Origin of the sequence: Paraburkholderia sp. CHISQ3, assembly GCF_030464945.1 — a bacterium.
Taxonomy (GTDB): domain Bacteria; phylum Pseudomonadota; class Gammaproteobacteria; order Burkholderiales; family Burkholderiaceae; genus Paraburkholderia; species Paraburkholderia megapolitana.
Genome location: NZ_JALPRG010000004.1, coordinates 576,716 through 620,718, shown reverse-complemented (window position 1 = coordinate 620,718; position 44,003 = coordinate 576,716). Strand labels below are relative to the sequence as shown.

Genomic DNA, 44,003 nt, shown 5'->3' with positions numbered 1-44,003 from the left:
GCGTTCTCATCCTGCAACTGCTTGAGTTCGCGTACCTGATCGGACTGCATCCCGGCGTACTGCTTCTTCCACCGGTAGTACGTCTGCTCCGAGATACCAACCTGGCGGATCAGATCCGCTACCGGCATACCCAGCTCCGCCTGCTTCAGTACCGCGACGATCTGTTCGATCGAAAAGCGTTTCCGTTTCATGGCAAACCACCTCCTTGCTCAGGGTCAAGTTTGCCGAAAAACTCACTCTCGTGCTGGTCCGGATTTCCTAATGCAGATCACCAGCGGAGGGTGCAAGAAAGCCTACCAAAAGGCCGCTGCCAAAATTATGCGAATGGACAACAAGGCATTCGATGAGGCATTGACTAAAATTCTGGATAAAGTGAAGTGAGGTGTTTATGAGTGGTATGGATAGTCTGACGACTCTACTCGGTCGATATTTCGGTGAACCCGAAATCGCTGCATTCTTGGCGGACCTTGACATTACTACGACCCCGAAGCTGAAGCGTGGGGACAGTACGGCTATCGTTTCTAGCGCCGAATTGGGGGTAGAGGTGACCTTCCGCGATTCCGAGGCGCTTGACGTGAAGGCGAGGGAGTATCCAGACGGTGCGCTCGTGCTAGCAAATGTTCGCTTGTATGGAGTTAAAACTGATGATTTCACTCCCTATACAGGCGAATTGCCGTTGCACGTGACTTTCGGCGCTTCCAAGCAAACGTTGATTGATCATATCGGCGCACCCGCTCGAGACAATCTCGCTTTGCGGCAGATCCGTTGGGACTTCGCGACGCATTGCCTGTTTGCAAAATTTGGTGAGAAGGACAACTTGGTCATCTTCAGTGTGCAGTTGCCGCTTGCATGATGTACGTGACGCCGAATCCCTTACGTTACGAGAAAAATCGTGATCGAAGCGAGATCAGTCCGGTACTGTGCGGGATGATCACGGTGCGTGATTGATACTCGACTGGCTACCCGGACGGCTCGCACTTCAGCGTTATGATCCCGAGGTCGCATGGACTTGCGCGGTATGTGGAAACACATGCGACAGCCTGCTGCTATATCGAAGCCGCGGAAGCAGTGAACAGTGAACTGTGGGTCCTCGATTTGACGTGCGGCGATGTGCAAGTGGCGATCGATCTGGTGAGAGGTGGAGATGCTACTGCGCAAAATCTGTTCAGCGGTTACATAGTGAGTGATTACGTTTGACGCATGCCTAGCGTGACCGTTTACCCGCAAAGGTAGCCGTCGACATGATGCCCGTCTGGTTGTGACTAACATATAGTGCGAAAGAAAATCATGATCCAATGTAGAGCGTGTAAACAGGCTTTTGATGCGTCTCCTGAGCAGCAAAATCTGATTGATAAGGCAACTGCGAAGGGCATGTCTTTCGTAATGCTCAAATGCCCCAAATGTTGGATGAGCTTTGGCTACGACCTGAAAATGCGTAACGATGAACCAGAGGAGGATCGTGAGAAAGAATCTCTTCGTTGTCCTGTGTCCCGCTGTTCGGGTTGGGTAGCCTACGTGGATAAATCTGCGGATGTGGAGAAGCCGTTCTGGGGTTGCGGGGAATGTGGCTCGATGTGGTTTAAGCGACAAAGTTTGAATCGAGATATTGAAAATATAATAAATAAATATCCTTATCGATCGCCATATTATGATTTGAAGAATGGTACCTACTTGCCATCCGGATTTCCTGAGGCGCTCGATTATCAGAATCGGGTTGAGCAGGAGGATGACGATGACGCTCCCGACTTCATTCGCGATTAGGCGCGGCTAATTTTTCTAGCGGCCGGCGGGGGAAAAACAGTCCATGAGCTTTGAAATCTCTCTGCCGAAAATTAAAACGAGGTCATACCTTCGCACGCTCTCGACGGCCCGCACCCACAAGCGTCAGCACTTAGAAAAGACTACTCACTTCACACGCTCCAGCACCACATGAAGCGAGCCTTTATAGCTGCGCTCAGCAAAGGGCTTATATCCCAGACGACTCGCGATCCGAAAGGACGGCAGATTCTCCTTCCCAATCAGACACACGGTCCGCTTCGGCGATAGCGTCTCATCGATCCACCGATGCGCCGCAGCTGCAGCTTCGAGCGCAACGCCTTGCCCTTGCATGGATCGGGAAATGATCCAGGCTGCTTCCGGATATCCATCGAAGTCTTCACCGAGGGCACGATGAAAATCCGCCAGTCCGGTCTCACCAATGAACTGTCCGTCGGACTTTCGAAAAACAGCAAAGAGGCCGAAGCCTAGCAGCGACCAGTGCCCTGCATATCGCAGCAGCCGGTTCCACCCATCCTCGCGCGACAGCGTAGGCGCAGCGATGAACTGAAACAGCTCACGATCGGTAAACATGGCGTACCACGCCTCAAAATCGGCAAGGCGGTGGGGGCGTAAGATAAGGCGTTCGGTCTCGATCATTCGGTGAATATAACCTAGGTGCAGAATCGGACGCACGAGTCCCTCAGTGCCATGGGAGCGGTTGGCAATCACCCTGCAACCAGGCTGGACGCCAAGGAGACATCATGACCGTCAAGAGTATGCACAACGTTGGCATTGTGGTCGCAGACATGGATGCCACCATTGAGTTCTTCATCGAACTCGGTCTCGATCTCGAAGGGCGTGCCCCAGTAATTGAAGGGGACTGGGCGGATGGGGTCACCGGACTGCGCGGCATGCGCGTCGAGATTGCCATGATGCGCACACCGGACGGTCATAGCCGGATCGAGTTCTCCCGCTTCCTCGCACCACCCGTGGCCGCCGATCACCGCATGGCTCCAGTGAACGCACTCGGCTATCTACGCGTCATGTTTGCCGTCGAGGACATCGACGATACGCTCGCGCGCCTTGCCAAACTCGGTGCGAAGCTGGTCGGCGAAGTGGTCCAGTATGAAAACGCCTATCGGCTCTGCTACATCCGCAGTCCCGAGGGAATTCTCATCGGGCTCGCGGAAGAACTCGGGCAGTAGACTTCGCGGGAGAATTCCAACGAACACGGTCTTCGAGACGAGACACGACACGACGCTTCGCGCTAACGCTGCGACGCACGTTCACCAACATCCACCGACCGCTTCCCACGCGTCAACGAAACACTGCGGAATTGTTCGCGCTGACGCTCTTCGTTAAAGATCGACAGCGACGGCTTAACCAGATCGTGTCGCGACACGATACCCACTAACAAACGGCCCGTTTCATCCGCCACCACCGGCACACGATCGAGCGAGCGCGAGGCAAGACGCGCCGCGACAAGCCGGCATGTTTCGTCGGGCAACGCAACATCGGGATGCTGACCCACGCACAGATCGCCGACGCTAGTTGTTCTGGCATCGTCCTGCGCTACCGCAATCAACATCTGCCGATCCACCATCCCGACCAGCACTCCAGCGCGCACGACGGGATACGCCCGGTGCAGTTGCTGCGAATCGAAGTACTGCTCAAGCGCATCGGTTACGCTAGCATCCGCATCGATGGTTTTTACAGTACGCGTCATGACTTCGTCGACATGATGCCGCTCGAGCGGATCGATCCCGTATTCGCGGTAGATGTGGTACCCACGACGCGCGATTTTCTCGGTCAATATCGAGCGGCGCATGAACAGTACCGTGAATCCGTACGACACGGCCGCGGAGGTCAGCAACGGTAGCAACGCATTCGCATCGTGCGTCAGTTCAAATGCGAACACCACCGCCATGATCGGCGCGCGCATCATCCCGCCGAGCGCCGCTGCCATGAAAACCAGCGGCCAGACGGCGGGGTCGCCACCCGGCATCATCGGGCCGAACACAGCGCCTACGCCCGCACCCATCATCAGCAGCGGGGCGAGTACGCCTCCCGACGTTCCGGACCCTAGCGCAATGACCCAGATCACCGCCTTGACGAGCACGATTGCCAATACCACGCTCACCGTCAGGTGATTCAGCAGCAGGTCGCCGATCACGTCATAACCGACCCCAAGCGCACGAGGCTGAAAGTAACCGCCGATGCCCACCGCAATACCGCCCAACGCAGGCCACCACATCCAGTGGATCGGCAGGCGCGCAAACAGATCTTCCACCTTGTAAAGCCAGCTCGACAGCGCCCACGAAAGCGCACCGGTCATGAGTCCCGCGACCGCACACGAAGCGAGGCCAATCGGACCAAGTGGCAAAGTTTGCAGAGGAAACAGCGGGCCAGCGCCCATCAGCAGAGGTCGTGTAAACCCAGCCACCGCGCAGGCCACCGCAACCGGCAACAAACTGCGTGGACGCAGTTCGAACAGCAGCAATTCGACGGCGAGCAATACCGCGGCGACCGGTGTGCCGAACACAGCAGTCATACCGGCCACGGCGCCCGCAACCAGCAGCGTTTTACGCTCGCCGCTCGACAGATGAAAGTACTGCGCGATGAGCGAGCCGATCGCGCCACCCGTCATGATGATTGGACCTTCCGCGCCAAACGGACCGCCGCTGCCGATAGCAATAGCAGACGCAAGCGGCTTGAGCACGGCGACCTTCGGCGACATCTTGCTCTTGCCGAACAGGATGGCTTCGATCGCTTCTGGAATGCCGTGTCCGCGGATCTGTTCGGAGCCGAATCGCGCGATCAATCCGACAACCAGACCGCCGATCACCGGCACGACGAGCACCCACCAGCCTAGCGTGTTAGTGGAGGGCGAGTGGTTCTCGATCGATACCGTCTGAAAGAAGAACAGATTGGTAAAGAAGCGAATCAGGTGGAGCAGGAAGCCGGCCGCGAGGGTACTCACTACGCCTAGCGTCGCCGCGATGAATGTGATTCTGAGCAGCCGGGTATCGGTGGCGAAATCGCCTTTGGAGGTGTTCACGTGTACGTCGAATCCAGATAGTCGGATGTAAGAGCCAGTTTCAGGCACATGCTGCACGGCATTATACATCACAACATGATGTATAATTGGGCCATGGTCACGCGGCTTTGGGAGTACCGACCTGTGCTGACTCCGTTCAAACGCATTCTTCTGTGCTACGACGCGACGCCGGAAGGGCGGTGTGCGCTGCGGTGCGATGCTCGCGCGACAACTGCAGGCCGAAACGCATCTACTGTCTATTCTCGACACCAACTGCTGGATGAGCGGCTTCGACGTTTTCTCTTCGATGAGGCTCGAAGTCGACGAGCTGGTGGCAAAGGAGACGCTGCAGGATGGGCATGTCCGAACGCGCTGACTTCTTCGTCAGCGCTAACGCATATCATTCTGCGATATAGTTTCCGCTCACTGCATAGATGGGATTCCGATGAAAGAACAGATTCGTGCGCTAACCAAGGCCAACTTCGAGCAGTTGTCGGAATTCCGCTACCAGATGCGACGCTTCGAGCGCTTCTCCGAACAGGCTGCGCAAGACGAAGGCATCACGCCGTTGCAGTACCTGTTGCTGCTGCACATAAAAGGTTATCCGGAGCGCGACTGGGCGACGATCGGCGAACTGGCCGAGCGGCTTCAGGCGCAGCATCATGGGGTAGTTGCGCTGGTGTCGCGTTGCGAGGCGCTTAGCCTGGTTCGACGCCAGGTGAGTGAGGTCGACCGCCGTCAGGTGGAAGTACACCTTGAAAAAGCCGGCGAGCGAGTGCTCGTGAAGCTTGCCGAGTTGCATCGTGCAGAACTGAAATCGCTTAAAGGCGCGTTTCAGATTCCGCAAATCGACTTTGAATAGCGATCTTTAAGCGGCTTCAGTCCGCCTGCGATTCGCGGATCAATTTCCCAAGCAGGCGCTTCAGTTCTTTCGTGTTGCGCAGGCCGAGTGCTTCTTCGATCGCATCATGATGCGCGTCGACGCTACGCCTTAGACGCGCAACCAGTTCCAGACCCCGATCGCTGATATACACGAGCACCTTGCGGCTGTCGTTTTCATCCTGCGCGCGTTGCACGAGACCGCGACTGACGAGCTTGTCGATGTTCTTCGTCAGTGCGGGATGATTGAGCAGCACCGTCTCGGCCAGTTCGCCCATTGCATGACCTTGTTCGTCGGACACCGCCTGAAGAATGCGCCAGTGTTCTTCGGTCACCTGTTCGTCGGCGATCGACTGGGTCACGCCGAGCTTCATCTGACGATTCGCTGACGCCAGCAAATAGGCGAGATAGTCTGAGAGTGCTTGTTCCGGCATGGTAGATGCATATCGTGGGTTGAATGCCATCGATCTTACGCAAGTAAACTTTCCCAGGAAAGTATCGGTGCGAAAATACACCGTGGCGGTGCGACGCGGGCCTCTGTGCGCCCGTTGATGGTGCGCGCGCGAGCGTAGAGTATGGAGTGCCGTGCTTCTTGCCAGAACCAGGAGACTGCCTTGCCCGCCTGTTCGACCGTCAACGTAGTGCCCGAGCGACGATGAAGCGACGTTCCCCTTCGCGGCGCCATGCGAAAGAACTGACGATTGCCCTGTGCGTGCCGCTAGGCGGCGCGGCGGGCCTTTGGGGGCCGGCCGCGCTCGCGTCGGCACGCCTTGCCGTGGCGGAGCTCAATGCATCGTCGGGCATTGCGGGCCGGTTTTGCCGGCTGGTCACGATCAATGCCGGCGACGACGCCCACGAAATCGAGGCAAGCCTGATCGAGCTGGTCGAAGCCGAAGAGGTCGACGCACTCGTCGGCATGCATACGAGCGCCGTGCGCCATGATCTGCTCAACGCAATAGGCGGAAGCATTCCGTTCGTCTATACGCCACTCTACGAAGGCGGTGAACGCACGCCCGGTGTGTTCGCGATTGGGGAAACCACCGTCAACCAGTTGCGTCTCGCGATTCATTGGCTTGGCGAGCATCGCCATCCGCGCCGCTGGATGTTTGTCGGTAACGACTATGTATGGCCGCACGCGACGCATCGGCTCGCGCATCGTTTCGTCGGCGAATCCGGCGCGAGCGTCGTGCGCGAAATGTATCTGCCGTTCGGCGGCGGCGATTATGGCTACGTGCTCGACCAGATCCGTGCGCAGAAGGCCGATGCAGTATTGCTGTCGCTGATCGGTCAGGACGCGATCGACTTCAATCGCGCGTTTGGCGCCGCGGGTCTTGCGGGACGTGTGGTGCGTCTGTCGTGTGCGCTCGGTGAGAACGAACTGCTCGGCATCGGCGCGCAACATACCGACGATCTCTACGTCGCATCGGGATATTTCGCCAGCCTGAATACCGACGCCAATCTGTCGTTCAAGGAGCGCTACCACAGTCACTTCGGTGCCCGTGCGCCGACGCTCGATACCTTCGGCCAGTCCACGTACGAGGGCGTTCACTTTCTAGCTGCCTTGCTCGACGATGCCCGCCGACGCAATCCCGCCGACGAAGGTGGACTCGCCCGGCTCGGCACCGCTCCGCTCGCGTATCGCAGTGCGCGCGGCGCGGCCTATGCCGGTGGCCGGGTCAATCGTGTACCAATCTACCTCGCTCGCGCAGCAGGTCACCAGTTCGAGGTGATCACGCCAATCTGATCTCCATGCTGCGCAGCAACGATTTATTTTCCACGGAAAATAAATCGTTGACTTGGAAAATAGTCCTTCCTACCATTGCTCGCAGGTCAGGTGTGCCGCGTCCAGGATACGGCTGACCGTCAAGGCACGCAGGCCTGATGAAGAGGCCGGCCTGTCCCGGTTCCCATCGAGTGAGGAGTCGTCATGGCAGTCAAACGTCCTACGCCTGGTCAGCTTGACGAGGTCGCATTGAGTCTCGGTATTCATCTGTCGGAGTCCCAGCTTGCCAGCTACAACCAGCTGTTGCAGGCCAATTTCGATGCCTACGATGTCATCGATGCGCTACCTGACTATGTGCCCCGCGTGACGTACCCGAGAACGCCAGGTTACCGGCCGTCCGCCGAAGAAAACCGCTATGGCGCCTGGTATGTCAAGACCGAGGTGAAGGGCGCGCCGACCGGCAAGCTGGCAGGCAAGACGGTGGCGCTCAAGGACAATGTTTGCTTAGCCGGCGTGCCGATGATGAACGGTGCCTCGACACTCGAAGGCTACGTGCCCGACGTGGACGCGACGATCGTGACGCGCCTGCTCGACGCGGGCGCGACGATAGTTGGCAAGGCCACCTGCGAATACTTCTGTTTTTCGGGCGGCTCGCATACGAGCTCGCCAGCGCCGGTTCATAACCCACGACGCGCCGGTTATTCCGCGGGCGGCTCGTCGTCTGGCAGCGCGGCGCTCGTTGCAGCAGGGGAGGTCGATCTTGCGATCGGCGGCGATCAGGGCGGATCGATCCGTATGCCGGCGTCGTATTGCGGTGTGTACGGCATGAAGCCTACGCACGGGCTCGTTCCCTATACCGGTGTCATGCCGATCGAACTGACTATCGATCACACGGGGCCGATGTCCGCGACGGTCGCCGACAACGCGCTGATGCTGGAAGTCCTCGCGGGCCCCGATGGTCTCGATCCTCGCCAGTACGCGGAGCAAACCTCGAAGCCCTACGCCGATCTGATGAAAGAAGGCGCGCGCGGACTGAAAATCGGTGTCGTGCGCGAAGGCTTTGGCTGGCCGCAATCGCAGGCCGCATCCGATGACAAGGTGCGCGAGGCCGCCAATCGCCTCACCGATCTCGGTGCAAAAGTCAGCGAGGTGTCGATTCCCATGCATAAGCTTGGACCCGCCATCTGGTTGCCGATTGCGGCAGAAGGCGCGACCCAACAGATGATGAAAGACAACGGTCACGGCTTCAACTGGAAGGGTCTCTACGTGACGGGCATGATCGACTTTCATGCCGGCTGGCGCGAGCGTGCCGACGAACTGTCGGAGACGCTCAAGATCACGATGGTGTTGGGCGAGTACTTCATCAAGCACTATCGCGGGCACTTCTACGCCAAGGCGCAGAACCTGTCGCGGCAACTGAAACTTGCTTACGATACGGCATTGTCCGACTATGATTTGCTGCTGATGCCGACGTTGCCGCTAACCGCCACGCCGCTTCCCGAAGCGGGCGCGCCACTGGAAGAGGTGATTACGCGCGCTTTCGAAATGCTGCCGAATACCTGTCCGTTCGATGTGACCGGACATCCGGCAATGAACGTTCCGTGCGGCATGATCGAAGGATTGCCGGTGGGCATGATGTTGATCGGCAGGCATTGGGACGAAGCGACGATCTATCGGGCGGCTTGGGCGTTCGAGCAATCCGCCGACTGGACCACGCTTTAAGTTGCATCGTACGAGCCATTCCTCTTGAGCGCGTGAAGAGACGCATACGCTGTTTAACCGCCGCATCTTATTCTGGGCCCTTCCATGGATCGTCGTTCGTTCATCAAGTCGTCCGCTCTTTCCCTTGCCGCCGGCGTGGCCGGTGCGGTGCCATTTGCAGCGTCAGCTGCGGATGAGATTCTGGTTGGCGGTATTACGGACCTGTCGGGTGGTCTCGACATCTACGGCAAACCGATGGCCGATTGCCTGACGATCGCAGTTGAAGAATGGAACGCGCAAGGCGGTTTGCTGGGCAAGCAGATCAAGCTGTTGACCTACGATCCGCAGTCGAGCATGCAGCTCTATACGCAGTTCGCGCAGCAGGCGGCGCTCAAGGACAAGGTCGCGGTCGTGCAGGGCGGTATCACGTCGGCCTCGCGCGAAGTGATGCGGCCGGTGCTCGATCGCTATCGCACGCTCTATTTCTACAACACGCAATACGAAGGCGGTGTGTGCGACCGCAATACGTTTTGCACCGGCGTGACACCGGGGCAGACCGTTGCGAAGCTCGTGCCGTACGCGATGAAGAAGTGGGGCAAAAAAGTCTACGTCGTTGCGGCCGACTACAACTACGGCCAGATCACCTCACAGTGGGTCAAGAAGTTTGTGCAGGATAACGGCGGGTCGGTCGCGTCGATCGACTTCTTTCCGCTCGACGTGACGAATTTCGGTTCGACCATTTCGAAAATCGAAGCGGCTAAACCGGACATGGTGGTGTCCGCGCTGGTAGGCGGCGCGCATATGTCGTTCTACCGGCAGTGGGCGGCAGCCGGTTTGCACAAGAAGATCCCGCTTGCGTCGACAACCTTTGCGGGCGGCAATGAACAGATCGTGCTCTCGCCCGAAGAGTGCGACGGGTTTCTGGTGTCGTACAACTACTTCGAAAATCTCGACAATCCGGTCAACAAGGCATTCAAGGACCGCTTCCACAAACGTTTCGGCAGCAATTATCCGAACATCACCGAACTCGCGATGGGCACCTATCAGGGCTTCAATCTGTGGGCGCAGGGCGTGAAGAAAGCCGGCACGCTAGAACGAACCAAGGTAATCGAGGCACTCGAGTCCGGCATCAGCATCGATGCACCGAGCGGCAAGGTATCGATCGATCCGGCCACGCACCACTGCGTTCTCAACGTCAGTATTGCGCAGGTGCGCAATCACAAGCTCGATATCGTCGAGACATTCCAGGCGCAGCCACCGAGCGATACGAGTGCCGTGTGCAACCTGATCAAGAACCCGCGCGACAACCAGCAATACGTGATCAAGCTGTAAGGCTCGCCTCGTCAGGTAACCGGCAATACGCGATGTGAAGGAGGTGCGATGGATCTCGCCGCCATTGTGGTCATTCAGGTGCTGTACGCAATCGCAAGCCTCGTCGTTGTCTCGGCGGGACTGGCGGTCATCTTCGGCATGATGAAGGTCATCAACCTCGCGCACGGCGAGTTCATGATGCTGGGCGCCTATGCGGCAATCGAATCGATCCGGTTCGGCGTCAATCTGTGGGTCGCGATTCTGGTCGTGGCGCCCATCGTGGTCGGCGCGATCGGTATCGTGCTGGAGCGCCTCTTCATTCGCCGCCTGTATGGCCGCATGGTCGACACGATGCTCGCCACATGGGGACTTTCGCTGCTGCTGATCGGCATCGTCACTTCGATTGCAGGCAATACGACGGCCGGTATCTCCGCTCCGCTGGGCAACTTTTCTATCGGTGCGTATTCGGTCAGTACCTATACGCTGGTCATCATCGCGGTTGCGCTCGTGCTCGCATTTGCCTTGCGATGGGTGCTGCTGCATACGTCGCTTGGACTGATCGCGCGCGGCACGATGCAGAACCCGCAGATGGCCGATGCGCTCGGTATCAATCCGGGTGTCGTCTACTCGACGACGTTTGCGATCGGTGCGGCACTGTCCGGTCTCGCCGGCGCCTTGCTCGCGCCGATGACCGGTGTGGTGCCGACGATGGGCGGTGCGTTCGTCGCCAAAGCGTTTATTACCGTTATCGGTGGCGGACCTGCCATCGTGATCGGGCTTGTCAGTGCATCGACGCTGTTTGGTGCGATCAACCAGATCGCCACGTTCGCTACGACACCTGTCATGGGCGAAGTCGCGCTACTGATTGGCGCAATCATTATGCTAAGACTGCTTCCACAGGGCATCACGGGGCGCTTCTTCAAGGGGACGCTGTGAGCACGTCGACGCCGGATGCCCCTGTCATACCGGGACCGAATGCGCTAGAGCGTTTCTCCCGTTCGTGGAAAAGCGCGGCATTGACGCTTGCAGTCGGCGTGGTGCTGCTCGTCGCGTTACCGCACATGCTCGACGACTTCGCACTGGTGCAGGCCACCATCTACGTGGTGATGTCGATCCTTGCCGTGAGCCTCGGTTTTATCTGGGGTTTTGGTGGCATCTTGTGCTTTGGACAATCGGCGTTCTTCGGATTGGGCGCCTACACGTATGCGATTGCCGTCACGAACCTCGGCGACAGTACGGTGCCGTTTCTACTCGCGATTGTCTTGCCCGCCGCGTTTGCGGCCGTGCTGGGCTATCTGATCTTTTACGGTCGCCTTTCCGATGTCTACATGGGCGTCATCACGCTGACCGTCACGCTGATTCTCTTCAATCTGATCAATTCGACGGCAGGGCCGGAGTGGAAGATCGGCAATGCGCCGCTCGGCGGCTTCAATGGCATTCCAGGCATCGCGCCGCTCAACGTGCCCGGCAATATCGACGATGTGATCGGGCCGCGCGGGTTGTTCGAGCTGTCACTCGGTGCATTGCTTCTTGTGTATGTGCTGCTGCGTGCGTTGCTGGCGCTCAAGGTCGGTCGTGTCATCGTCGCGGGCAAGGAAAATGAACAGCGGCTGTTGCTGCTCGGCTATGACACGCGTGCGTACAAACTCTTTACGTTCGTGCTGGGCGCGGCGATTGCCGGACTAGCCGGATGTCTCTTTGCCAACTGGGGCGCCTTTACGAGCCCGACGATCTTTGGCCTTGCGCAATCGGCGCAGATCATCATCTGGGTGATTGTCGGTGGTCTGGGTACGCTGGTTGGGCCAATAGTGGGCTGCGTCGCCATTCAATGGCTGACGACGCAGATCGGCACACAGCAGACCGTCAATTCGAACCTCGTGCTCGGAGCGATTCTCGTCGGCTTCGTGTTGATGCTTCCACGCGGTATCGTGCCCGCGATCGGTTCGTTGGGTGCCATGCTCGTTCGGAAGTTGCGCGGTGGTACCGTCGCAGCGACGACTGCGGAACAGCGGCGTGCGTCGGCCGCGCGGGATCGTACGCAACGCACCGAGCAGGGCAGTGCCGCTGAAACCGCACCCGCCGATCCGCATCGGGAGGCGGCACGATGACGATACCGTTACTCGAAACGCGCGATCTGAACGTGCGCTTCGGCGGCGTGCACGCCACGCGCGATGTCAATTTCACGCTAGCTGAAGCCGAATTGCGCTGCGTGATCGGCCCAAACGGTGCCGGTAAAAGTACCTTTTTCAAGCTGCTAACCGGCCAGGTCAAGCCGACTTCAGGACAGATCCTGTTTCGCGGCAAGGACGTCTCCAACATGCGACCGCATGAGCCTGGCCGCCTCGGCATCGGGATCAAGACCCAGGTGCCGAGTCTTTTCAATGGGCTCTCGGTATGGGACAACGTCTGGCTTGCGGCCCGTCGCGTGCACACGCCCGCACAAACGGAGCGCGTGACACGCGAGGTCCTCGAACGGGTCGGTATGTCGGCTTATCGTGAGGCGAGCGTCGGTCTGCTCGCACACGGCCAGAGACAATGGGTCGAACTGGCGGTCGTGATCGCCGCGGATCCACCGCTGATCCTGCTCGACGAGCCGGCAGCCGGTATGAGCGATGCCGAAGTCGCACGCACGGCGGATCTGATTCTCGACATCAACCGTCGGCACGCACTCGTGGTGGTCGAGCACGATATGAGCTTCATTCGCCGCATCGCGAAGACGGTGACGGTGCTGCATCAAGGCGCGATCATTCGCGAAGACACGCCGGATCGCATCATGAGCGACCCGTTGATCCAGCAGATCTATCTGGGCAAGAAACCGCAATGAGTGCAGATGGCGCAATGCTCGACATTACCGGTTTGTGTTCGGGCTATGGCTCGATTCCGGTGCTCTACGACGTGTCGCTGTCGATCGCGCGCGGCGAATCGATCGGCATCCTGGGGCACAACGGCATGGGCAAAACGACGCTGCTGCGCACGCTGATCGGCGCATTGCCGGCGACGTCGGGCACGATCCTTCTCGACGGTGCCGATGTGACGCGGCTCGCACCTCACGCGAGGTCGCGCCGCGGTATGGCTTACGTGCCGCCGGGGCGTGAGATTTTTGCGGCGTTGAGCACCTACGACAATCTGCGTCTCGGTCTGATCAAGACCGGGCGAAAGCCCGATGCGGTGATCGACGGCCTGCTCGAAGACTTTCCGCGTCTGAAGCCGTTGCTCGATCGGGCCGGCGGTTCGCTCTCAGGGGGCGAGCAGCAGTTGCTGGCACTTGCGCGTGCATTGGCGGGCAAGCCAGACTTGCTGTTGCTCGACGAGCCAACCGAAGGCATCCAACCATCGATCATCGATGAGATCGCGGAGACACTCGTCAAGTTGCGCGAGCGCAGCGGCCTGACCATCGTGCTGGTCGAACAGAACCTCGATTTCATTGCGGCAGTATCGCAACGTGTGCTCGTCATTCGACGCGGGCAGATAGGCGGAGAGATTCCGCGCGAGCATCTGTCGGACGTGGAAATCGTGAGCCAGTATGCCGGCGTGCATGCGTGACTGCATGCTTTGAGCACGTAGCAGGCCGGGAGGACCTGGGTCACTCCCAGCCTGTACGAGCGGTTATTCCGAAGGCATCCGGCTGTAGTTGTAGCTGGCTACCTTCGGCCTCAAGCGTTACTGGCCTAGATCGCTGGCAAAGTGGTTCGTATAGCCCAGCGTGCCCACCCCTCCGATCGTATTGCACGTCGGCGATGCGGCACCCGGCGCACAGTCGGCATCGCGATCGAACGACCAGAAATGCAGGCCGGCCAGTCCGTTCTGCTTCACGAAGTTCGACACGGTATCCACATCGGACGGCGTGAACGTTTCACCGGCAGAGTCGTTGCCGCCGATCATCGGCGTCACTTCGATCTGGCTATACGGCACGCCCCAGTGATCGTGCAGGTTCAACGCAGCCTGGACAGTCGATTGCCCCATCTGGCAGGCCCCCCCTGAAAGCACGCAATTACCCGGCAGTGCCGAGCCGTAGTCCATCGTCATCAGATTGATCGTGTAGTTCTTCAGCCCATAGGTCTGGATGGCCTGCATCACCCAGTCGCCGTAGGTGTTGAAGCTGTCCGGAGCACTGGAGCCCCACGAGGTGGCCTGGCTCGCACCCGACGGAGCAGGCGCGACGGTAGCAAGCGTAAAGCTGAAGCGCAGATTCGGATAGGTTTTCTGGGCAGCTACGACGCGCTGCACGAGGTTGTTGATGATCGCCTGGGTCTGTCCGCCTTCAATGTCGAAATCGATTCCGACGAGGTTATTGGACGCATAGCGATTGATGAACGTCGTCATGCCCGCATCGGTGCCGCACGTAAATACCCCCGACGCGCCGCCTGTCGAAATCACATAGTTGACGTTTTTCGCGGTGAAGAGCGACACGTTCGACGAGGCGAGGGTACTGCCACCGAGACCCGCCCAGGTCTCGCTGCCGCACTCGCCGGTTGCGAAGGCAAGCGTGAGTGCCCGTACGCTGGTCGGCAATATGGACAGCACGGGGCTCAGGGTGCCGGTTACGTTTGTCGAGATCGTGTTGGTGTTCCAGTTCATCGAGATCGACGTGTCCTTGTAGGGACTGTAGATGAATCCCGCTGCGGTTCCGGTAGTCGTGCCACCGGTGCCGCCCGAACCTGTAGAGCCGGTGCCGCCGCCCGAACCGGAATCGGGACCGACGAGCGTCCACAGGGAAGCCGTCGTCGGATTCCATCCGGTGCTGGAGTAGTCCGTCTGATTGACGAGTGCCTGGTAATCGTTGCCGTTGTAACTCACGATCGTCCCAGCCGTGTAGTACGTATCGGGCGCCCATGCGCTGACCGCGAATGCCTGGCCCGACGACATTCCGAACAACAGCGATGCTGCTGCGGCGCCGAATGCGGCACGCAGCACGGTTGCAGAAAGTCTCTTCGTCATCATGTATCTATCCTTTTCTCGTCTTGAGGGGAGTGACTGAAGCTCTACGATCTCTACGATCAATGAAGGCTGACTCGTATCCGACGGTATGTGAAATGGATATCGGTGCTATGAAATATGCATGGCGTCCCTCCATTTTTTTGATTTTCGGTGTGCGATGAACGACGAGCCATGATCGGGAATTCCGGTCGAGCGGTGAACTGGCATGGTTGTCAGGTCCATGACGAAATCGATTGACCTATGACGCGAATGTGCTTTTCTTAATGTCGGGTTCCTAAGCTTCTGAGCATCGTCGAGGAGGCGTGATATGAGAATCGAACTGATGCGTGTCGTATCGACGGCATTTATGCTGTGGGCATGTGTGGGTTGCAGTGGTGACGGGCCTGGTTCGTCGAGCAGATCGACTGCGCTGTCCGCGGCTAATGCGTCTTCTGATGTCGCGATGCAGAAAGCCGCGTCGAGTGCTTCGAGCAGCACACCCGGTGCGCAAACCGGCACGCCGATCTCACAGCCTTCAGGTTCGATCAACGTCGCGAGCTATGGCGCAGTGGGCGATGGGAACACCGACAATACGGGTGCGTTGCAGAACGCCTTCAATGCAGCGGCGTCATCGCATCAGTCGGTCTACATTCCTGCCGGCACGTATAACCACAGCGGGACGTTGTCGCTAAACGGTGTGAACGTAACGGGCGCGGGGAGCCAGACGGTATTGCGCGCGACCAATCCCGACGAGGAAGCGATCAAGCTCGGCAGCAATTCGACGTTAGCGAACATCGAGACTTCCACGCGGGCGCTCGATCGTAGCTCGCAGCCCGACGCTGCCGCGATCGACGTAACCGGATCGAACGATGGCGTCAGCTACGTCACGACACTCGGCGCAGCGTCGAATGGCATTCGCCTCGACGGCGCGACAGGGGCGACGATCAGCAGCAATCTCGTCGAAGGAACCAATGCGGACGGTATTGCGTTGATGAACGGCTCCTTGAACAACTTCGTCGCGAGTAACGAGGTCTATCAGGCCGGCGACGATTCGTTCTCGGACGATTCATATACCTTCGATAGCAGGCAGGATTCCGGCAACGTATTCAGCCACGACTTCGCGCTGGCGAATGCCTACGGGCGCGGATTCGCCCTGATGGGTCCGACTGGCGATACGATCGAGAACTCAGTCACGGACGGCTCTCAATGGATGGGTATCGTGGTCGGCACCGATTCGAATAGCAGGACCATGAACGGCTCGAACGACACAGTCTCGAACAATCTCATCGTGAATGCCAAAGGCGACGCCGTAGACGTCATGAACCCTGGCGGTTCATTGAGCCAGAGCGGTGCCGGTATGAACATCTGGGGCAACAGTACGAGCGGTTCGGAAGCGTCGGTGTTTGGCTTCACACCGGCGACGAATCTCGTCGACCGTTACTCGATCACCAGCTACCAGCCCGGAACAGGAGATGGTTCCCATAACGGTTCTTAAGCTGGCACGATCCCGTCGCCAGTCAAAGAATGCCTAAGACCGTGGCCCGAATCACTGCCTGGACTTTATTCGTCACATCGAGTTTTGCGAGGATATTGCCGATGTGAAAGTTCACCGTCCGGGTGCCCACGCCGATGATCAACGCGACTTCGGCGGCTGTCTTGCCGAGCGCGGTCCACTTGAGCACTTCCAGTTCGCGCGAGGAGAGCCTGGTGTCGATCGGGGCGTGCCGGCGTCCGGGCCTGTTTAGTCGCGCACGAATGAGACTGCTGACCCACGCCAGATAGGGCGAGACCGAGGCGAATTCGGCAGCGCTAACGGGATCCGATTCCCGTGCAACGGTGAGCAAACCAAACATGGCGAGCCTGTCCCACGAAGGGTGGGCGAGTCCATGTTTCAAGCCAAAATCCGCAGCATCGTCCCATAGCCGGTCGCCACCAGCAGGTCGTGCCTCGGCCCATGAGATCGTGGTCGATCGTTTCATGGCGAGCGAGACCGATGAATCTATTTCGATGTATTCCTCGGCCAGGTAATGCGACATCCAGCCAGACGGATAACTATCGAGCACTTCGACACTGCGGCTGCCCGGCAAATTTCTTGTTTTAACGCCGTAGGCCCAATAACGAAAGCCGAGTTTGACGGCAATCTCGTCGAGCATTTTGATGACCTGATCTTTATTGTCCGCAGCATCCAGCCTCGCGAACAGATCGATCCATGTCGATGGTTGCAGGGTCATGCGTGAGATTCCCGATCTATGCTTGCCGGATAACGGATAGATGCGCGCAGGGATACACGGGTAGAGGCAACCGTGCTGTCGACTCTACCAGTTGCTATCTGCAGATGCAGCGGGAATTCGGAGTGAACGATTACAGGTGTAATTAACGCGCCATACCGCGCACTAAAAAACGGGGCTTCGCATTGAATAACCGCGATAAAAAAGAGAGCCTTGCTACGAAAAGAGACATCGCGCAGACTTCTGGAGAAATGCCGATCGGAGTTCGAGAACATGCCAGAGTTATACGATCTAACGGCCGTCGCGCTTGCCCAGCGCTTTAGCGAGCGCAGCCTGACACCGGCCGATTACGCCGAGGCGCTACTTGGCCATATCGCGCGTTGGGAGCCGCATATCAATGCGCTGTACCGCTTCGATCCGCAACGTGTTCGTACTCAGGCGGCGGCTGCTACGCAACGCTGGGCAGCAGGCAGACCGCTTAGCCCAATAGATGGGATTCCGGTAACGATCAAGGAATTGATTGCCACTGAAGGCGATCCGGTACCGCAAGGCTCGGCTGCAACGGTGTTAACGCCTGCTACGGTAGACGCGCCGATCGCGATGCGTTTGCGCGAAGCCGGCGCGGTCTTGATCGGCAAAACGACCAACCCGGATTACGGCATGCTGACGTCGGGAATGTCGAGCATGCACGGACTCACACGGAACCCGTGGCGACTGACCATGAACCCGGGCGGCTCGAGCAGCGGTGCCGCTGCTGCGGCAGCGGCGAGCTATGGACCATTCCACGTCGGCACCGACATCGGCGGCTCGATCAGGTTGCCGGCCGGATTGTGCGGTCTCGTCGGATTGAAGCCATCGCATGGCCGCGTCCCGATCGACCCGTACTACATCGGGCGCTGCGCGGGTCCGATGACCCGGACCATCGACGACTGCGCGCTGCTGATGCAATTCCTGTCCCTCCCGGACTCGCGCGATGCGACCAGCCTGCCGTACGAAGCGATCGACTGGAAAATCGACGCGGCGGACGTTCGTGGCATGCGCATCGGGCTGATGCTGGTGGCAGGTTGCGGGCTCGCGCCCGAAGCCGAGGTGGTGGCGGCAGTACAAGCCGCCGCCGAGTTGTTTGCTCAACACGGTGCCGTGATCGTTCCGGTTGCGCCGGTGCTCAATCGCGAGATGCTCGACGGAATCGACCGCTTTTTTCAGGCCCGGTTGCTCGGCGATCTGGAAAAACTGCCGGAAGATCGGCGCGCGCGAATACTGCCGTACATACTCGAATGGGCGGGACAGGGCGCGGCCGTTTCCGGTGTCGAGGCAATCCGCAGCTTCAATCGAACCTTCGAGATTCGCGCCGCCGCGGCCCGGCCGTTCCACGACGTGGACGCTATCTTGTCACCGGTCAACCCGATAAGCAGTTTCCCCGCGGAATGGGCCAGCCCAGTCAACGATCCGCTACGTCCGTTCGAGCACATCGGCTTTACCTTGCCCTGGAACATGGGCGAACAACCGGCGCTCTCGATCAACTGCGGGTACGCGTCGAACGACATGCCCATCGGCCTGCAGATCGTCGGCCCACGTTTCGCAGACCGGTTGGTGCTGCAGATCGGCAAGGCATACGAAAACTGGCGCGGAGCAATGCCGCGCTGGCCCGTGCCACCCGCTTGAGCGCGTCGTCGATGTGTAGCGAAGCTCCGCGTCGTTGTTTCCCGATGAAGGATGCCCATGGAAAACACGCTTCGACCCGCGATGACCGAAACCGGTAGCGTGGTGTCCCGCACGGATGCGCGTCGCAGCGTGGTAGCGGTTGCGCTCGGTAACGCGGTCGAATTCTTCGACTTTGGCACTTACGCGACTTTCGCCGTGATGATCGGACACGCGTTCTTCCCGACCAAGAGCGCGTTCATGAGCCTGTTGTTGTCGGTCTCGGTGTTCGGGCTCGGCTTTATCGTGCGACCGCTCGGTGCGGTACTGATCGGCGCCTATGCGGATCGCGCGGGTCGCAAGCCGGCCATGATGCTGACGCTGCTGATGATGACCGTCGGCACCGGCGCAATCGCCGTGCTGCCTGGTTACGAATCGATTGGTATGGCGGCGCCGATCCTGCTCGTGTGTACGCGGCTCGTGCAAGGTCTCGCGTGGGGCGGTGAGGCGGGGCCCGCCACCACCTATCTGCTCGAGGCCGCACCCGTCGAGCGGCGCGGCACGTACGCTTGCTGGCAGGTTGCGACTCAAGGGTTCGCGGCGGTCGCGGCCGGGCTCACGGGATTTGTGCTGACGATGCTGCTGTCGGAATCGCAACTGTATTCGTGGGGGTGGCGTGTGCCTTTCGTGTTCGGATTGCTGGTGCTGCCTATTGGCATCTATATTCGTCGCCGCCTGTCGGACACCATCGACGCACACGGTGCCCCTGCCTCGACACGCGAGATCCTGCGCGAACTGAATACGCAGCATCGCCGCCCGATCGTCATCGGTCTTTTGATTCTGCTCGGCAGCACGATTACGCAGTACTTCCTCAACTACATGACGACGTTTGCGCTGACCGAACTGCATTTGCCGGGCAGCATCGCGATGCTCGCGACGTTAACGACGGGCGCTACGCTTGCAGCAGGGTGTCTCGTGGGAGGGCGTCTTTCCGATTCGATCGGACGCAAACCGGTGTTGATCTGGCCGCGCGTGCTGCTGCTTCTGCTGATTTTTCCGGCACTGCATCTGATCGTGTCCCAACCGACACCCGCGGTATTTCTGATCACGCTTGCGGTGCTTTCCGCGCTGCATGGCATGAGCGGCGCTGCACTGATCATTCTGATCGCCGAGAGTTTTCCGACGCGAGTTCGCTCGACCGGTTTTTCGATTGTCTATGCCGTTGCGGTGTCGCTGTTCGGCGGTACGGCGCAAAGCATTATTACGTGGCTGATCGGGGCCACCGGCAATCCGATGGCGCCGACCGGGTATTTGCTCGTCACGACTGCGATCTGCATAGGAGCGGGGATGATGGCAAACGAAACTGCGCCGATCCGGCGCGGTGCTGCAAGCATCTGACGCAACGGCGTTGTTGAACTCGCAGCGACACGTGCCGCACGGCTTTCGGGCACGGCGCTAACGTTGTCTTCCAGAGCAGCACACGGGACTTATGAAGAACCCATTGCGTTATCTGTCCGCGCTGGGCGTCAACCTGGTCTTGCCGTGGCTTGCGTACCACCTCGCGTTTCCGCATTGGGGATACGTCGGCGCGCTGGTCGCGTCGGCGGTGCCGCTACTCGCGTGGATCACGTGGGATCTGGTGCGCCTGCGGCATTTCGATGCGTTGAGTGCGGTCGTGCTGGCGGGCATCGCGCTGTCTCTGCTGGCGATGGCTTTCGTCGACTGGCCGGCCATGCATGCCGCGGGCGACCCGATGGTGTCCGGCATGATCGGCGTGGCGTTTCTGGTTTCTCTGCTGCTACCCCGGCCGATGGTGTACTACCTGGCACGCTCGACGTTTGCGCGCGAAAGTGCAAACGGGGCGATCCGCTTCGAGCGGCGCTGGCGCGAGCGACCCGAACTTGCAGGAATGATCCGACACATGACGATCGTCTGGGGCGTTGGACTGATCGTCGAAAACGTTATGAGAAGCTGGGTCGCATTGACATGGACCGACCCGCAGCGCGCGGCGATCGCGTCGGCGCTGATCCGCTATGTCGTCTTTGGCGGGCTCATGCTCTGGACGATCTGGCAGCGGCGATCGTATCGGCGCAGCGTGCAACAGCGCGCGGGCGAACTGGACGACTAGACCGTGCAACGAGCACGCACTGACCGCGGGGCTACTGCAAGCGCGCCGTAGCCAGATGCACGGCCATGCCGAACATCATCACAGCGACAAACGCATCGAGTGCCCGCCACGCGATAGCACTAGAAAATAGCCGGCGAAAAGCGTGCGAAAAACTCGTCAAACCGCAGAACCAGACAAACGACGCGACGATCGCACCGAGCATGAACGGCCAGCGAGCGTCCCCCGGCTTGCTCGCCGCAATCGAGCCGACCACGAGCACGGTATCGACCCACGCATAAGGATTGAGCAGCGAGACAGCGGACGTGGCGATTAGCGTTTGCAGAAATGCATTGCGTGGCAGCGTAACGTCGCCGCCGGCATGATGTTGGCCGGCAATAGCCGCGCGCAGCGCAAGCAACCCATGGCAGACGAGATAGCCGATGCCGCTCCACAGGGCGACAGATAGCAGGAGCGGATGGCGGGTGAGCAGTGCGGAGAAACCGCCGGCACCGAGTGCGATCAGCAGTGCATCACTGCCCGCACAGACCGCCACGATAAGCAGTAGATGCCGGCCCGCCAGCGAACGTCTGATGACGAACGCGTCTTTCGGACCCACCGAGGTGAACAGGCCGGCGCCAAGCAGCAGTCCTTCGACAAAAGCAGAGGTGTCTAACATGAATCATGCCGACAACCTCTCAAGCTGGACCGGAACCGTTAAGTTGCTTGCCACTATAGGGGGAGTCCGCACGGATTGCAATTGAGGCGATCTCAGCCTTCGTCCGCATGCGCGCGAGCACGCACCTCGGCAAACTTCGCATCGACGAGCAACCGGCCCGCTTCGAACACCGTGACAAGCGCGTCTTCCCAGTCGTCCTCCATCCGCCTGTCGTCCCACGCGAGCGGCAATTCAACGCTCCGGTACTCGCCGGTGCGGCGGTGGCGCAATAGCGTCAGCCGACCCTTCTTCGAGCGCTTGCTCGCATCGGTCACGGGGTCCTTGCAGACGCCGTGCCACGTATCGCCGAGTCGGACGGCGGAGCATTTCATCGCGAAGCGCTGTGTGTCGCGATCGACTTGCTGCAACAGCGCGCCGCCCATGCCGAAGACGAGGTTGTCGGCGGCATAGCCGGCATCGTCGAGCGCGCTGAGAATCGCTTCGATCGATGTAGCGTTGACGCCGTCGCCCTGGATCACACGAACGTGATTGAGCACGCGCCGCGCCTTGCTGTTTAGCGTCGAGCCGAACGTGGCATCGAGCGCGCGGACGGTGGCGAGCACGATCGTGAGCGGATCGCCGGAGTCGGGGCGGATGACGAGCGTGGCGCCCGATTCGATGACATCCTGCTTGAGCTGCGTGCCCCACATGTCGAGTGCGGCGAACAGATCGTACGAGTCGGACACGACCGAGACGATCGTGCCTTCGCGGCCGAACTGCCGCAGCATGTTGCGATACGCATCTACCTCGCGCGACCGGCCCCAGGATGTGATCGTGCTGTGCTCGGCGGCGGGCACCGAGAACGCGGCCATTGGTTCGTTGTAGTAGCGATTCGCGGCGACCACACCGAGCACCGTATCCGAACCCATGAAGCTAACCAGATGCGCCGCCCCGCCGATCGCCGCCGACTCCGCACTCGACACACCACGCGCGCCGAAGTCATGCAGCTTGAACGGCAGTTGCGAAAGATCGTCGCTGGTTTTAGCGAGGAAACCGCGAATCGTTTGCCGCAGATGCCAGCTCTGCGTCGCTACGGTAATGGGATACCAGACGCGCAGCAGCATCGTCTCGAGATACGACGCGAGCCAGAACACGGCCGGATCGTCGCATTCGACGGTAACGAGCACGTTATGCGTCGGCACCACCGATCCTTCGGCGACCGCCCGAATCCGCACCGGCAGATAGCCATCGTATTGCTTCACGATGTGGCGCCAGCCTGCTTCGTTAAACGGTTCACCGTGCGCGGCGAAGAAGGTCTTCGCTTCGTCGATCATCTCGTTCGTGATCGGACGGCACAGATATTCTTTCAGCAGCATTTGCAGGCCGAAAAACAGCGTGCGCTCATACCGTCCGCCGCGCGATTCGATGTACGAAAACATCGCGGACGCTTCGGGCGGGTATTGAAGAAAGTGGGACGCCTTGTACGAATCCGTGTTGAGGATCGGATTGAACAGGATCGACGCGAGACTGCCGGTAGTGGCTTGCATGGCTAGAGCTCCTCTAGGCCGTTGATGTACCGCCGGGTCTATCCCGACGGGTGAATGAATCAGAGTTTCCCGAGAAAGTGATACGCGATGTCGAAGTGATCTTCGAACATGACGTTGCGCATGCGCGCGAACACGTTGAGCGGTACCCAGCGCGCCTTGTCCGCATCGTCGCCGCCCTTCACGCGCGGCAGGTCGCCGACCGGAAAACTGAACAGGAACGCATGTGTGATCGTGCGGCCGCGCAACGAGCGCTGCGGATGATCGAATACCTGACGGTCTTTGAGCGAGCCGCGAATCACGGGCTCCGGCAGCTTGAGGCCGGTTTCTTCCCGTAGCTCGCGAACGCACGCGGTTTCGAGCCGCTCGTCTTGATTGACGAAGCCGCCGGGCAATGCCCACAACCCGCGTCCCGGTTCGCTGCGCCGGCGCACGAGCAGGATGTGGCCCGAGTGCACGACGAGCGCATCGACGGTGACGAAGGTGACCGGGTAGGGCGCTGCGGCCCATGCCTTGCGATATGCGGCGATGAACTCCGCTTCCGCTTTCAGCTGCGCGAATTCTGGCTGGGTGCGGAACTGTTCGAGCCACTCGAACACCGGTGCGGGCACGGCCCACGAAACAAAACTGTTGCTGCGCTCCGCAAGCAACTGTTCGCGCACTTCCGTTGCCGAGATGTCTTCGGATGCGTCGACTTCGACCAGTTCCCACTGCGGGAACATCCGCAGGTAGTACGACGAGCCGTCTTTCTCGTGACCGATCAGCCCGATCTTCGCGCTGCTCGCGTCGCCGAGTTCGGTAGCGACGGCATCCTGTACCCAGCGGACCCAGTCGCTATCGTTGTAGGTCGAATCCTGCACCGGCGAAATGATGACGCACTCGCGTTCGCTGTCCGTGAGCACGGAGGTGATCATCTGACGGCGTTCGTCGAAGGAAAAGGGATCTTTGATCGTGCGCGGCCGATCGGTCGAACCGATCAGGACGCAGACCCGCGTCGCGAGACTCAACGCGCGCCGCAGTACTTCGACGTGACCGCGATGCAAGGGTTGAAACCGACCGATGAAAACGAGCGCATCGAAGCGCCTGGACAACGTGCTCATGAGGCTCCCTCAAGAGATTGGCGGCTGCAGGTCTGTCCTTTAGCCGTATCGGCATGATAGTGCGCCGATGTGCGGATGGTCAATGTGCGCTTTAGAGCCTTCTCTTTAGAGGGTTTTCTGACAGATCCGTGAACATGCTCGTCTATGCGGCGCACGTGTGCGGATTGCGATCGCGCATAAAGCCGGCTACTGTCGCACGATAGGCCATCGCCCGGCGGCGAGGGATCGCCTCCCGATCACAAGGAAACCAGCGTATGAGCATCAGCATCGTCCGGTTAGGTTCGCCACGCGCCCCGGCAGAAGGCGTACGCATCGGCACCGTGCGGCGGCCGCCGCGCGGCGTGCCGAAAAGCGAGTTCGGTTCGCGGAACTACTACGACGTCTGGCTGCCGATCCTCTCACCCAGCCCGTCATTGGTGGCCGACGCGAAAGCGGCGGAGGACGCCGCCGCCTGGAAGGTCTTCACGCGAAAATTCCGCGCAGAGATGGAAGGCGACGCCGGCAAGGTACTGGACCTGCTCGCGGTACTCTCGCACACCGCACATTTCTCGATCGGTTGTTACTGCGAGCACGAAGATCACTGCCATCGCGGCGTTCTTCGCCAGATGCTTGCGGAGCGGGGCGCGTCGATCGTGTGATGTACAGGATCGTTACGTGCCTGCCGTATATTCAAACCCCGCATCCGACCATGACACCAAAGCCTCTGGAAAACCCGCTCTCACCCCGCAAGGCGCCTCTGCAGCGCCGCGCCGCGGCAACCGTCGACGCGATCATCGAAGCCGCCGCCCGCATTCTGGAGACGCAAGGCCCCAGCGGCTACACGACCAACGCGGTGGCGGAGCGCGCGGGCGTCAGCATCGGTTCGCTGTATCAGTACTTCCCGAATCGCGAGGCGTTGACCGCGGCGTTGATCGAGCGCGAAACCGGCACGTTGCTCGAACAGGCCCGCAGTGCGGCTGCCGAGCCGACCTGCGCGGCAGTCCTCGGCGCCCTGATCGACGCGGCGATTGCGCATCAGATGCGCCGACCGGCGCTCGCTCGCGTGATCGATTTCGAGGAACGTCGTTTGCCGCTCGGCGACCGCAACCTGCATGTGGCGCAGCAACTGCATCGGGTGATCGTCGAAGCGCTCGGTCGACCCGATGCGCCCGCCATTACGGATCGCGAAACCGCGGCGCAGGACGTGCTCGCGCTTGCACACGGCATCAACGATGTCGCCGGCGAGCGCATGGAAACCGATGCGCAGTCGCTGCGCGAGCGCGTGTGGATCGCGGTGCGCGGCTATCTGGTGGGCATGGCGGAGATTGGGCGTTGAACGGGCATCGTGCATGGCCACCACGCTCTAATGACGAATACGGCGTAACGCGACCGCATACGATCTTTCTTTTCTAACAGGCGCTTCCATGTCTTCTGTACTGGCATTCAAGCTGGTGTTGCTGTCGCTGATTGCGATCATCGTCCTCGAACTCGTCGCGAAGCGCCTGCGCCTGCCGCCCGCCGCCGCGCTACTGGTCGGCGGCGCTGCGATGGCGTTTATACCCGGCCTGCCGCCGGTGAACCTCGATCCGGATCTCGTCCTGATCGTGTTCCTGCCGCCGCTGCTGATGGACGGCGCGTACTTCTCCGTATGGGACGATTTCAAGCGCAACCTGAGCGGCATCCTGCTGCTCGCAGTCGGTGCCGTGGCGTTTACGACGTTCGCGGTCGGCGTCGTCGCGCACTGGGCCGCACCTGGCTTGCCGTGGGCGGCATGCTTTGCGCTCGGGGCGATCGTTTCGCCGCCCGATGCGGTCGCCGCCAAGGCCGTGCTCGAACGGGTCGCGTTGCCGCGCCAGTTGATGGTGCTGCTCGAAGGCGAGAGTCTGCTCAACGACGCGGCCGGGCTCGTGCTGTTTCGTTTCGCGGTCGCCGCAGCGCTGACCGGCGCGTTCAGCATCGAGCACGCGACGCTGAGTTTTGCGACGCTCGCGGTGGGCGGCGTCGCGGTCGGATGGATCGTCGGGATGCTGGTCGTGCTACTCGTGCGCGTACTCGACGACGATTACCTCATCATCATTGCATCGGTGATGGCGGGATGGTGCAGCTATATCGCGGGCGACCTGGCCGGGGTATCCGGTGTCATCGCCACCGTGACCTGCGGGATGGTGCTCGGCTGGCATCAGCACGAAGTGTTCTCGGCGGCAGTGCGCACGCGTGGCACCGCATTCTGGCAGGTCATCGTGTTTCTGCTCGAAGCGCTGGTGTTCGTGTTGATCGGGCTGTCGCTGCGCGGCGTGATGGTGCGCCTGGGCGGGATCGGCGACGTGATGGCCGCCTTTGCGCCCGCGGTCGGCGCGGTACTCGGCGCAGTCGTCCTGTCGCGCTTCGTCTGGGTGTTCGGCGTCGATGCGCTGCGCGCGCTGTTGCCACGCATCGTACGGCGCGTCCCGCGTGCCTTCGAATGGCGTGCGGCGACGGTCGTGAGCTGGGCCGGCATGCGCGGGGTCGTGACACTCGCCATTGCGTTGTCGCTGCCGGAAGCGATGCCGGGCCGCGACCTGATTCTGGTGGCCGCATTCGCGGTCATTCTCGTGACCGTGTTGTTGCAGGGCACGACGATCGGTCCGTTGATTCGCCTCGTCGGTCTCACAGGCGGCGACGCGCGAGCCGCGCATCATCTGACGGAAACAGGGGCATGGGCGCGGCTCGAAGCCGCGCAGCTCGCTGCGATCCTGCCGCTCGTGCACGCACCGGACGGCACCGTGATTCACCCACGGTTGCTCGAGCAGTACAGCTATCGCGCGCGCATTACCGCCGAGCACCGGGACGAAGAGGCGTATCCCTCCGAGGCGCGCAGTGCGCACTACGATGTGGTGCTGGCGGCGGTTGCCGCCGGTCGCGCGGAACTGTTGCGTATGCATCGAGCGGGCATCGTGCACGATGAAATGCTGCATACGCTCGAACACGATCTGGACTTGCAGGAGGTGGCCGCGCGGCATGCGCGCGGTTAGCGTCGATTGTCGGTGAGTTGTTGCGTTAGTCGCGGCGCGTGCCTGAATCTGCCGCCGCACCCGCCGCATCCCGTGGACTCGCCCCGCACGCCCGCAGCACGAGCGCGACGACTTCTTCCGTCGTCGCCTCGAACGCTTTCTTCGACAGCGCGCGCTTGCCCGCCAGTGCCTGGATCTGTGCGTCGAAATCGGCGAAGTGCTGCGTCAGCGCCCAGATCGTAAACAGAAACGTGCGTGCATCGACGCGCGCAAGCAGGCCACGTTCGATCCAGTCGTCGATCATCGTGATGCGGGTTTCCATCCACGGCTTCACGCGATCCGTCAGGATGTCCTGCATGTGCGTCGCACCATGGATGATCTCGTTCGCCCACACCTTCGAACCAAGCGGCCGCCGGCGCGACAGCGCCATCTTCGCGCGGACGTAGCCGGCAATCGCGTCGGCGGGATCGTCGCTGCTCTCGAACGTATCGGCCGCACGATGCCATTCTTCGAACACATCTTCGAGCACGCGCCGGTACAGGTCGAGCTTGGTCGGGAAGTAGTAGTGCAGGTTGGCTTTGGGCAGCCCTGCGCGCTCCGCGATCATCGCAGTGCTCGCGCCGTCGAGACCGCGTTCCGCGAAAACCGCTTCCGCACACGCGAGCAGATGCGCTTCGTTGCTGTGACGGATGTGTGCCTTGCGTCGCCTCGGCGGCGTGCTGGCTTCGGGTTCGGCCGCCACGGCGGGCGTGTCGTCGCTTTTCATTGTCGGTTCTCGTTCGGCGGGTCGCCTGATCGCGCCTCGGTAGCGCCTCATTGTAGCCACATTGCCGCGCTGCACGTTTGCCTCGCGCGATGACCGCGCACACTACCCAGGGTTTCTGCTATATCGCAATGGCATACTTTTCGCTCACAAAGAAGTCATTGAAATATAGGCGTTAATCGTATAAAACCTGTCCATTCGGACAGGATTAGAGCAGCAACAGCAGAGAAGCGAAAGCAGGGTTTGCATCGTTGCACCGGCTACGGGCGCGCAGCGCCAAAACCCGTCACGGATGCACTGGTTGCGCGCACTTGCGCACAGGTCGAATCATGGAACAAGGAAGACGCTGTAGAAGCGTCCGTCATCCCCACCCGTCGTGCGACGCACGGCGGCCTTCAATACGGATCGCCCGATCCGGATGAGGAGTGCATGCGATGAACGCAGTAACCGAAGCCGCGCTGGACGTGTCGATCAATGTGAACGGCCAGCGTCTGTGGGACAGCCTGATGACGGTGGCGAAGATCGGTGCTACGCCCAAAGGCGGTGTGTGCCGCCTGGCGCTGACCGATCTCGACCGCGAAGGGCGCGACCTGATCGTGAGCTGGGCCAAAGAGGCGGGCTGCACGGTCACAGTCGATCAGATGGGCAATGTGTTCATGCGCCGCGCGGGGCGCGACGCTAACGCAACGCCGGTGATCACCGGTTCGCATGCGGACTCGCAGCCCACAGGTGGGCGCTTCGACGGTATCTACGGCGTGCTTGGCGGGCTCGAAGTGATCCGCAGCCTGAACGATCGCGGCATCGAAACCGAACGTCCCGTAGAAGTCGTGATCTGGACCAACGAAGAAGGCTCGCGCTTCGCGCCGGCCATGGTTGCCTCGGGGGTATTCGCCGGAGTATTCACGCTCGACTACGGGCTCTCGCGCAAGGACGTCGACGGCAAGACGATCGGCGAGGAACTGCAGCGCATCGGTTATGCGGGCGCCGTGCCGTGCGGCGGCCGTCCGATCCACGCCGCGTTCGAACTGCATATCGAGCAGGGGCCGATACTCGAAGCCGAACACAAGACCATTGGCGTCGTGACTGACGCGCAAGGCCAGCGCTGGTACGAGATCGTGCTGACTGGACAGGAAGCGCATGCGGGCCCGACGCCGATGCCGCGCCGCCGCGATGCGCTGCTCGGTGCGGCGCGCGTAGTGGATCTGGTGAACCGGATCGGTCTGAACCACGCGCCGCTCGCCTGCGCGACGGTCGGCATGATGCAGGTCCATCCGAATTCGCGCAACGTAATTCCGGGCCGGGTATTTTTCACCGTCGACTTCCGTCATCCGGAAGACACCGTGCTCGCGCAGATGGATGCGGAACTGCGCGAAGGTGTCGCGAAGATTGCGGGCGCCATCGGCCTCGAAACACAGCTCGAACAGATCTTCTATTACGCGCCGATCGCCTTCGATGCCGCCTGCGTGAAATCCGTGCGCAACGCAGCGGAGCGCTTTGGCTATCCGAATCGCGACATCGTGTCGGGTGCGGGCCACGACGCGTGCTACCTGTCGAAGGTTGCGCCCACATCGATGGTGTTCGTGCCGTGTGTCGATGGCATCAGTCACAACGAAATCGAAGACGCGACGCTCGAATGGATCGAGGCCGGCGCGAACGTGCTGCTGCACGCGATGCTGGAACGCGCACGCGAGCCCGCGTAGTGATGGTGTGGTGAGCGCGCGGTCGCGAGGTGGGTCCCATTGCGCCGCGTGAGAAATAAAAGATTGTGAGCAACCCTTGTCGGACAAACCGGTCCTCGTACTGCAAGGCCGGCGATTTTCATTCGCCTCTCTTTTACGAAACGGAGTGTGCATGGCTATCAAGGAAACCGGCGACATCGCCGCCGGCCGTCTGCCCGCCGACCAGTTGGCCTGCCAGTTCAGCGACGTCGCACCGCTGCTCGATGCACAGGCGGCTGCCGTCGCGGCCAGTCGCTGTCACTACTGCTATGACGCGCCGTGCGTCCAGGCTTGCCCGACGCAGATCGACATTCCCAGTTTCATCCGCAAGATCGGCAACGGCAACCTGAAGGGCGCCGCGAGCGACATTCTCTCTGCAAATCCACTCGGTGGCATGTGCGCGCGCGTGTGCCCGACCGAGATCCTGTGCGAAGGAGCCTGTGTGCGTAATCATCAAGACGGCGATCCGGTTGCGATCGGTGCGCTGCAACGCCATGCCACCGACTGGGCCATGGCAAGCGGCGTATCGCTGTTCCACCGCGCGGCGCAGACCGGTCGCCGCGTTGCGGTGGTCGGTGCCGGTCCGGCCGGGCTTGCCTGCGCGCATCGTCTGGCGCTGGCCGGACACAGCGTGACGCTGTTCGATGCGCATGAGAAAGCGGGTGGCCTGAACGAATACGGCATCGCTGCGTACAAGACCGTGGACGATTTCGCGCAGCGCGAGGTGGCGTGGCTGCTGTCGATCGGTGGCATCGAATGGCGCGACGGTCATGCGCTCGGTCGCGAGCTGCATCTGGCGGAGTTGCGCAAGCAATACGACGCGGTGTTTATCGCAATCGGTCTCGCCGGGGTGAGGGCGCTGCAGATCGAAGGCGAGCGTTTTGCCGGCGTGTACGACGCGGTCGATTTCATCGCGCGGCTGCGCCAGGCCGACGATCTTGCGATGTTGCCGGTAGGCCGTCGCGTCGTCGTGATCGGCGGCGGCAACACAGCCGTCGATGCCGCGGTGCAGAGCCGCAAGCTCGGCGCGCAGAGCGTGACGATGGTGTACCGGCGCGGCGTCGACACGATGAGCGCGACGTGGGCCGAACGCGAATTCGCGCAGACCCAGGGCGTCGCATTGATCGTCAACGCCCGGCCGGTGCGTGTGCTCGGCAACGGTGCAGGTGTGACAGCAGTCGAGTTCGAACTGACCGGCAGCGACGCAGGCGCGCCCACGGGAACAGGCACAGGCGAACGCTTCATCGTCGCCGCCGACATGGTGCTGAAGGCGATTGGCCAGACGCTCATCGTGTCGGAACTCTCCGCAGACATTCTGACGCTCGACGGTACGCGTATTTCGGTGGACCAGGAGCGCAGAACCTCGTTGCCGGACGTATGGGCGGGCGGCGACTGCGCGGCCACCGGGCTCGACCTGACCGTGCAGGCAGTGCAGGACGGCAAGCTCGCGGCCGCGTCGATCGACCGGATGTTTGCGCGCACGGCGGCTCGAGCCGCTTAAGGTAGCTCTAGAGCAGGACGGTGCAACGGATCGCCAGACATCGCGGCATGCACCGGTTGCCGACATAAAAAGCTTTCCCCACGGAGCCGAATATGGCCGATCTTCGCTGCACGATAGCCGGCATCACCTCGCCGAATCCTTTCTGGCTCGCCTCCGCGCCGCCCACCGACAAGGCCTACAACGTCAACCGCGCCTTCGAAGCGGGCTGGGGCGGCGTGGTATGGAAGACGCTCGGTCTTGACCCGCACGTCGTCAACGTGAGTTCGCGCTACGGCGCGGTGCAGTGGAACGGCCAGCGCATCGCCGGGTTGAACAACATCGAACTGATCACCGACCGCCCGCTCGACGTGAACCTGCGCGAGATCGCCCAGGTGAAACGCGACTGGCCGGACCGCGCGATGATCGTCTCGCTGATGGTGCCGTGCAACGAGCGCGACTGGAAATGGATTCTGCCGCTCGTCGAGGACACGGGCGCCGATGCGGTGGAGCTGAACTTCGGCTGTCCACACGGGATGAGCGAGCGCGGCATGGGCGCCGCGGTGGGTCAGGTGCCCGAGTACGTGGAGATGGTGACGCGCTGGGTGAAGGAGGGCACGCGGCTGCCGTGCCTCGTGAAGCTCACGCCGAATATCAGCGACATCCGGCTCGGTTCGCGGGCTGCTTTCAAGGGCGGCGCGGATGGTGTGTCGTTGATCAACACGATCAATTCGATCGTCGCCGTCGATCTCGACCAGATGGCACCGATGCCGACCGTCGACGGCAAGGGCACGCACGGTGGCTACTGCGGCCCGGCGGTCAAGCCGATTGCGCTGAACATGGTCGCTGAAATCGCCCGCGATGCGGAGACACCTAACCTGCCCATTTCCGGCATCGGCGGAATTACGACGTGGCGCGATGCCGCGGAATTCATCGTACTCGGCGCCGGTAGCGTGCAGGTTTGCACGGCGGCGATGCATTACGGCTTTCGCATCGTGTCCGATCTCGTCGACGGCCTTGCGAACTGGATGGACGAAAAAGGCTACGCGACACTCGATGACATCCGTGGCCGCGCGGTACCGAATGTCACCGACTGGAAATACCTGAACCTGCAGTACGACATCAAGGCACGCATCGATCAGGACCGTTGCATCCAGTGCGGGCTGTGCCATATCGCCTGCGAAGACACGGCCCACCAGGCGATCCTGGCCGAGAAGGATGGCGTGCGGCACTTCGAAGTCGTCGACGAACACTGCGTCGGGTGCAATTTATGCATGCATGTGTGCCCGGTCGATGGTTGCATCACGATGGAGCGCGTCGACTCGGGCGCGTCGTCGAACTGGACCACGCATCCGAATAACCCGGCGCGCGTCACCGCCGACGGACAGACGGTCGCAGCGCACGCGGCCTGACTGCGTGTCGCAAGCTTCGATCGTGCTTTAAAGCGAGCGACGGACAAGCAGCACCAGGCCGCAGAGACAACAAAAGAACCGGCACCCAGACCGGCAATGAAAATGCAGCACGTGCACTCTGGACGCATCGCGACGACGAGGCGCCAGCCTTTCGACGATTGGAGAACTTTCAATGAATCAGTCCGCGGGAACCGGCGCTTCGCCGCTGCAGGCAGACGTTCACAGCAGTTCGCTCTACAACGACGACCTCGCGCCGACCGGCAGCGCGCAACGCACGTGGCGCTGGTATCACTTCGCGGCGCTGTGGGTCGGCATGGTGATGAACATCGCGTCGTACATGCTGGCCTCGGGCTTGACCGAGCAGGGCATGTCGCCGTGGCAGGCGGTGGCAACGGTGCTGCTCGGTAACCTGATCGTGCTCGTGCCGATGCTGCTGATCGGTCATGCGGGCGCGAAGCACGGCATTCCCTACGCGGTGCTGGTGCGTTCGTCGTTCGGCACGCAGGGAGCAAAACTACCGGCGTTGTTGCGGGCGATCGTCGCGTGTGGCTGGTACGGTATCCAGACGTGGCTCGGCGGTAGCGCGATCTATACGCTGCTCAACATTCTGACCGGCAACGCATTGCAGGGCGCAGCACTCCCTTTGATCGACATCTCGATCGGGCAGGCCGCGTGCTTTCTCGCGTTCTGGGCGCTGCAGATCTATTTCATCGTCAACGGTACTGACTCGATCCGCTGGCTCGAAAGCTGGTCCGCGCCGATCAAGGTCGTGATGTGTATCGCGCTCGTGTGGTGGGCGACCTCGAAGGCGGGCGGCGTCGGCTCGATGCTGTCGACACCGTCGCAGTTCGTCGCCGGCGGCAAGAAGGCCGGGATGTTCTGGGTCACGTTCTGGCCGAGCCTCACAGCGATGGTCGGGTTCTGGGCGACGCTCGCGCTGAACATTCCCGACTTCACGCGCTTCGCCAAAACACAGCGCGACCAGATGGTCGGCCAGGCGATCGGCTTGCCGCTGCCGATGGCGCTGCTGTCGGTGATCTCGGTGGTGGTCACGTCGGCGACCGTGGTGATCTACGGCAAGGCGATCTGGGACCCGATCGACCTGACGAGCCGCATGACCGGTATCGGTGTCGGCCTCGCGCTGATCATCCTGACGCTCGATACGATGTGCTGCAATCTCGCGGCCAACCTGGTCGGCCCGGCCTACGATTTTTCGAGCCTGTGGCCGAAGGGCATTTCGTATCGCACGGGCGGGATGATCACCGCGACTATCGCGATCGTGATGATGCCGTGGAAGATTCTCGCCACTACGCAGGGCTACATTTTCACGTGGCTGGTCGGTTACTCCGCGCTGCTCGGACCGGTGGCGGGCATCATGATGGTCGATTACTTCCTGATTCGCGGTACGCGGCTCGATCATCGCGAACTGTTCGACGAGCACGGCGAGTATGCGTATGTGGGCGGCTGGAACATCGCAGCGGTAGTTGCGCTCTTGATCGGCGTGCTGCCGAACTTGCCGGGCTTTCTGAACACCGCGTTTCCCGCCGCGTTTCCGAATGTGCCCGATGCGTTCAAAAGCGTCTATACGTATGCATGGTTTGTCGGGCTTGCGCTCGCGGCGCTCGTGTACGGTTTCTGGATGAAATTCGCGGGCAGCGGCAGCACGCGTATTGCGCGTGCGTAAATGAAACAGGAACCAGGAGACAGCAACATGGCAATCCTCATTCGCGGCGGCACCGTGGTGGACGCCAACCGCACGTGGCGCGCAGACGTCCTGTGTCACGGCAGTGCGGCAGGCGGCACGATCGCGCAGATCGGTCCCGACCTCGCGGCACCCGCGGGTGCCACGGTGATCGATGCGGGCGGCCAGTACGTGATGCCGGGCGGTATCGATCCGCACACGCACATGGAGTTGCCGTTCATGGGCACGAAGGCCAGCGACGACTTCTATACCGGCACGGCTGCGGGCCTCTCGGGCGGCACGACGAGCATCATCGATTTCGTGATTCCGTCGCCGCGTCAGCCGTTGATGGCTGCCTTCAACGAGTGGCGCGGCTGGGCCGAGAAGGCCGCGGCGGACTACGGCTTTCACGTTGCGGTGACGTGGTGGGACGAGTCAGTGCATCGCGACATGGGCACGCTCGTGCACGAACATGGCGTGTCGAGCTTCAAGCACTTCATGGCGTACAAGAACGCGATCATGGCCGACGACGGCATCCTCGTGAACAGTTTCGCGCGTGCGCTCGAACTCGGTGCGCTGCCGACCGTTCACGCGGAAAACGGCGAGCTTGTCTTCCGCTTGCAGAACGAACTGCTTGCGCGTGGTTTTACCGGGCCGGAGGCGCATCCGTTGTCGCGGCCGCCGGAAGTGGAAGGCGAAGCGGCGAACCGTGCAATTCGCATTGCGCAGGTGCTTGGCGTGCCGGTCTATATCGTGCACGTGTCGGCGAAGGATGCACTCGATGCGATCGTGCGCGCGCGCAGCGAAGGGCATCGCGTGTTCGGCGAAGTGCTCGCCGGCCATCTGGTGATCGACGAAGCGGTGTATCGCGATCCAGACTGGACCCGCGCGGCAGCCCACGTGATGAGCCCGCCGTTTCGCTCGAAGGAGCATCGCGATGCGTTGTGGCACGGCTTGCAGGCCGGCCACCTGCACACCACGGCCACCGATCACTGCGTGTTCTGCGCGTCGCAGAAGGCGATGGGGCGCGACGATTTCACGCGGATTCCGAACGGCTGCGGCGGCGTCGAAGACCGCATGTCGGTGCTCTGGCATCACGGCGTCAATGCAGGTCGCCTGACACCGAATGAGTTCGTCCGCGTGACGTCGACGAACGCCGCGCAGATCTTCAACCTGTATCCGCGCAAAGGCGCGATCGAGGAGGGCTCGGACGCGGACATCGTCGTGTGGGACCCGCAGGCGACGAAGACGATCTCGGTCAAGACGCATCACCAGAACGTCGACTTCAACGTGTTCGAAGGGATGCAGGTACAGGGGCTCGCGACACACACCGTAACGCGCGGCGAACTCGCGTGGGCCGATGGCGATCTGCGTGCGCAGCGCGGTGCGGGCCGCTATCTGAAGCGTCCGCCGAACCCGGCGTATTTCGACGCGGTGCGTGTGGCCAATCGGCGCAAGGAAGTCGAACCGGTGGTGCGCGAGCGGCAAGCGGGGTGAAATCGCTGTGTGGCTGTGTCGCCTATCGTGACGCAGCCACGCGGGCCGCCTTGAAGACGAGGCTCGGCGGCTGTCCGCTGATGTCGTCTATCTCGCCGATCCGGCGCATGCCGGCTTTTTCGAGCACGCGGATCGATGCGGCGTTGCCCGGCGAGACGACGGCCAGCACATCGGCGGATACCTTGCGATGGGCGAAGTCGATTGCGTCCTGCGCGAACTCGGTGGCGAGGCCGCGACCCCAGGCGGCCGTGGCGAAGCGATAACCGAGTTGCAGCCGCCCCGTGTAACCGCGCAACGGGCGCCAGAGCAAACCGCCAAACCCGATCACCGTGTCGGGCACGTCGGTTTCATGAATGGCCCAGTAGCCGAATCCATACTCGTCCCAGTGCGCAATCCATGCTTCGAGACGCGCCCGCGCCGCGCCGACATCGCGCATCGGCCCGGCCGGATTGAAGCGGCTGGTGGCGGGGTCGCCGAAGATCGCGAGTACGGTGGCGGCGTCGTCGGGCGACGGTTTTGTGAGGCGCAGCCGGGCGGTTTGTCTTTCCATGAGCGGGTTCGGAGCTATCGATTGCGTTCGTGCGCAGGGCGACATCGACCGCGCAGGATATCCACACGCTTGCGCTGCGATACGCGAGGGCAGGAATGCAAATCGGCCGTTGCAGGTCCAGAAATTGCTGGCACGTTGCCGACCATGATGCGTCGCAATGCCGCCTGTGGCAACGCTCGCGTCGCAACCGTTGCCCATATTGCGTTAAATGCCGGCCGAAACCCGGTGTAGACACCAGGCCCATGGCGCCGCAAGGTTCGAGTAAACTGTGCGGCGATGTCGACGTTCCGTTTGTGGCTTCGGCCAACCCAACTCCCCGTCGTGCAAGGAGGCATTACCCGTGCATGCAGTTCCCCCGCTGGAAGGCAGTGCAGTCGGTTCTGCCCCTGAAGTCCCCGAAGCGCCGGAAGCCCTCGAGCGCGATCTGCGCCGGGTCGATATCCACCCCGATTTCTGGTATCCGCTCGCCTGGTCGCGTGAGGTCAAGCGCGGCAAGGCGCATGGCGTGCGCTTCGCGGGTGAACCGATCGTGCTCGTGCGCACTGAATCCGGCGCCGTGTTTGCACTCGAAGACCGCTGCGCGCACCGCCAGGTGCCGCTGCACGGCGGCGTGGTCGACGGTGAATCGATTCGCTGCTGCTATCACGGCTGGACCTATGACTGCACCGGCCGCTGTATCGACGTCCCCTACCTCGGGCGCGAGCGTCTGCCGAACGGCGTGCGCTCGTATCCGTGCCGCGAAGTGGAAGGCCTGATCTTTGTCTTTCCCGGCAACGCCGCGCTCGCCGACACCGTTGCGCTTCCCGTAATGAACGCCGCAAGCGACCCCAAGTACAAGACACGACGCTTCGGCCGCGAAGTCGCGTGCCACTACTCGTTCATGCACGAGAACCTGATGGACATGAACCATCAGTTCCTGCATCGCAAGCAGATGGGGCAGATGCGCGCGCGCTCGCTCGGGCGGCGCCGCGGCGAAGGCTGGGTCGAAGTCGATTACACGTTCGCGCGGATGGAAGGCCAGCAGCCGGTCGGCGAGGCGATCATCTTCGGTCAGAGCCGGCAGGGTGCGTCGGGCAACGACAAGGACGTGATGACGATTCGCACCGAGTATCCGTACCAGACGCTGCGCATCGTCAATTCGTCGAAGACGGTGGTGATGGATCTGTGGATCGTCTATGTGCCGCTCGATGCCGAACAGCGCACGAATCGCACGTTCGGGTTGCTGTCGATACGCCGGCCGGGTGTCGGCGTGTTGCTCGATATCGCGTGGCCGTTGCTGGTGTGGTTCACCGAACGCATCTTCAAGGAAGACCGCTGGATCGTCGAGCGCGAGCAGGAAGCGCACGATCGCCAGGGCGCAGACTGGAATCACGAAGTCTTTCCGGTGATTAACGAACTACGTTCGCTACTGCGCGAAAGCGGTGCAGCGGAACGCGCTGCTGCGCCGACCGGACCATACCATCGGCGCATTCCGATCGAGGTCGTCACGTCAACCCAGCATGAAGCGGGTGCGAGACCGGTTCTGCGCACAGCTGCGGCAGCAACCGAAGTCCTGCAAGGCAGCGACGAATAAGCGGAGTAGGTGAGGTAGGCGCACTAGGCGAACCACAAGGGCCGAACCCGCAAGAGCCCACCTGCTGCGTCTGCTCAAAGTCACATGAAGTAATTATCGCAGCGCACGACGACCCCGTGCGCTGCGATCATCTCGCCAGCAAGACCCTCCGCTACGCTACGCTCAAAACCGCGTGCGAACTCCGACGCGCACCGCGGTCGATGAATTGCCGGTTCCCACATACGTGCCATTGACGAACACCGGCGCGGCCCCACCACCGAGAAACACCGGCGCCGCGCCGCCCGACGCGCGCAGATAGGTCGCGCTCGTATAGATATCGGTGCGCTTCGACAGCGCGTAGTCGAGCAGCAGCGTAGCGTTCTGCCAGCGCTGGTCCTCGAGCTTGCTGTACCAGTAGCCTGCAAGAACCGTAGTGGTAGGCGTGAGCTGCAGCACTTCGTTGATTTCGTAAGTCGGCATCGAGCCGTTGTCGTCGCGAACCCGGAAGTGGGTGTCGGTGAACAGAATGCGCGTGAGCGAGATGCCGTAGGTATAACTCGCGCCCGCACCGAACGTGCTCATGTTCGTCACGAGGGTCGGTCCGGCGGGCAGGTCCGCAAACAAGGTCGTGCCGGCCTGGGTTGGAGCGTTCAACCCCATGTCGTGGGTATTGGTGTACGCGAGACCGATATGCAACGGACCGTTGTCGTAGCGGGCACCGAACGCCATCACGCGCCCGGTACCCGCCGATACCGACTGCGACGGAAACGCATACAGCGCGCCCACCGTGAAGCCATAGAAGCTCGGCGAGCGATACTTCACCGCGTTGTTGATGTGCAGCGTGCCCGCGAGGTGATCGAAGTCGCCGGGGTGCCACGAGTACTGGCCCGCATACTGACCCATCGCGAACTGCGTGAGGTTGTCCCAGAAGAAGTCGTACTGTTTGCCGAACGTCAACGTACCGCGCCGGTTGTCGGCGAGACCGAGCCAGGCCTGGCGGCTAAACAGCACGCCCGACTGCACCATCGTGCCGCTGTACAGATTGAAGCCGTTTTCGAGTGTGAAGATCGCTCGCGTTCCGCCGCCGAGATCTTCGGTGCCTGTCAGGCCCCAGCGGTTCGACTGGATCGAGCCGTCGTTCGCGACGAACGCCGAGTGACCGTTCAGGTTGCTGAAATACGTGAGCCCCGCGTCGATGATCCCGTACATCGTCACGCTGCTCTGCGCGTGCGCCGTCTGAGCGGCGCACGCGGCGAACAACGCACTGCAAACAAGCATCTTCTTCATCGTGTCGTCTCCATTGGTTTAGCTTTTTTCGGGCAAAGCAACGCCCTGTCCCTTCGGCGAGGGACTTTGGGAGGGCGTCGAGAAACTGCGTGAAACGGGCGCGCTAAAGCACGCGCCTTTGGGTCAACCGTCGAACCGGTACAGCACGGTATCCGCGCGGAAACGTACGTCCGCGCTCAGGCTGTTGCTGACAAGCAGATAACGCTGAGCGTCGGCGACGAAGGTCGCGGCATCGGTGCCGCCCGTGGTCGGAAACGTGTCCGCGAGATCGAAGCCGTTGCCGTTCCAGCGATAGATCTGCGACGTCAGCGACGTCTGTGGATCATGCGGCGTGCCGGTGATGAAACACACACGCACGAGATAGCGGCCATGCACGCCGTCGATCAGTTTCAGCTCGCGCCCACCGGCTTCGCCGAGCGTCTGCACCGGCTCGAACTGCGTGCCGTCGAACCGGTACAGACGGGTCGTGCCGCTCAGATTCGCGTAGACCATCCACAGCGTGCCCGCGTCCTCGAAGAAGCAGAACGCGCGACCTCCGGTTTGATCGAAGCGTTGCAGCGGCTCGAAGCGCTCGCCCGCCCAGCGATAGATCAGCGAACCGTCGACGTGGTCCGCATACGCAAGCAGATGCTGCGCACCGATGCTAGCGAAGGCCCAGTTGTACCCCCAGCGTCCATCGAACTTCTGGAATGGCACGAAGCGTTCGCCATCCCACTCGAACAGATACGATTCGCGCGGATGGCGGGGCTCGATACCGTCGAGCGTCACACCCTGCGCCAGCGCGAGGAAGTGCCGCTCGCCGAGTGTGAAGAAGCGCCACTGCTTCGCCGCGAAAACGGCAAAGCGCTGAAACGACTGCCACTGCGTGCCATCGTATTCGTACAGCACGGCTTCGGTGTCGAGCGAATACGGACCGCGGCCGGAACGCACGCCACAGGTCGCAAGAAAACGGCGGGCACCGAGCGTGAAGAATTCGATATCTTCGCCGCCGGGCAACGGCAGCGTTGCGGCTTCGACAAAGCGTCCGGCTTCCCAGCGATAGAGCAACGCGTCGGTGTCGCTGTCGCCGCCGTTCATCGCGGCTGGCTGGCCGGGAATGTCGAGCGCGAGCTGCGGTATCGCGAGGTGCAGTGTGCCGTCTATCGTGAAGGTTTCGACGGCCCGCGCACCGCTCGTCGCGAGCGTTTGTACGGGAGTGAGCAGGCCGCCCATCGTCACTGCGGGCGATACCGTTGCCGTTGTCATTGACTCAAGACTTTCCATTGCCTGACTCTGCGTGGGTGATGGTGAACGGAGAGGTTGGTGCGCGCGCATCGACGTCCTCGCGTGGCCGCCATGCGGCGACGAGTGCGATGCCGAGCGAGCCGCACACGGCGAGCAGCGCGGCGATGACGAAGATCTGTTCGAGCGGCAGTTTCTGTGCGAGCAGGATGCCGCCCACCAGCGGCCCGATGATCGATCCCATTCGCCCGATCGCCATCGTCCAGCCGATGCCTGCCGCGCGGACGGGCGTCGGAAACAGCCGGCTCGCGATCGCGGGAATCGTCAGTTGGCCGCCGACGAGGCATGCGCCAGTGATGAACAACATGCCGAACGCCGCGTTGCCCGTGCCGATCACGCGGCCGAGCGCGAACACCAGCACTGCGCCGCACGCGAACGAAATGGCCACCGGCACGAACGGTCCGATGCGTCCGACGACCGCTGAAATCAGCAGTGCACCGACGATCGCACCGAGGTTCAGGATGACTGCACCAAGTGCTGCGCGATCGGGTGCGATGCCGTTGAGATTGAGAATGGTCGGCATGAAGCTGACGAGAAAGCCCGACAGGATCATGCTCGATAGCACGCCGAACCAGAGCGCGAGTGTCGATGCGAGTCGGCCGCCCGCGAGCAGGTCGCCGACGAACGAACCGAATGCTCGACCGGCGAGACTACGGTGCGTGGATGGCGCGACGACCTCGGTGCGTGCGGCGCTCGTCGACGGAATTACCAGCAACACCGGCACGATTGCGACGAGCGCGCAAATGCCACCCATCAGAAACACGAAGGGCCAGCCGAAACGCATCATCAATGCAGCGGTGATCGCACCGCCCACTACAGCGCCAAGCGGAAAGCCGATAAACATCAGGATGACCAGCGACGAGCGGCGCTGTGTCGTACTGCTCTCGGCAGTGATGGCCGCCACCGCCGGAATCGCGCCGCCCATCCCGAGCCCGCCGAGAAAACGCAGCGTCGCAAGCGACGTCGCCGAACCGGCGAACGCACACGCCAGCGTAAACACACCGGTGACAGCGAGCGCCAGCAGCAGCATCGGGCGACGTCCGAAACGATCGGCGAGCGGACCGGCAATCAACGAACCTAGCACGGTACCGACAAAGCCCGCACCGAACACCCGGCCGAGCGCCGCGTGATCGATGTGCAGTGAATGCGCGAGCAGCGGGGCGACGAACGACAGCATCAACGTGTCGAATCCGTCGATCATCGATACCGCGAAGCAGACCAGCGTGATCCGCACGACGGTTGCGGTCGGCAGGACCGGTGCTGTGCTGCGCGGGTTCAGCGATGCTGCGTCGAAATGAGTCATGGTGATGCGTCTCCGTGGCGGGCTTTCTATGTCGGCCGGCTGCGTTGCCCTGCGCGCCGGTATGTGCGGGATCGTGTGCGATCGCGTGCGTCAGTGCGGCGCAATCTCCGGATAGCGAACGTGCGTGAAGCCGGGAATCGTCACGTCGGCGGGCCGGTTGCCGTTGTCGTGCAACTGGTCGATGATCAGGTCCGCGACGCAGTTCGACAACAGCTGTGACGGGTCTTCCATGATGCGGCGCAGACGCGCGCTTATCGCGTGGCGGTCGTCGGGGGCGGCGAAGGGCGGCATGCCTTCGGCGGCGCTCGGCTCGAACCGGTAGCCCTCGTTGTCGGGGAACAGTTCGCGCGCCACGTCGATGCTCGCGCGCGTGTTCTGCCATAGCGTGCGATACGTCTGTTCGAGCGCGGCGAGGCCGGCCGCGTCCGGCAACTCGGCCACCGAAAACGACGGCGCGTGCGGCGCGATGAACAGCCGCTCGGGCGGCAGCGCGCGGCCCGATGCGCGCCAGATCAGATGACACATGTTGTTCGACGCCCACGTGGCGCCCGCGGTCGGCCGCCCGGAACGACCGCTGACTAGCACCATCGTGCGGCTCCAGTCGAGTGATTGAGCGCGCAACCAGTTGCCGATCCGGTAGACGATGTCGACGAACGCGAGCCCGAAGGTCGCGAACATCACGTCGTTCATCGGCACCGGCAGAGCGTGTTCGTCGAGCGGCGCGAAGTAGCGGTCGCGCAGTGCGTCGAAGGTCAGCAGGTCGGGTTCGTGTTGCGCGCGCTCCAGCATTTCCAGCGATACGGCGCACGTGTAGTCGACCAGCGCGGTGAGCTTGGTTTCCTGTCCTGCGAGGCTGTGCACCGCGATGTCATCGCGCCAGAGCGCGACCGAATTCGCCTCGCGCACACGCGCCGCATGCACGGCGAGTTGCGTGGCGGCTTGACGCCAACTGCTGTCGGCGGCGTCGCGCGTGGCGGGCTCAGCGAGTTCGCGCATGCGTGCGAGATAGGCGAGCGCGAGCGGCAGATGCGATACCGCGGTCAGCTCGATAAAACCGCGCGTCGACTTGCGAAAACTCTCGATTAGCGGCGCGCGACCCGCGCCAGGAAACAGCGCGATGTCCGAACCGGTCGATACGATCAGCGGTGCGTCGGCGTCCCGCTCGTTCATCTGCTGCGTGAGCTGGTTGCCGATGCTGGCCGGGTCCGACGTGAATGCACGGAACAGGCCCGCAAACGCCGCATTCGGTTGATAAGTCATCGCTGTTTGCCCGGTCCCTGGAGTAAGTGGAGAGGTGTTGCCCAGTAATCGTTCAGTAGTCGAAGAGCCGCGCCGGATTGTCGGCGAGGATCATCTTGTGTACGGCCGGATCGGTGGTCCATGCGCCGAGCAGGTTCAGCAACTCGCCGCTGTCGCGCGTCGAATCGGGAATGTGCGGCCAGTCGGAACCCCAGATGACCTTGTGCGGTGCAGCCTCGATAATGCCGCGCGCCATCGGCGCTACCGCATCGTAACCGCGGTGCTTCGCAATGCGATAGGGCGCGCTCAGTTTTAGCCAGCAACTGCCGGTTTTCAGCAACGCGAGCAGGCGTTCGAAGTCGGCGGGCGTGAGGCCGTCTTCTTCGAGCATGTAGCCCATGTGATCGATGACGAAGTCGGTTTCGACATCGCCGAGAAACGGAATCAGGTTGCGCACGACCCATCCCGGCGCATAGAACTGCAGATGCCAGCCGAGGCCCGCGCAGCGCTGCGCCATCCGCGAGATGTAGTGCTGGATTTCCGCGGTGGGTTGATCGGAGCGCGCGAACAGATCGAGACGCACGGCGCGCACGCCGGCTTCGTGAAAGCGGGCCAGCGTGGCATCGTCGGTGTCTTCTTCGATCATCACGACACCGCGTGCGCCTGGGCCGGC

The 44,003-nt window shown here is 61.7% G+C and carries 40 protein-coding genes and 1 pseudogene (1 of these 41 cut by a window edge); 25 read left to right on the top strand and 16 right to left on the bottom strand.

Translation table 11 applies throughout. The features are described 5' to 3' along the window. Positions 1 to 191, bottom strand: a 191-nt coding sequence (locus M0D65_RS12695) for a transposase (protein ID WP_266252938.1), incomplete at its 3' end; no start/stop codon positions are given. 197 nt (positions 192 to 388) lie between these two features. On the opposite strand from M0D65_RS12695, the gene M0D65_RS12690 reads away from it, so the two are divergent. Next, positions 389 to 853 (top strand): hypothetical protein, encoded by a 465-nt coding sequence (locus tag M0D65_RS12690; RefSeq protein ID WP_266252937.1) that lies wholly within the window; start codon positions 389 to 391, stop codon positions 851 to 853. A 434-nt stretch (positions 854 to 1,287) separates the two neighbouring features. After that, a complete protein-coding gene (locus tag M0D65_RS12685; RefSeq protein WP_266252936.1) occupies positions 1,288 to 1,761 on the top strand; it encodes a hypothetical protein in 474 nt (157 codons plus the stop codon). Between the two features lie 144 nt (positions 1,762 to 1,905). Here M0D65_RS12685 and M0D65_RS12680 read toward each other — a convergent pair whose 3' ends face one another. Continuing rightward, positions 1,906 to 2,415, bottom strand: a complete 510-nt coding sequence (locus M0D65_RS12680) for a GNAT family N-acetyltransferase (RefSeq protein WP_091014801.1) — start codon at positions 2,413 to 2,415, stop codon at positions 1,906 to 1,908. A gap of 104 nt (positions 2,416 to 2,519) precedes the next feature. Between M0D65_RS12680 and M0D65_RS12675 the strand changes: the two genes are divergently transcribed. After that, complete coding sequence (locus tag M0D65_RS12675; RefSeq protein ID WP_266252935.1) at positions 2,520 to 2,963, top strand: VOC family protein; 444 nt, start codon at positions 2,520 to 2,522, stop codon at positions 2,961 to 2,963. Positions 2,964 to 3,025: 62 nt separating this feature from the next. Here M0D65_RS12675 and M0D65_RS12670 read toward each other — a convergent pair whose 3' ends face one another. Then, complete coding sequence (locus tag M0D65_RS12670; RefSeq protein ID WP_266252934.1) at positions 3,026 to 4,816, bottom strand: chloride channel protein; 1,791 nt, start codon at positions 4,814 to 4,816, stop codon at positions 3,026 to 3,028. 196 nt (positions 4,817 to 5,012) lie between these two features. Here M0D65_RS12670 and M0D65_RS12665 point away from each other — a divergent pair, with 196 nt between their 5' ends. Then, entirely contained in the window at positions 5,013 to 5,171 is a 159-nt protein-coding gene (locus M0D65_RS12665; protein WP_266252933.1) for a hypothetical protein, read from the top strand. A gap of 69 nt (positions 5,172 to 5,240) precedes the next feature. Continuing rightward, entirely contained in the window at positions 5,241 to 5,657 is a 417-nt protein-coding gene (locus tag M0D65_RS12660; RefSeq protein ID WP_091014541.1) for a MarR family winged helix-turn-helix transcriptional regulator, read from the top strand. Positions 5,658 to 5,673: 16 nt separating this feature from the next. On the opposite strand, the gene M0D65_RS12655 is transcribed toward M0D65_RS12660, so the two are convergent. Then, entirely contained in the window at positions 5,674 to 6,108 is a 435-nt protein-coding gene (locus tag M0D65_RS12655; protein ID WP_091014538.1) for a MarR family winged helix-turn-helix transcriptional regulator, read from the bottom strand. Positions 6,109 to 6,329: 221 nt separating this feature from the next. On the opposite strand from M0D65_RS12655, the gene M0D65_RS12650 reads away from it, so the two are divergent. The 7 genes from M0D65_RS12650 to M0D65_RS12620 all read left to right on the top strand — a co-directional run bounded on the left by M0D65_RS12650 (position 6,330) and on the right by M0D65_RS12620 (position 13,952). Further along, positions 6,330 to 7,418, top strand: a complete 1,089-nt coding sequence (locus tag M0D65_RS12650; protein WP_266252932.1) for a substrate-binding domain-containing protein — start codon at positions 6,330 to 6,332, stop codon at positions 7,416 to 7,418. A 183-nt stretch (positions 7,419 to 7,601) separates the two neighbouring features. Next, positions 7,602 to 9,119, top strand: coding sequence for an amidase (locus M0D65_RS12645; RefSeq protein ID WP_266252931.1), 1,518 nt, complete (start codon positions 7,602 to 7,604; stop codon positions 9,117 to 9,119). An 84-nt stretch (positions 9,120 to 9,203) separates the two neighbouring features. Further along, positions 9,204 to 10,430, top strand: coding sequence for an ABC transporter substrate-binding protein (locus M0D65_RS12640; RefSeq protein WP_091014534.1), 1,227 nt, complete (start codon positions 9,204 to 9,206; stop codon positions 10,428 to 10,430). A gap of 48 nt (positions 10,431 to 10,478) precedes the next feature. Next, the gene (locus tag M0D65_RS12635; protein ID WP_266252929.1) at positions 10,479 to 11,345 is read left to right on the top strand and encodes a branched-chain amino acid ABC transporter permease; all 867 of its coding nucleotides are present in this window, start codon (positions 10,479 to 10,481) and stop codon (positions 11,343 to 11,345) included. Continuing rightward, positions 11,342 to 12,517: a branched-chain amino acid ABC transporter permease gene (locus tag M0D65_RS12630; RefSeq protein ID WP_266252927.1), complete on the top strand. Its 1,176-nt coding sequence runs from the start codon at positions 11,342 to 11,344 to the stop codon at positions 12,515 to 12,517. The genes M0D65_RS12635 and M0D65_RS12630 overlap by 4 nt, the downstream gene beginning before the upstream one ends. Continuing rightward, a complete protein-coding gene (locus M0D65_RS12625) occupies positions 12,514 to 13,233 on the top strand; it encodes an ABC transporter ATP-binding protein (protein ID WP_266252926.1) in 720 nt (239 codons plus the stop codon). Before M0D65_RS12630 ends, M0D65_RS12625 begins: the two co-directional genes overlap by 4 nt. Then, positions 13,230 to 13,952 (top strand): ABC transporter ATP-binding protein, encoded by a 723-nt coding sequence (locus M0D65_RS12620; RefSeq protein WP_266252925.1) that lies wholly within the window; start codon positions 13,230 to 13,232, stop codon positions 13,950 to 13,952. Before M0D65_RS12625 ends, M0D65_RS12620 begins: the two co-directional genes overlap by 4 nt. Before the next feature lie 117 nt (positions 13,953 to 14,069). Here the strand turns inward: M0D65_RS12620 and M0D65_RS12615 are convergent, their stop codons facing one another. Next, positions 14,070 to 15,350, bottom strand: coding sequence for a carbohydrate-binding protein (locus tag M0D65_RS12615; protein ID WP_266252923.1), 1,281 nt, complete (start codon positions 15,348 to 15,350; stop codon positions 14,070 to 14,072). A gap of 304 nt (positions 15,351 to 15,654) precedes the next feature. Here M0D65_RS12615 and M0D65_RS12610 point away from each other — a divergent pair, with 304 nt between their 5' ends. Continuing rightward, a complete protein-coding gene (locus M0D65_RS12610; RefSeq protein WP_266252922.1) occupies positions 15,655 to 16,821 on the top strand; it encodes a right-handed parallel beta-helix repeat-containing protein in 1,167 nt (388 codons plus the stop codon). Positions 16,822 to 16,843: 22 nt separating this feature from the next. Here M0D65_RS12610 and M0D65_RS12605 read toward each other — a convergent pair whose 3' ends face one another. Then, positions 16,844 to 17,557: an autoinducer binding domain-containing protein gene (locus tag M0D65_RS12605; RefSeq protein ID WP_091014523.1), complete on the bottom strand. Its 714-nt coding sequence runs from the start codon at positions 17,555 to 17,557 to the stop codon at positions 16,844 to 16,846. Positions 17,558 to 17,827: 270 nt separating this feature from the next. Between M0D65_RS12605 and M0D65_RS12600 the strand changes: the two genes are divergently transcribed. From M0D65_RS12600 to M0D65_RS12590, 3 genes are all read left to right on the top strand, one after another. Further along, positions 17,828 to 19,219, top strand: coding sequence for an amidase (locus tag M0D65_RS12600; protein WP_266252921.1), 1,392 nt, complete (start codon positions 17,828 to 17,830; stop codon positions 19,217 to 19,219). A gap of 57 nt (positions 19,220 to 19,276) precedes the next feature. Continuing rightward, positions 19,277 to 20,593, top strand: coding sequence for an MFS transporter (locus tag M0D65_RS12595; protein WP_266252920.1), 1,317 nt, complete (start codon positions 19,277 to 19,279; stop codon positions 20,591 to 20,593). Between the two features lie 91 nt (positions 20,594 to 20,684). Further along, positions 20,685 to 21,323 carry a VC0807 family protein gene (locus tag M0D65_RS12590; RefSeq protein WP_266252919.1) on the top strand — a complete coding sequence of 213 codons (639 nt, stop codon included), beginning with the start codon at positions 20,685 to 20,687 and terminating at the stop codon, positions 21,321 to 21,323. 31 nt (positions 21,324 to 21,354) lie between these two features. Here M0D65_RS12590 and M0D65_RS12585 read toward each other — a convergent pair whose 3' ends face one another. The 3 genes from M0D65_RS12585 to M0D65_RS12575 all read right to left on the bottom strand — a co-directional run bounded on the left by M0D65_RS12585 (position 21,355) and on the right by M0D65_RS12575 (position 24,601). Then, positions 21,355 to 21,978 carry a LysE/ArgO family amino acid transporter gene (locus M0D65_RS12585; protein WP_266252918.1) on the bottom strand — a complete coding sequence of 208 codons (624 nt, stop codon included), beginning with the start codon at positions 21,976 to 21,978 and terminating at the stop codon, positions 21,355 to 21,357. A gap of 92 nt (positions 21,979 to 22,070) precedes the next feature. Beyond that, positions 22,071 to 23,504, bottom strand: a complete 1,434-nt coding sequence (locus tag M0D65_RS12580) for a nicotinate phosphoribosyltransferase (RefSeq protein ID WP_266252917.1) — start codon at positions 23,502 to 23,504, stop codon at positions 22,071 to 22,073. Positions 23,505 to 23,563: 59 nt separating this feature from the next. Beyond that, positions 23,564 to 24,601, bottom strand: a complete 1,038-nt coding sequence (locus tag M0D65_RS12575; protein WP_266252916.1) for a bifunctional nicotinamide-nucleotide adenylyltransferase/Nudix hydroxylase — start codon at positions 24,599 to 24,601, stop codon at positions 23,564 to 23,566. Positions 24,602 to 24,855: 254 nt separating this feature from the next. Here M0D65_RS12575 and M0D65_RS12570 point away from each other — a divergent pair, with 254 nt between their 5' ends. From M0D65_RS12570 to M0D65_RS12560, 3 genes are all read left to right on the top strand, one after another. Next, the gene (locus M0D65_RS12570) at positions 24,856 to 25,239 is read left to right on the top strand and encodes a DUF488 domain-containing protein (RefSeq protein ID WP_266252915.1); all 384 of its coding nucleotides are present in this window, start codon (positions 24,856 to 24,858) and stop codon (positions 25,237 to 25,239) included. A gap of 50 nt (positions 25,240 to 25,289) precedes the next feature. Next, positions 25,290 to 25,916, top strand: coding sequence for a TetR/AcrR family transcriptional regulator (locus tag M0D65_RS12565; protein ID WP_266252914.1), 627 nt, complete (start codon positions 25,290 to 25,292; stop codon positions 25,914 to 25,916). Between the two features lie 88 nt (positions 25,917 to 26,004). Continuing rightward, complete coding sequence (locus M0D65_RS12560; protein WP_266252913.1) at positions 26,005 to 27,591, top strand: Na+/H+ antiporter; 1,587 nt, start codon at positions 26,005 to 26,007, stop codon at positions 27,589 to 27,591. A gap of 25 nt (positions 27,592 to 27,616) precedes the next feature. On the opposite strand, the gene M0D65_RS12555 is transcribed toward M0D65_RS12560, so the two are convergent. Then, a complete protein-coding gene (locus tag M0D65_RS12555; RefSeq protein ID WP_266252912.1) occupies positions 27,617 to 28,336 on the bottom strand; it encodes a TetR/AcrR family transcriptional regulator in 720 nt (239 codons plus the stop codon). Positions 28,337 to 28,767: 431 nt separating this feature from the next. Here M0D65_RS12555 and M0D65_RS12550 point away from each other — a divergent pair, with 431 nt between their 5' ends. The 5 genes from M0D65_RS12550 to hydA all read left to right on the top strand — a co-directional run bounded on the left by M0D65_RS12550 (position 28,768) and on the right by hydA (position 36,118). Continuing rightward, positions 28,768 to 30,033, top strand: a complete 1,266-nt coding sequence (locus tag M0D65_RS12550; protein ID WP_266252911.1) for a Zn-dependent hydrolase — start codon at positions 28,768 to 28,770, stop codon at positions 30,031 to 30,033. A gap of 151 nt (positions 30,034 to 30,184) precedes the next feature. Further along, positions 30,185 to 31,552, top strand: coding sequence for an NAD(P)-dependent oxidoreductase (locus tag M0D65_RS12545; RefSeq protein ID WP_266252909.1), 1,368 nt, complete (start codon positions 30,185 to 30,187; stop codon positions 31,550 to 31,552). Positions 31,553 to 31,644: 92 nt separating this feature from the next. Next, a complete protein-coding gene (gene preA / locus M0D65_RS12540) occupies positions 31,645 to 32,940 on the top strand; it encodes an NAD-dependent dihydropyrimidine dehydrogenase subunit PreA (protein WP_266252908.1) in 1,296 nt (431 codons plus the stop codon). A gap of 172 nt (positions 32,941 to 33,112) precedes the next feature. Next, positions 33,113 to 34,624, top strand: coding sequence for an NCS1 family nucleobase:cation symporter-1 (locus tag M0D65_RS12535; protein WP_266252907.1), 1,512 nt, complete (start codon positions 33,113 to 33,115; stop codon positions 34,622 to 34,624). Positions 34,625 to 34,651: 27 nt separating this feature from the next. Beyond that, the gene (hydA, locus tag M0D65_RS12530; protein WP_266252906.1) at positions 34,652 to 36,118 is read left to right on the top strand and encodes a dihydropyrimidinase; all 1,467 of its coding nucleotides are present in this window, start codon (positions 34,652 to 34,654) and stop codon (positions 36,116 to 36,118) included. Positions 36,119 to 36,140: 22 nt separating this feature from the next. Here the strand turns inward: hydA and M0D65_RS12525 are convergent, their stop codons facing one another. Beyond that, complete coding sequence (locus M0D65_RS12525) at positions 36,141 to 36,668, bottom strand: GNAT family N-acetyltransferase (protein WP_266252905.1); 528 nt, start codon at positions 36,666 to 36,668, stop codon at positions 36,141 to 36,143. Between the two features lie 340 nt (positions 36,669 to 37,008). On the opposite strand from M0D65_RS12525, the pseudogene M0D65_RS12520 reads away from it, so the two are divergent. Then, positions 37,009 to 38,103 (top strand): annotated as a pseudogene (locus M0D65_RS12520) (Rieske 2Fe-2S domain-containing protein); the annotation flags it as partial. A 300-nt stretch (positions 38,104 to 38,403) separates the two neighbouring features. Here M0D65_RS12520 and M0D65_RS12515 read toward each other — a convergent pair. The 5 genes from M0D65_RS12515 to M0D65_RS12495 all read right to left on the bottom strand — a co-directional run. Beyond that, positions 38,404 to 39,507, bottom strand: coding sequence for a porin (locus tag M0D65_RS12515; RefSeq protein ID WP_266252903.1), 1,104 nt, complete (start codon positions 39,505 to 39,507; stop codon positions 38,404 to 38,406). 123 nt (positions 39,508 to 39,630) lie between these two features. Then, complete coding sequence (locus M0D65_RS12510) at positions 39,631 to 40,752, bottom strand: hypothetical protein (protein WP_266252902.1); 1,122 nt, start codon at positions 40,750 to 40,752, stop codon at positions 39,631 to 39,633. 4 nt (positions 40,753 to 40,756) lie between these two features. Continuing rightward, entirely contained in the window at positions 40,757 to 42,091 is a 1,335-nt protein-coding gene (locus M0D65_RS12505) for an MFS transporter (RefSeq protein WP_266252901.1), read from the bottom strand. 90 nt (positions 42,092 to 42,181) lie between these two features. Then, complete coding sequence (locus M0D65_RS12500; RefSeq protein WP_266252900.1) at positions 42,182 to 43,351, bottom strand: DUF5624 domain-containing protein; 1,170 nt, start codon at positions 43,349 to 43,351, stop codon at positions 42,182 to 42,184. A gap of 52 nt (positions 43,352 to 43,403) precedes the next feature. Next, positions 43,404 to 44,003: the 3' portion of an amidohydrolase family protein gene (locus M0D65_RS12495; RefSeq protein ID WP_266252899.1), read on the bottom strand. Its footprint extends 279 nt past the window's final position; only the last 600 of its 879 coding nucleotides appear in the window; its start codon lies off the right edge, out of view — the gene reads right to left on this strand; the stop codon is at positions 43,404 to 43,406.

Excerpts from the sequence above, each read along its gene's own strand:
- M0D65_RS12690 (WP_266252937.1), top strand. The coding sequence starts at position 389 with ATGAGTGGTATGGATAGTCTGACGACTCTACTCGGTCGATATTTCGGT.
- M0D65_RS12685 (WP_266252936.1), top strand. The coding sequence starts at position 1,288 with ATGATCCAATGTAGAGCGTGTAAACAGGCTTTTGATGCGTCTCCTGAG.
- M0D65_RS12680 (WP_091014801.1), bottom strand. The coding sequence starts at position 2,415 with ATGATCGAGACCGAACGCCTTATCTTACGCCCCCACCGCCTTGCCGAT.
- M0D65_RS12675 (WP_266252935.1), top strand. The coding sequence starts at position 2,520 with ATGACCGTCAAGAGTATGCACAACGTTGGCATTGTGGTCGCAGACATG.
- M0D65_RS12665 (WP_266252933.1), top strand. The coding sequence starts at position 5,013 with ATGCTCGCGCGACAACTGCAGGCCGAAACGCATCTACTGTCTATTCTC.
- M0D65_RS12660 (WP_091014541.1), top strand. The coding sequence starts at position 5,241 with ATGAAAGAACAGATTCGTGCGCTAACCAAGGCCAACTTCGAGCAGTTG.
- M0D65_RS12655 (WP_091014538.1), bottom strand. The coding sequence starts at position 6,108 with ATGCCGGAACAAGCACTCTCAGACTATCTCGCCTATTTGCTGGCGTCA.
- M0D65_RS12650 (WP_266252932.1), top strand. The coding sequence starts at position 6,330 with ATGAAGCGACGTTCCCCTTCGCGGCGCCATGCGAAAGAACTGACGATT.
- M0D65_RS12645 (WP_266252931.1), top strand. The coding sequence starts at position 7,602 with ATGGCAGTCAAACGTCCTACGCCTGGTCAGCTTGACGAGGTCGCATTG.
- M0D65_RS12640 (WP_091014534.1), top strand. The coding sequence starts at position 9,204 with ATGGATCGTCGTTCGTTCATCAAGTCGTCCGCTCTTTCCCTTGCCGCC.
- M0D65_RS12635 (WP_266252929.1), top strand. The coding sequence starts at position 10,479 with ATGGATCTCGCCGCCATTGTGGTCATTCAGGTGCTGTACGCAATCGCA.
- M0D65_RS12625 (WP_266252926.1), top strand. The coding sequence starts at position 12,514 with ATGACGATACCGTTACTCGAAACGCGCGATCTGAACGTGCGCTTCGGC.
- M0D65_RS12620 (WP_266252925.1), top strand. The coding sequence starts at position 13,230 with ATGAGTGCAGATGGCGCAATGCTCGACATTACCGGTTTGTGTTCGGGC.
- M0D65_RS12615 (WP_266252923.1), bottom strand. The coding sequence starts at position 15,350 with ATGATGACGAAGAGACTTTCTGCAACCGTGCTGCGTGCCGCATTCGGC.
- M0D65_RS12610 (WP_266252922.1), top strand. The coding sequence starts at position 15,655 with ATGAGAATCGAACTGATGCGTGTCGTATCGACGGCATTTATGCTGTGG.
- M0D65_RS12605 (WP_091014523.1), bottom strand. The coding sequence starts at position 17,557 with ATGACCCTGCAACCATCGACATGGATCGATCTGTTCGCGAGGCTGGAT.
- M0D65_RS12600 (WP_266252921.1), top strand. The coding sequence starts at position 17,828 with ATGCCAGAGTTATACGATCTAACGGCCGTCGCGCTTGCCCAGCGCTTT.
- M0D65_RS12595 (WP_266252920.1), top strand. The coding sequence starts at position 19,277 with ATGGAAAACACGCTTCGACCCGCGATGACCGAAACCGGTAGCGTGGTG.
- M0D65_RS12590 (WP_266252919.1), top strand. The coding sequence starts at position 20,685 with ATGAAGAACCCATTGCGTTATCTGTCCGCGCTGGGCGTCAACCTGGTC.
- M0D65_RS12585 (WP_266252918.1), bottom strand. The coding sequence starts at position 21,978 with ATGTTAGACACCTCTGCTTTTGTCGAAGGACTGCTGCTTGGCGCCGGC.
- M0D65_RS12580 (WP_266252917.1), bottom strand. The coding sequence starts at position 23,504 with ATGCAAGCCACTACCGGCAGTCTCGCGTCGATCCTGTTCAATCCGATC.
- M0D65_RS12575 (WP_266252916.1), bottom strand. The coding sequence starts at position 24,601 with ATGAGCACGTTGTCCAGGCGCTTCGATGCGCTCGTTTTCATCGGTCGG.
- M0D65_RS12570 (WP_266252915.1), top strand. The coding sequence starts at position 24,856 with ATGAGCATCAGCATCGTCCGGTTAGGTTCGCCACGCGCCCCGGCAGAA.
- M0D65_RS12565 (WP_266252914.1), top strand. The coding sequence starts at position 25,290 with ATGACACCAAAGCCTCTGGAAAACCCGCTCTCACCCCGCAAGGCGCCT.
- M0D65_RS12560 (WP_266252913.1), top strand. The coding sequence starts at position 26,005 with ATGTCTTCTGTACTGGCATTCAAGCTGGTGTTGCTGTCGCTGATTGCG.
- M0D65_RS12555 (WP_266252912.1), bottom strand. The coding sequence starts at position 28,336 with ATGAAAAGCGACGACACGCCCGCCGTGGCGGCCGAACCCGAAGCCAGC.
- M0D65_RS12550 (WP_266252911.1), top strand. The coding sequence starts at position 28,768 with ATGAACGCAGTAACCGAAGCCGCGCTGGACGTGTCGATCAATGTGAAC.
- M0D65_RS12545 (WP_266252909.1), top strand. The coding sequence starts at position 30,185 with ATGGCTATCAAGGAAACCGGCGACATCGCCGCCGGCCGTCTGCCCGCC.
- preA (WP_266252908.1), top strand. The coding sequence starts at position 31,645 with ATGGCCGATCTTCGCTGCACGATAGCCGGCATCACCTCGCCGAATCCT.
- M0D65_RS12535 (WP_266252907.1), top strand. The coding sequence starts at position 33,113 with ATGAATCAGTCCGCGGGAACCGGCGCTTCGCCGCTGCAGGCAGACGTT.
- hydA (WP_266252906.1), top strand. The coding sequence starts at position 34,652 with ATGGCAATCCTCATTCGCGGCGGCACCGTGGTGGACGCCAACCGCACG.
- M0D65_RS12525 (WP_266252905.1), bottom strand. The coding sequence starts at position 36,668 with ATGGAAAGACAAACCGCCCGGCTGCGCCTCACAAAACCGTCGCCCGAC.
- M0D65_RS12515 (WP_266252903.1), bottom strand. The coding sequence starts at position 39,507 with ATGAAGAAGATGCTTGTTTGCAGTGCGTTGTTCGCCGCGTGCGCCGCT.
- M0D65_RS12510 (WP_266252902.1), bottom strand. The coding sequence starts at position 40,752 with ATGACAACGGCAACGGTATCGCCCGCAGTGACGATGGGCGGCCTGCTC.
- M0D65_RS12505 (WP_266252901.1), bottom strand. The coding sequence starts at position 42,091 with ATGACTCATTTCGACGCAGCATCGCTGAACCCGCGCAGCACAGCACCG.
- M0D65_RS12500 (WP_266252900.1), bottom strand. The coding sequence starts at position 43,351 with ATGACTTATCAACCGAATGCGGCGTTTGCGGGCCTGTTCCGTGCATTC.